The sequence below is a fragment of the Collinsella sp. LCP19S3_B6 genome (genome assembly GCF_052121815.1).
Classification (GTDB): Bacteria; Actinomycetota; Coriobacteriia; order Coriobacteriales; family Coriobacteriaceae; genus Collinsella.
The window spans coordinates 1-48525 of record NZ_JBQKDN010000016.1 but is presented as its reverse complement, the minus strand read 5'-3'; the positions used below and the strand labels follow the sequence as shown (position 1 = coordinate 48525).

At 61.5% G+C, this 48525-nt stretch carries 37 protein-coding genes and 2 tRNA genes; 9 read left to right on the top strand and 30 right to left on the bottom strand.

The genetic code is table 11. From position 1 onward, the window contains the following. Window positions 1–563 precede the first annotated feature (563 nt). The 15 genes from ACTQWD_RS06870 to ACTQWD_RS06800 all read right to left on the bottom strand — a co-directional run bounded on the left by ACTQWD_RS06870 (window position 564) and on the right by ACTQWD_RS06800 (window position 14761). A tRNA-Phe gene (locus ACTQWD_RS06870) sits at window positions 564–636 on the bottom strand. A 158-nt stretch (window positions 637–794) separates the two neighbouring features. After that, window positions 795–1154 carry a DUF192 domain-containing protein gene (locus ACTQWD_RS06865; RefSeq protein WP_441559602.1) on the bottom strand — a complete coding sequence of 120 codons (360 nt, stop codon included), beginning with the start codon at window positions 1152–1154 and terminating at the stop codon, window positions 795–797. Continuing rightward, window positions 1151–1627 (bottom strand): hypothetical protein, encoded by a 477-nt coding sequence (locus ACTQWD_RS06860; RefSeq protein WP_441054321.1) that lies wholly within the window; start codon window positions 1625–1627, stop codon window positions 1151–1153. Before ACTQWD_RS06860 ends, ACTQWD_RS06865 begins: the two co-directional genes overlap by 4 nt. Beyond that, the gene (locus tag ACTQWD_RS06855) at window positions 1627–3687 is read right to left on the bottom strand and encodes a hypothetical protein (RefSeq protein ID WP_441054323.1); all 2061 of its coding nucleotides are present in this window, start codon (window positions 3685–3687) and stop codon (window positions 1627–1629) included. Before ACTQWD_RS06855 ends, ACTQWD_RS06860 begins: the two co-directional genes overlap by 1 nt. A gap of 76 nt (window positions 3688–3763) precedes the next feature. Next, window positions 3764–4300: a TadE/TadG family type IV pilus assembly protein gene (locus ACTQWD_RS06850; RefSeq protein ID WP_441054325.1), complete on the bottom strand. Its 537-nt coding sequence runs from the start codon at window positions 4298–4300 to the stop codon at window positions 3764–3766. Further along, a complete protein-coding gene (locus ACTQWD_RS06845; RefSeq protein WP_154517649.1) occupies window positions 4236–4454 on the bottom strand; it encodes a hypothetical protein in 219 nt (72 codons plus the stop codon). The genes ACTQWD_RS06850 and ACTQWD_RS06845 overlap by 65 nt, the downstream gene beginning before the upstream one ends. A gap of 1 nt (window position 4455) precedes the next feature. After that, complete coding sequence (locus ACTQWD_RS06840; RefSeq protein ID WP_441559601.1) at window positions 4456–4848, bottom strand: hypothetical protein; 393 nt, start codon at window positions 4846–4848, stop codon at window positions 4456–4458. Between the two features lie 131 nt (window positions 4849–4979). Continuing rightward, window positions 4980–5213, bottom strand: a complete 234-nt coding sequence (locus tag ACTQWD_RS06835; RefSeq protein ID WP_427719148.1) for a hypothetical protein — start codon at window positions 5211–5213, stop codon at window positions 4980–4982. Between the two features lie 10 nt (window positions 5214–5223). Further along, window positions 5224–5865: a type II secretion system F family protein gene (locus ACTQWD_RS06830; protein WP_441559600.1), complete on the bottom strand. Its 642-nt coding sequence runs from the start codon at window positions 5863–5865 to the stop codon at window positions 5224–5226. Further along, window positions 5862–6788: a type II secretion system F family protein gene (locus tag ACTQWD_RS06825; RefSeq protein WP_441559599.1), complete on the bottom strand. Its 927-nt coding sequence runs from the start codon at window positions 6786–6788 to the stop codon at window positions 5862–5864. The genes ACTQWD_RS06830 and ACTQWD_RS06825 overlap by 4 nt, the downstream gene beginning before the upstream one ends. Next, complete coding sequence (locus ACTQWD_RS06820; protein ID WP_427795920.1) at window positions 6761–8089, bottom strand: CpaF family protein; 1329 nt, start codon at window positions 8087–8089, stop codon at window positions 6761–6763. Before ACTQWD_RS06820 ends, ACTQWD_RS06825 begins: the two co-directional genes overlap by 28 nt. Further along, the gene (locus ACTQWD_RS06815) at window positions 8086–9723 is read right to left on the bottom strand and encodes an AAA family ATPase (protein ID WP_441559603.1); all 1638 of its coding nucleotides are present in this window, start codon (window positions 9721–9723) and stop codon (window positions 8086–8088) included. Before ACTQWD_RS06815 ends, ACTQWD_RS06820 begins: the two co-directional genes overlap by 4 nt. Continuing rightward, window positions 9723–10382, bottom strand: coding sequence for a Flp pilus assembly protein CpaB (gene cpaB, locus ACTQWD_RS06810; RefSeq protein WP_427719097.1), 660 nt, complete (start codon window positions 10380–10382; stop codon window positions 9723–9725). The genes ACTQWD_RS06815 and cpaB overlap by 1 nt, the downstream gene beginning before the upstream one ends. Before the next feature lie 257 nt (window positions 10383–10639). Beyond that, window positions 10640–11593, bottom strand: coding sequence for a ribosome small subunit-dependent GTPase A (rsgA, locus tag ACTQWD_RS06805; protein ID WP_427748315.1), 954 nt, complete (start codon window positions 11591–11593; stop codon window positions 10640–10642). Between the two features lie 486 nt (window positions 11594–12079). Continuing rightward, the gene (locus tag ACTQWD_RS06800) at window positions 12080–14761 is read right to left on the bottom strand and encodes a cation-translocating P-type ATPase (protein WP_441559598.1); all 2682 of its coding nucleotides are present in this window, start codon (window positions 14759–14761) and stop codon (window positions 12080–12082) included. A 442-nt stretch (window positions 14762–15203) separates the two neighbouring features. On the opposite strand from ACTQWD_RS06800, the gene pyk reads away from it, so the two are divergent. Then, a complete protein-coding gene (gene pyk / locus ACTQWD_RS06795) occupies window positions 15204–16664 on the top strand; it encodes a pyruvate kinase (RefSeq protein WP_427793920.1) in 1461 nt (486 codons plus the stop codon). 202 nt (window positions 16665–16866) lie between these two features. On the opposite strand, the gene ACTQWD_RS06790 is transcribed toward pyk, so the two are convergent. The 6 genes from ACTQWD_RS06790 to pheS form a co-directional block, all read right to left on the bottom strand. After that, the gene (locus ACTQWD_RS06790) at window positions 16867–17715 is read right to left on the bottom strand and encodes a hypothetical protein (RefSeq protein WP_441559597.1); all 849 of its coding nucleotides are present in this window, start codon (window positions 17713–17715) and stop codon (window positions 16867–16869) included. A 79-nt stretch (window positions 17716–17794) separates the two neighbouring features. Next, window positions 17795–18565, bottom strand: coding sequence for an energy-coupling factor ABC transporter ATP-binding protein (locus tag ACTQWD_RS06785; protein ID WP_441559596.1), 771 nt, complete (start codon window positions 18563–18565; stop codon window positions 17795–17797). A gap of 44 nt (window positions 18566–18609) precedes the next feature. Then, window positions 18610–19446, bottom strand: a complete 837-nt coding sequence (locus tag ACTQWD_RS06780) for an energy-coupling factor transporter transmembrane component T (RefSeq protein WP_441559595.1) — start codon at window positions 19444–19446, stop codon at window positions 18610–18612. After that, complete coding sequence (gene cbiM, locus ACTQWD_RS06775) at window positions 19424–20509, bottom strand: cobalt transporter CbiM (RefSeq protein ID WP_441559594.1); 1086 nt, start codon at window positions 20507–20509, stop codon at window positions 19424–19426. The genes ACTQWD_RS06780 and cbiM overlap by 23 nt, the downstream gene beginning before the upstream one ends. Window positions 20510–20755: 246 nt before the next feature. After that, complete coding sequence (pheT, locus tag ACTQWD_RS06770) at window positions 20756–23209, bottom strand: phenylalanine--tRNA ligase subunit beta (protein ID WP_441547242.1); 2454 nt, start codon at window positions 23207–23209, stop codon at window positions 20756–20758. 181 nt (window positions 23210–23390) lie between these two features. Then, window positions 23391–24467 carry a phenylalanine--tRNA ligase subunit alpha gene (gene pheS, locus ACTQWD_RS06765; protein WP_441559593.1) on the bottom strand — a complete coding sequence of 359 codons (1077 nt, stop codon included), beginning with the start codon at window positions 24465–24467 and terminating at the stop codon, window positions 23391–23393. A 505-nt stretch (window positions 24468–24972) separates the two neighbouring features. Between pheS and ACTQWD_RS06760 the strand changes: the two genes are divergently transcribed. After that, window positions 24973–26547 carry a carboxypeptidase M32 gene (locus tag ACTQWD_RS06760; RefSeq protein WP_441559592.1) on the top strand — a complete coding sequence of 525 codons (1575 nt, stop codon included), beginning with the start codon at window positions 24973–24975 and terminating at the stop codon, window positions 26545–26547. Window positions 26548–26752: 205 nt separating this feature from the next. On the opposite strand, the gene glmM is transcribed toward ACTQWD_RS06760, so the two are convergent. Both glmM and ACTQWD_RS06750 read right to left on the bottom strand, forming a co-directional pair. Further along, window positions 26753–28084, bottom strand: coding sequence for a phosphoglucosamine mutase (gene glmM / locus ACTQWD_RS06755; RefSeq protein WP_154517601.1), 1332 nt, complete (start codon window positions 28082–28084; stop codon window positions 26753–26755). Window positions 28085–28166: 82 nt separating this feature from the next. Beyond that, window positions 28167–29189, bottom strand: a complete 1023-nt coding sequence (locus ACTQWD_RS06750) for a DMT family transporter (protein WP_441042259.1) — start codon at window positions 29187–29189, stop codon at window positions 28167–28169. 290 nt (window positions 29190–29479) lie between these two features. Here ACTQWD_RS06750 and ACTQWD_RS06745 point away from each other — a divergent pair. Continuing rightward, window positions 29480–29554 (top strand) — tRNA-Val (locus tag ACTQWD_RS06745). Window positions 29555–30099: 545 nt separating this feature from the next. Here ACTQWD_RS06745 and ACTQWD_RS06740 read toward each other — a convergent pair. Then, window positions 30100–31113 carry a hypothetical protein gene (locus ACTQWD_RS06740; RefSeq protein ID WP_441559591.1) on the bottom strand — a complete coding sequence of 338 codons (1014 nt, stop codon included), beginning with the start codon at window positions 31111–31113 and terminating at the stop codon, window positions 30100–30102. Between the two features lie 387 nt (window positions 31114–31500). On the opposite strand from ACTQWD_RS06740, the gene ACTQWD_RS06735 reads away from it, so the two are divergent. After that, a complete protein-coding gene (locus tag ACTQWD_RS06735) occupies window positions 31501–32187 on the top strand; it encodes a DUF5710 domain-containing protein (protein ID WP_441559590.1) in 687 nt (228 codons plus the stop codon). A gap of 55 nt (window positions 32188–32242) precedes the next feature. Here ACTQWD_RS06735 and ACTQWD_RS06730 read toward each other — a convergent pair whose 3' ends face one another. Further along, window positions 32243–33748 (bottom strand): Sau3AI family type II restriction endonuclease, encoded by a 1506-nt coding sequence (locus ACTQWD_RS06730; protein ID WP_441559589.1) that lies wholly within the window; start codon window positions 33746–33748, stop codon window positions 32243–32245. A gap of 148 nt (window positions 33749–33896) precedes the next feature. Here ACTQWD_RS06730 and dcm point away from each other — a divergent pair, with 148 nt between their 5' ends. Together dcm and ACTQWD_RS06720 are read left to right on the top strand one after the other, a co-directional pair. Then, a complete protein-coding gene (dcm, locus tag ACTQWD_RS06725) occupies window positions 33897–35159 on the top strand; it encodes a DNA (cytosine-5-)-methyltransferase (RefSeq protein ID WP_441559588.1) in 1263 nt (420 codons plus the stop codon). 125 nt (window positions 35160–35284) lie between these two features. Then, window positions 35285–35776 (top strand): hypothetical protein, encoded by a 492-nt coding sequence (locus ACTQWD_RS06720; protein WP_441559587.1) that lies wholly within the window; start codon window positions 35285–35287, stop codon window positions 35774–35776. A gap of 100 nt (window positions 35777–35876) precedes the next feature. Here ACTQWD_RS06720 and ACTQWD_RS06715 read toward each other — a convergent pair whose 3' ends face one another. Further along, window positions 35877–37343: an ATP-binding protein gene (locus tag ACTQWD_RS06715; RefSeq protein WP_152067326.1), complete on the bottom strand. Its 1467-nt coding sequence runs from the start codon at window positions 37341–37343 to the stop codon at window positions 35877–35879. A gap of 565 nt (window positions 37344–37908) precedes the next feature. On the opposite strand from ACTQWD_RS06715, the gene ACTQWD_RS06710 reads away from it, so the two are divergent. Both ACTQWD_RS06710 and ACTQWD_RS06705 read left to right on the top strand, forming a co-directional pair. Then, window positions 37909–40953 (top strand): insulinase family protein, encoded by a 3045-nt coding sequence (locus ACTQWD_RS06710; RefSeq protein WP_441559586.1) that lies wholly within the window; start codon window positions 37909–37911, stop codon window positions 40951–40953. Between the two features lie 389 nt (window positions 40954–41342). After that, a complete protein-coding gene (locus ACTQWD_RS06705) occupies window positions 41343–41939 on the top strand; it encodes a 5-formyltetrahydrofolate cyclo-ligase (protein WP_427728457.1) in 597 nt (198 codons plus the stop codon). A gap of 97 nt (window positions 41940–42036) precedes the next feature. Here ACTQWD_RS06705 and metA read toward each other — a convergent pair whose 3' ends face one another. Continuing rightward, entirely contained in the window at window positions 42037–42963 is a 927-nt protein-coding gene (gene metA, locus ACTQWD_RS06700; protein ID WP_427719472.1) for a homoserine O-acetyltransferase MetA, read from the bottom strand. 211 nt (window positions 42964–43174) lie between these two features. On the opposite strand from metA, the gene ACTQWD_RS06695 reads away from it, so the two are divergent. Beyond that, window positions 43175–44152 (top strand): L-lactate dehydrogenase, encoded by a 978-nt coding sequence (locus ACTQWD_RS06695; RefSeq protein WP_441559585.1) that lies wholly within the window; start codon window positions 43175–43177, stop codon window positions 44150–44152. Between the two features lie 381 nt (window positions 44153–44533). On the opposite strand, the gene ACTQWD_RS06690 is transcribed toward ACTQWD_RS06695, so the two are convergent. The 3 genes from ACTQWD_RS06690 to ACTQWD_RS06680 form a co-directional block, all read right to left on the bottom strand. Beyond that, window positions 44534–45502, bottom strand: coding sequence for an SIS domain-containing protein (locus tag ACTQWD_RS06690; RefSeq protein ID WP_441559584.1), 969 nt, complete (start codon window positions 45500–45502; stop codon window positions 44534–44536). A gap of 144 nt (window positions 45503–45646) precedes the next feature. Beyond that, window positions 45647–46402 carry a GntR family transcriptional regulator gene (locus ACTQWD_RS06685; RefSeq protein WP_441559583.1) on the bottom strand — a complete coding sequence of 252 codons (756 nt, stop codon included), beginning with the start codon at window positions 46400–46402 and terminating at the stop codon, window positions 45647–45649. 2 nt (window positions 46403–46404) lie between these two features. After that, a complete protein-coding gene (locus ACTQWD_RS06680) occupies window positions 46405–48387 on the bottom strand; it encodes a RecQ family ATP-dependent DNA helicase (RefSeq protein WP_441559582.1) in 1983 nt (660 codons plus the stop codon). Between the last annotated feature and the right edge of the window lie 138 nt (window positions 48388–48525).

The window sequence follows — 48525 nt, the reverse complement described above, 5'->3', positions numbered from 1 at the left end:
CCGATACAATACGGAGAGGCGCAGCGATGCGCTCGGCGGCCGCACGCCGGCCGAGTTCCGCGCCGCGCTGGGAAGGGCCGCGTAACGGTCCAAGAAATCGTCCGCAGTCCCATTGAAATTCTGGGATGCGTTTTCCGCGGGTCCACATAAAAGAAAAGGACCCCTTTGCAGAGGTCCTAGTCAATTCAAGGTGGCGGGGAAGGGAATCGCGTCCGCGCGCTTCGCGGACGGACCGCTGCGGCGCTTGCGCGCCTTGCGAGCTACGCTGGCAAACGCTATCGCGTTTCCTCAGCTCCGCGCCCTCACGGGGTTCGATTCCGTGCGGGGGCTACATAAAAGAAAAGGACCCCTTCGCAGAGGTCCTAGTCAATTCAAGGTGGCGGGGAAGGGAATCGCGTCCGCGCGCTGCGCGGACGGACCGCTGCGGCGCTTGCGCGCCTTGCGAGCTACGCTGGCAAACGCTATCGCGTTTCCTCAGCTCCGCGCCCTCTCGGGGTTCGATTCCGTGCGGGGGCTACATAAAAGAAAAGGACCCCTTTGCAGAGGTCCTAGTCAATTCAAGGTGGCGGGGAAGGGAATCGAACCCCTGACACGAGGATTTTCAGTCCTCTGCTCTACCAACTGAGCTACCCAGCCATTTGAGGTGTGCCTTGTTTCAAGGCTTGATTAGTATAACCAAGGACGCGCTCCGGTCAACCGAGAATTTGAAAAAAGTTTTTGGACACCGCCTCGGTTCTGTAAAGCAGCACGTCAGAGACATCAACCGGCCGCAAGAAGTTTTTCGCTCAGGGCCTTCAAGCCTGCACTCGTTGCAAGACAGTGGGCGATACAAAGACTGAAGGGCGTTCCAGCACCGCCCAAGCACCGGGACAGGAGCACATGCGCCAGGGGCGGACATTTTCGTAGCGTGCAAGGATATTGCCGCTGCAATCAATAAAGGCAATGTCGATGGGATAAGCCATAAAACAGGTGTGGACCGAAGAGCAGGACGGAAACGCCATGACGAGCGGCAGTCCGTCAGCCGTAATCGGCACGAGGCCCAGCATGCCGCGCAAGCGTGCGCCAAAAGATTCTGCCACCATAAACTCTGCCGGCGACCAACCGAGCCTATTGAGCGCACGCACGTAGGCGATATAAGACAAGACGGCGCTCACATGACCACCCCCGGTCGCCACGGATCGACCGTAACCGCGCGCTCGTGCGACAGCTTCGCCGGCGTCCCCAGAGAAACGCCGGCAATGCTGAGCAATCTAGGCCACGGCTCATAGTACATGACGCAGGCATAGGTCCTAAACGTCCCGGACAGAGAGAGCAAGCCGTCGTCAGACGACGCCGAACTCTGCTCGCTCGAGACCTCGACCTGCAGATTATAGCCCTGCATAGCCGCCTGAATCTCGGACTGGACACGCACCGAGGCATCGACAGAGCTCTTGTCGCCCTCCCCTTCCGGCGCCACAGCGTGCGCCAGCACGATATCGGGCACCACGCGATCGAAGCGCGCAACGGCGCCAGCAAAGACCATGACGTTGTACACAATGAGCGCAAGCGCCAGCAAAACGGGAGCGACCACGGCCATCTCGACCGTCGCCTGGGCGCGCTCCTCGTACAAGACTGCACCAACGCCCATTACGATCCACCGCCCAAGGCGCCCGCCAGCGTAGCGACATCGACGGTAAGCGGGATGGAACCACCGCCGGGCAGAGGAATCTCCGCAAGTATGAACACCGTACCGCTAATGGTGCGTTCGACTTGATATTCCAACGCCTCGCAAAGCGCCTTGGGATCGGTCACGCCCAACGGAATACTTCGCAGTTTGTCTTGCGCTTGAGAGAGACCGGCAATGTCAGACCCCGGACTCTTAATGACGTTAGCGGAATCGGTCAGCACCGGCTTTCGCAGGCGCAAGTCGCACGGTTCCAAACCCAGCGCCGCCACGGACGCCGAAACGGTATCGCCGAGCCACGATGCAATGGAGCCCAACGCGCCGCTGCCCCCTCCTAGGTCTTTAATCATCTCGTCCATAAGTTCGTCGGCCGAACCTTGGACGTCTCCGTATCCCACAAGCAGGCGTCCCCAAACATCCATGACGCCATCGAGTACGCCGGCAACGCCGCCCGAGCGCTCTTCCAGTGTCGAGAAAAACCGCGAGAGCACGTTGTTTTGCGCCGTCGCGTTATCGGGAGCCAAAACCGCGGCAGAGATTGCACCGCGACTGCCGAGCGTAACCGGCTTATTGAATGAAGAGTTGAGCTTACCGGGACTGGTCATATCGCCCGAGACTGCAAAGGCAACCACGCCGTTGCGACCGGGCGGAGCGATACGCGGACGCTCGCCCGAAAGCGCTTTAATGGCCTGGTCAAACGCATTACCCGCGCGATCGGCCTCGTCCTCGGTCTGACGCTCAAGTTCGAGTTCTTTGTTGCGGCAGTCGACGTAGTCTTCCAGGGCGTCTTTGAACTTGTCAAAGTGGTATTCGAAGCCGTTTTCGATAGAAGTCGAAGGCGCTGCAACGGCACCGAGCGACGAAACGCCAAAATGGCATCTGTTGCATCTGTCCTGCCCGTCATAATCAGCAACCGAGGCTAACCCGCCTGGCGACCCCTTCTTATAGTTGGGGCAACTCGTTCCGTAATGCAGATACGTCTTGTCATCGATGGTACTAATTGGCCACGCCGCATCGGTATAGAGTTCCGTCGCTCGCACCTCTTCAGAGTTGCGCGGCAACAGCGGGATATGGGAAGTGACTTCATCTCCGTCCTCGGTTACATATGCACGATTGACCTCTGTACTCGCATAGGTGTAAAACGCCTTGCGCGCCGCCGACTCCGCCTTCGTCTCGACGCTTGAGCCCTGAGGTGCCTCGTTTGCAAGGCGCGAGCGGTAATAGGCCTTCGCGCGATCGAGCGCCACTTGCGGCTCCCATGTGACACTCGAGGCATAGTGCGGATTCTCAATATCCGAAAGCTTCGCCAAGCTCCTCGCGCGTTCCCACATGCACGAACAGCTTCCGACTGCGCCTCTGTCCGATCCGCCGCAGTCGGCAAGCCAGGCGCGTTCCTTGGCCTTTGACGTTTTCTCGGACGCTTTCTTCAGTTCCTTGGCAGCATAGTCAAGGTCTTTTGAGGCGCTCTCGACGGCATCGGTCGAGATCTCTGACCCTTTGAGCGCAGCGAAGTCCGACTCGGATGTCTTGGGCACGGCGAGCGCTGTGCCGGTATAGGTCACGTTATCGGTATCCTGCGCCGAAACAGCCTGCGTAGCTCGCGCGGCAACCAGATATGGCAGAGCCGTTTCGACTTTTTGCAAACCCTCCGACGCACTTTTGGCAAACCTATTGCGCGTTTTAATAATCTCAATCCCGGTATCGACCATATCGCTTGCGGCTATTTTCCCACCCGGCACCAGCATGGCAACCAAGCCGGTGCCGATTGTGGCAAACCCCGCCAGGCCCAAGCTCAAAATGCTCGCATCCACCACCGTGGCCGCTGTATGGTAGGACGATATCACGTTGGCACCCGCCAGAGCACCGCTATCGGCCGCCACCTGGGTATCCCCGGCACGCGACATACTCCATATCGCCGCCGTCGACGAAAACAGCAGCGTAAGCACCACAAGTATGACGACCGCCGAAGAAAGCGTAGTGTAGGCACCGTCCTCGATAAACAAGTCGATACCGGAGCGGCCCATGAAGCCGCCCCGCTTGCGGCGGGCATTCGACCGGCAACGACACACGAGCCCTCGCATCATTCGCAGCAGGCGACGCCTAATCCCACGCGGCAATCCACGAATCATAGTCTCCCTCCAGCCATCCGGGACGCGATCGATACGAAACGTCGACTTTCAACTCAACATTTCCTCCTCTCCCCACATTGCCCATGGCCTGCGCGAACGCGCCGATCACGGGCAGCGGCTTTACATCACCCGCGATAGATACAGACGAAACGCCCCCTGCGCCCGCCCGGCCAAGCTCGATATCCCACGACAGCGGTCCGCCGGCGTGAAAGATCGAGACATCGGGCACCGCGGCGAGACGGCGGCGGGCAAACTCCTTGAGGTCGTCGTCCTCCGCCGTCGTCGTGGTCATGAGCCGCGCCGTCTCGGCGGCGGCAGACTCCATGACCGCACGCGTATAGAGCAGGCACACCGGCTGCAGCGCAAGCAGGATGAGCGTCAAAAACGTCGGCAGCAAAAAAGCGGCCTCGACCGTGGACTGCGCCCAATCCTCGCGCGCGATATCAATAGAGCGCGATGTCTTTGGCGCCTGCGGCGGCGTCGATAACCGATGTCGAGGCGACGCCATGGGACGCCGCCCGTGCAGCCAACGCCGCCAAGCGTCCGTCGGTGCCGGCGCGCCAAAGCCCCGCAATCGCCAGCACGATGGAAAGCAGCGCCATGGTGACGATGGCGTACTCAACGGTCGATTGGGCAGACTCCTCGCGCAAGACGTCAAGCATTTCACGATCCCTCCTTTGACCCCGATGCTTGCGGAACCAAGCGCACCGCGCGTAAGCGGCACGAGGCGTCGCCGGCATCCGCGGCAACCGTCACCATGTCGACCCAGCCGCGCCCATCGCGCACGATGGCGCCCCATACGTTGCCCTTGATGTCGAGGTAACCGCTTAGAGCGAGCTGGGCTGTGGGCACCTCGCGATAGACACGCAACAGGTCCGCGGCAGCCTCGGTCATCGGTCGCTCCTCGGCCCATGTCAGCCGGGCTGCGACTGCGTTGTCCGCAGATGGACCCGCCGCAGCATCCGCCCGTTCGTCGAGGGCGCGCAGAAAAGTTTGTGCCGTGACGGCGGCATCCCTGTCGGCCGTGTCCCGCGCTTTGTCATCGGGAGGCGCCACCGCGCCCGAGCTCCCATCCGCGACGGCCCCAGAACGCTGCTGCCGCACGGCATTCAGCCCCCAGAGCGTCGCCGCTATCGCCACAATCAGGCAAGCGAGCACCAGCAGCACGCCAACAGAATGCCCGCCTTCTACAGGCTGTTGATGCCGTCTTTGATCGCGTTCCATAGCTTTTCGACGTTGCCCTTAAATGCAACGATGGCAATGATCGCGATTACCACGAGCACGCCGACCAAGATGGCGTACTCGGTGGTACCCTGCGCGCTTTCCTCCTGCACCAGCGCCTTGGCACGTTGACAGGAACGCATTGCACGGTAAAGCGTCCGGCTCCAAACCCTACCCATAACGTCAGCCATTTTGTTCATGTATTCCTCCCTACATCATCCCGCCTGCTCCCAGCAGCGGGCCCAATATGGATAACAGCAGTGCCGGCAAGATGAGCGTGCCGGTGGGAATCAGCAGCTTGACGGGCGCTCGTTCAATCTCGCGCTCGACCGCGGCACGATGGGCGGCGCGGATCTCGCGACTTTGGACAGCAAGGGTCTCGGCAAGCGGGGCACCCAGGGCGAGCGCTTGACCCACCGTAATGGCAAAGGTCTCGAGCGCCCGCACGTCCAGGTCCTGCGCGGCCGCCAACAACTCGTCCTCGCGCGCTCCCACGCCCACCTGCCACGCCATGCATGCCCGTTCAAGCCGAACAGTCAGCGCCGATCGACGATTGGCGCAAAAGATCTCGAGCGCCGCATCGAACGAAAGGCCGGCGGAAAGCCCCAGGCGCACCACATCAATCATCTCGGACACCTCACCGAGCGAAACCTGCGCTGAGTTGTCCACGCCAAATGCGCCCCTCACCCGCGCAATAGCGGCATCGATCACCGAATGGGCCGCAGCAACGACCAGCACCGCCTCGCCCCTGAAAATCTCCATGGTCTTGCGCACATCCGAGCGCTCCAGGCCCGTCGCGACAAATACGCCGAAGGCGCACAGGCAAGCCGCGGCGGCAACCAGGGCGCTCACAGCTCCACCCGCATAATGCGCCGGATAACCACCAGGGCGACGCCGTTAAGGGCAAGCCCCAGAACCACGGCGCCGGCGCCTACCGGCGTTGCGAGACCGTAGCGAAAATCTGCCGAAAGCAGGGCCAGCACCGCGCACATACCCGCCGGCATCGCCGCGACCATATGCGCCGACATGCGCGCCTGCGACGTTTTGACATCCAGGCGGCGCTTGAGCTCGATACGCTCCCCCACCATGCTCGACGCCTCGGACAGCAGATTGGCAAGCGGGGCACCGGTCCGCTGCGACACCTTGAGCGCCAACGTGACAAGCGAAAGTCCGGGGGCGTCGATGCGGACAAGCAGGTCGTCGAGCGCATCGGCAGCCGAAATGCCACAGTCGATCGCCGCCGCCACCCGCAGAAACTCGGTATGCACCGGCTCTTGCGCGTGAGCGCCCACAAACCGCATGCCCTGGGCCAGCGAATGTCCCGAGGCAAGCGACATGGAGAGTGCCGTAAAGGCCTCGGGCATAGCTTCCTCCACATCGCGCTGCTCGCGTCGGTGGTCAAAGATGTCGCGTGCGGCGCCCGCGGCAAAGGGCGCAACCGCCCCCAAAACAAAGCCGATGGGCGATAGCGACACCACGGCAAGTGCAAGGCAGCAGACGCCACTCGATAGCAACAGGAACGCTAAGCGTGAAGCATCATCCTCAACGACAAGACCGATGCGGCGCACGGGAACCAACGATACCCAGGAGCGGGCGATCTTTTTCAGCAGATCATTTTTCACCAGCTCGCGTGGCAGCTTCTCGGCCGCCGTCTCGAGCGTCTGGCGCACCAGCTCCGCCGGCGGCACCCTCGGCACATGAGGCTCCACTCCGCATACCGTCGCGACCGAAAACCCGGCAAGGCCCCCTACGACGAGGGGCACAACGACCTCCATTCGTCCACCTCCTCCTGTGTAAGCGTTCCCGAGCGCAAGCCCTCTGCGATAAACGGCGGCTCGCGGTTGAGGGTCCAGGTACGCTCGGCGGCATCGAAGGTCACGTAGCGCTCGAGTTCCACGCCACCCGACGCGCCGCGTCGCACCCCCGAATAGGAGGACACAAAACGCCGGCCGTCCGCATGGCGCTCGGACATCACGATGCCGTCAAGCGCCATAGCGATTTGTTCCTCGATAAGCTCGCTCGGCAGATCGATGCCATAGCGCGCAAGCAGCGTCAAACGCACCACGGTCTCTTGCTCGGTGCCCGCATGAAGCGTGGTGAGCGACCCATCGTGCCCGGTGTTCATGGCCTGCAGCATGTCGCAACATTCCGCACCGCGTACCTCACCCACCACAATACGGTCGGGACGCATACGCAGGGCGTTGGTCACCAGGTCGCGGATTGTCACCGCACCCTCACCCTCAATTGAAGCCTCGCGCGCCTCCAGGCGAACCACATGCGGGTGATGCGCGAACTTGAGCTCGGCGGAATCCTCGATCGTCACGATGCGCTCGCCGGTAGATATCTCGCACGATAGCGCGTTGAGCAGCGTAGTCTTGCCCGACCCCGTACCGCCCGCAACCGCCAAATCTTGGCGCAGCGACACCGCACACGAAAGCAGTTGCGCATACCAAAGCGGCAGCGACCCCAGGCCCACAAGCTCGTCCAACGAACAGATGCGATCCGAGAACTTGCGGATAGTGAGGATCGGCCCATCGATCGCCACGGGCGGAATCACCGCGTTGACGCGATAACCCGTCTTGAGGCGGGCGTTGACGATGGGACTGCGCTCGTCGATACGCCTGCCCAGCGGTGAGATGATGCGGTCGATGAGCACGCGAATCTGCTCGTCATCCTCAAACGCATGCTCGATGGGGTATAAGACTCCGCCGCGCTCAAAGAAAGCCGAGCGGCAACCGTTGACCATAATCTCGGTGACGGTGTCGTCCTCGATGAGCGGCTGCAGCGGGCCCAAGCCCACCACGTCATCCAAGATCTCGTTGATGATGGTCTCACGCTCGGGCGTCGCCAGGTCGGTCGGTTCTTCCACGTTGAGTGCCGCCTCCACCGCAGGACGCAATTCCGAGCGGGCAAGAACCGGATCGATGTAGGCACTGATGCGTGCCACCTCGTCGTAGCCCACGCGGTCCATCACGGCCCGCTTGGTGCGGCGCTTGACCGCACGGCGCCATCCCACATCGACAGGTGCCGTCGCCGCTGCCGCACCGGCTGCTTTGATTCTCGTTTGCAGGCTCATCGGCAATCACCCTCACGCGACCAGGGAAGGCGGATGCGCGGGCGTTCGGTGCGCGTTGCACGGTCGGCGACCATATCGCTCCAAGGCCCTACGGCGCACCCCAGTTCCACGAGCATCTCACGCGTGGCCTCGCGTACGCTGGTCGCAAAAGCGCTGGTCTGCCCCACTGCCTCGTCAGCGCGCCCAAACGCCATGAGCGCGGCGAGATCCTGCCCGCCATCGGCGATACGAATCTTGGAGCTCAACGCACAGGCAATCTCAAAGCGCATGGCGACATCCTCGTCCGCCCCACGCGCGCCAAATCGGTTGAATACGGCGCTCATGCGCGTGCGCGGCACGCCCACACGGCTCGCCAGCTCAATGACGCGCGCTGCAGACGTCGCGGAAGAAACTGCCGCATCACCCACGACAAGGCAACGGTCGCACGCCGCCACCGCAGCCGCCACGGCATCGCCCCAAAAGACCGAGGTATCGATAAGGACCACGTCGGACTCACGACGCAAGATATCGAGCAGCAGCTCTACCGGACGCGCCATGAGCTCGGCGCGCTCGGGCGCTGCGACAGGCCCCCAAAGCGTAACGCCTGGGGCAACGCGCATCGATGCAGCGACCACGTCTTGCTCCGCAAGTGCGCCCGCGACCGACGGCTCGATAAGTGTCGCCATGTCATGCGGGGCATCGGCGCCCAGCAAGTCATAGAGATTTCCAAACATTAGGTCCAAATCGAGTACGGCAGCTCGCAGACCCAGCAACGAAGCGGCATGCGCCATCGTGGCGACAATCGTCGATTTGCCACATCCGCCCGATCCCGAGACGGCGCAGATGACCGGAGCTCGATGCGACGTCGACGCAGTGTCTGCCAGCGGTGCAGGGGCTGACGACGTGGGCGGCAACGTCCCCGTCTCGCCAGCCGCACCCAAGTGCTGCGTCCACGCCGGCACGGCAGGCTGCTCAAACGGTAGGGGCGGAACTGGGGATTCCGCTGTCACGTCGACGTGCGGACCATCACCCGCGACAAGGCCCTCGACCTCATCGAGTCCATCGGCCAGGCTCACGCCGTGCACGTATCCCATATCTACGGCCAGGAGGTCTTCACCATACGGCACCGACGCTCCGGCGTCATCACATGCAAGGGGGCCCGGGGGGCGCCGAACATGCTCGGCTTCCGCTTTCCCATAGTCATCAACACGCGGGCCTCTTGTAGCGCGAGGCGCCCCGGGTTCCCTATCAACAAAAACATCGGGCTCAGGCGACACGCGCCAATCGGAATCAACCGCTCCCTCGCCCACATGTCCGCTGCCGCATATGCTGTGCGCAGCGATGACCTCGGTCGCCCCCGCGCGAAACAGCCCCTCGATATCCGACGGATCGAGCGCCTCTATCAACACGACGACGCGGCTCACGCGTCCTTCGGCAGTCAGGCGCGCGACGGTCTCTCGCACATCTTTAGTATCAAACAGGGATGCCGCGATAATGGCAGCGCCACGGCGCGAAGGAAACGCCCGAGCCATAGACACCAACCCGTCTAGGTCGCCCACGCGAAGCACCTGCGCGCCCGCATCGCGGCCCTCGACTTCCAGCTGCAGCAGTCCGTAATCGCCACACGCGCAGCACGCAAGCCAGATCGCTTTCATCACTCGTCGCCTCCGCTCTTTTTGCCGCGTGCCGTGGCGGGAATCGTCAAGCTGACCGTTCCCTTGCCCGAGGCTCCCAGCAATTCCTTGACGTCTTTGGGGTCGGCCGCCAGCGTCACCCACTCGACCTTGCCTTCGCGCGTGGCACCGGCCTCGTCGCTGGTATCGATCACATACGCGCCGCACAGCCGGTCGGTCACGCCGTCTTTTTGCACGTACACATCCACGTAGCTGCCCACGCCTGCGGCTCCGCCCACCGAATGCTCGGCATCGACCGCCACCGAAACGGCAACCTTGCCCTTGGGCACCTCGAGCGTATGGCTCTCGGCTTTGGTGTAGACATCGCAGACCACGGCATTTTTGGGAATACGCGAGGTCGTCACGTCGCCACGTACCTGGCGCAGTTCGGTCGCCGCATCGCGCGGCAGCAGGCTCGCGAGCCACTCTTGGGTTACGACATTGGTCTCGTCGAGGGTCTCACCCACATCGATATCACGTGCGGCAACGCAAACTTCGACGCGATCGCCGCCGTATTTGGCCAAGGTTTCGGCCTGGGCCTGCTCAGCCCGCGAACGAACCGATGACCCGTAAACCATGCAGAGTGCCGCGGCGAGCACGCCCGCTGCCAGACTGATGGCGATGCGCTTGCTCTTGTTCACGGCAGCTCCTCTCAAGACAGCACTGGGCGGATGGGATGCCCGTACCACTATTGTCCGAGCGGCCAAGCAACAAAACAGCGCGATCACCATCTTGGTTTTAAGTGTCAAACCAATTACCAGCCAAGAGCTGACCAACCCGTCAAGCCCGCGGCAAGGTTTTGGTCAGCGCGTCGGCAAAACGCTCATTTAAGGGCGCATCGCCAGTAAAAAAGCCGCCTCCCGCACAGTTGGAAGACGGCTGTCATAGATAAATTCAATTACAGATGGACATCGGGATCGAGCATTTGGGCACTCACACGCATGGATGACGCCAAGTTTTGGAACGTTTCCAGGCGCAGGCCATCGATCTGCCCGGCATCGGCGGCCTCGCGAACGGCGCAGCCCGGTTCGTGGGTATGCGTGCAGTCGCCAAACCGACACGCACGCGACGCCTCGACGATCTCGGGGAAGGCACGCGCTAGGCCCCGCTCGTGACCAACGAGTGGCAAACTGCGCAGGCCCGGAGCGTCGGCAATGACGCCGGCGTCGCCCGGCAGCGCCACCATCACTCGCGCGACCGTGGTATGGCGGCCTTGGTCGTCGCGCTCGCGCACACCACCGGTAGCCAGTGCATCGTGGCCCAGCAGCGCATTGAGCAGCGTCGACTTTCCGGCCCCCGACTCACCCAGGATCATGGCGCACGTTCCCGCCGGAACACAGGCGCGCACCTCATCCAAACCACGGCCTTCGGCAGAGGACGTCACGATCACGCGCACGTCCGGGCCCACCAGACGGCGCACGCGATCCAGATCGCGCTCGAGTTCCGCGGCCTCGCAGCGGTCGGCCTTGGTAAGCACCACCACCGGCTCGGCATCGCAGTCGAGCGCCAAAACCAGCGAGCGCGCCACGCGGTCGAGCAGCACCTCGCCGGCGCCAAGTGCCTGCACGATCAGCACGCTATCCACGTTGGAACAAAGCACCTGACGCTCGCCGCGGGCGCGGCCACGCCAACGCTCAAAACTCGTGCGTCGCGGCAGGACGCATTCGATTACGCCCATGTCGTGCCCGGGTGCACGACGCACCGCCACACGGTCGCCCACAGCCGGCAGCAGTACCTCGTCCTCGCCGCGCGACTTGGCAAACCCCACGGCATGCTCGGCACGAAAGGTATCGTCGGCCGTCACCACCAGCGGAAACCCGCGATCTAAGCGCACCACGGCGCCCAGTTGCATCTGCTCGGGCTCCTCGGCTTGGGCGCAAAAATCGTCAAATGCTGCCTGCTGAGCCGCGGCGACCGGCAGATCGCCAAACGCCGGAACATCCTGCAGCGCATCGAGTCCCGGCACGCTCGCCAGCAGCTCCTCGGCAGACGCGGGGGCTTCGGTCGCAAGCTTCCGACGACGATCACGCTTGGCTCGCGCCCCCGTCGTCTTTTTCTTCGCCTTAGCCCTAGCTTTACCCACAAGCGCCTCCCAGCACCACAAATCACAACTGAGCAGGTATTTTAAATCAAAAAGAGCTGGCCGGGCAAAGCCCGACCAGCTCACATACTTTCCCTCAGCCCTTTATCATCCGCGCGGGAGAAAAGCCAGCAAGGATACCGCAGGGCCCGCCCCGGAAGCCCTTTCTCCCGAACGATCCCGCAGCGCGAAGCGCGAGGACCAGCGAAGAAGAAACCCCGCAGGCGGTCGGGCCGGTGGGAAGGATGGCCTTTCGACCTACTCTTTCTCGACTGCGCGCATGATCGCCTTGTAGATCTCCATCAGCGGAATGATCAGGAAGGCAAGGCCCAGCGCGGCGATAACACCCTTGAGCTCAAGCGTCACGGGGCCAAAGAACATCTCGGCAAGCGTCGGCTGCACGGTTACGATCACCGTCAGCACCAGCGCCAGCGCGGCAGAGGCCCACAGCCACTTGTTCTGCTTCTTCATCTTAAACAGCGACGTGCGGCGGCTGCGCATGTTAAAGCAGTGGAAGATCTCGACCATGTTGAGCGTGATGAAGGCCATCATCACGCCTTCCTCGTCGGCGACGCCGGCGATCATATCGGAGATGTGGATGTAGCCCATGTCAAAGTACACGCCCACAAAGAAGCTCGCCAGCACCAGCGCGGAAATGATCAAGCCCTGGACCACGCAGTCCAGGCCCATATTGCCGGCAAAGACGCCGTCCTTGGCGTTGCGCGGCTTGCGCTTCATGATGTCGCCCTCGGCATCCTCCATGCCCAGCGCGAGCGCGGGGAAGCAGTCGGTGACCAGGTTCACCCACAGCAGCTGCACCGGCTGGAAGATGGTAAAGCCGATGAGCGTGGCGATAAACACCGAGAACACCTCGGCAAGGTTGGCCGAAAGAAGGAACTGGATGACCTTGCGGATGTTGTCGTAGATGCGGCGACCCTCTTCGCAGGCACCGATGATGGTGGCGAAGTTGTCGTCGGCAAGCACCATGTCGGCAACGTTCTTGGTAACGTCGGTACCGGTGATACCCATGCCGACGCCGATGTCGGCGCGCTTGATGGACGGGGCGTCGTTGACGCCGTCACCCGTCATGGCCACGATCTGGTCGCGCGACTTCCAAGCCTCGACGATGCGGGTCTTGTGCTCGGGCTGGACGCGGGCGTACACGCCGTAGTCCTCGATGTGCGCGTCGAGTTCCTCGTCGCTCATGCGATCGAGGTCGGCACCGGTGATGGCATGGCTGCGATCGGTGACGATACCCAGTTGCTTGGCGATGGCCACGGCGGTGTCGATGTGGTCGCCCGTGATCATGACGGTGCGGATACCGGCATCGTGGGCCTCGCGGATGGCGTCGGCGACCTCGGGGCGGACCGGGTCAATCATGCCGGACAGGCCGCAGAAGACCAGGTCGTGCTCGAGCGCGGCGGGGCTGCAGTCGCTCGGGACCTCGGTGTAGGTGCGGCTTGCCAGCGCCAGCACGCGCAGGGCCTCGTCGGCCATGGCCTTGTTGGCGGCCACGAGCTCGGCACGACGCTCCTCGGTCAGGGGGACGACCTTATCGCCCTCGTAGATGTGGGTGCACAGGCCGATCACCACGTCGGGCGCGCCCTTGGTGTATTGCTCGTACTCGCCGTCCAGGGTCTCAACGACCACGGACATCATCTTGCGGCCCGAGTCAAACGGGGCCTCGCCCACGCGCGGGTGCTCGGCAGTCAGACCAGTGAGGCCCGCCTTTCCGGCATCGTTGACGAGCGCGCACTCGGTCGGCTCGCCCACGGCCTCACCCAGTTCCTCGTCCCACTGGGCATCGGAGCACAGCGCCATACCTGCCAGGAACTTCTCCTTAGGCGCAGCAAGCTCGTGCTTGACGACGGTCATCTTGTTTTGGGTAAGGGTACCGGTCTTGTCGGAGCAGATGGTCTGCGTGCAGCCGAGAGTCTCGACGGCAGAGAGCTTGCGGATAATTGCCTGGCGCTTGGCCATCTTGGTCACGCCAAGCGACAGCACGATGGTCACGACGGCGACCAGGCCCTCGGGGATGGCAGCGACGGCGAGCGAGACGGCGACCATAAAGGTGTCGAGCAGGGCAGTCGGGTCGGTAAGGACGTTGCCCACGCCGTGGCGGACGATGTCGACGCCAAAGATCACGACGCAGATGACGATCACCATAATGGTGAGGATACGGCTGAGCTCGGCGAGCTTCACCTGCAGCGGCGTGAGCTCTTCCTTGGCCTCGGCCAGGGCACCGGCGATCTTGCCCATCTCGGTATCCATGCCGGTGCCGACCACGACGGCGCGGCCACGGCCGTACACAACGGTGGAGCCCATGTAGCACATGTTCTTGCGGTCGCCGAGCGGCACGTCATCGGTGCCCGCGGCAAGCTCGATCACGTTGGCGTGCTTCTCGACCGGCACCGACTCGCCGGTGAGCGCGGCCTCTTCGATCTTCATCGTGGCGCTCTCGAGCACGCGGCAGTCGGCCGGGACGGAGTCGCCCGCCTCGAGCATGATCACGTCGCCGGGTACGAGCTCGGCGCTCGGCAGGTGCACGAGTTTGCCGTCGCGTAGAACCTTGGACTGCGCCGCGCTCATCTCCTGAAGGGCCTCGAGGGCCTCCTCGCTCTTGGCTTCCTGGACCACGCCCAGCACCGAGTTGACGATAACGACGAACATGATGATGGCGACATCGGCAAAGTCCGCCTCGCCCTTAACCATGCCCGTGAGCGCGCTGATAACGGCGGCAACGATCAACATGATGACCATGGGGTCGGCCATCTGCTCAAAGAAACGCTTCCACAGCGGCGTCTTCTCGGCTTCCTCAAGCTTGTTAGGGCCTGTCTTGGCGAGGCGCGACGACGCCTCGTCGTTGCTCAGGCCGAGGTTCTCATCGACACCTTGGTCGCTGAGCACCTCCGCCGCGGCGGACAGGTATTCCTTTTGCATATAGAGTCCCCTCCTGGGATTCGGGCCACTCAGCAGATTGATGCCCGATCATAATTCCCAGGAGAAGGGCAAGGGCTCATCAAGGCTGCCGTGCTGAGCGGCAGTTGATAGTGGAGCTATGGTACCCCAAAGCGACGCGTCTAGCCAAAACAATCCATTTGGAAATATGGTCCGTATGCAACGATGCGGACCGTGTGATGCTCAATACTGATAAAACGTTTTTTCTTAGGCGCGTCGCCAAACTAAAATATCGCCCAGATAGCAGCGGTTAGAGCGGTTGGTAAAGTTTTTTCATATACCGTTTTTTCCGTAAAAGATGAACTTCTAATTCGGCATACGGTCGATTTTTTGGGGTATTCGGTCGGTATTTCGTTATAATCAACTCAGTTTTATTTCTTATGGTTTATCTATCAGCGCAAGACGATGTCAGATGGAGGTCTGAATGTACAAGCGCACTAAGATTGTATGCACCATGGGTCCCGCCTGCGATAGTGACGAGACCATCCGCGAGATGATCAAGGCGGGCATGAACGTCGCCCGTTTTAACTTCTCGCACGGCTCCTACGACGAGCACCACGGTCGCATCGAGCGCGTCCGTCGTATTTCCAAGGAGCTCGGTATGCCCGTCGGCATCCTGCTCGACACCAAGGGCCCCGAGGTCCGCACCGGTCTTCTGGTCGACGGCAAGAAGGTTGCCGTCAAGACCGGCGACAAGATCGTCGTCACCGCTCAGCCCACGTCCGAGGATTTCCACGGCACCGCTGAGCACATCTCCCTCGACTACCTGGCTCTGCCCTCCGAGGTCGAGAAGGGCTCCCTCATCCTGATCGATGACGGCCTGGTTGCTCTCGAGGTCGAGTCCGTCGACGGCCAGGACATGACCTGCGTCGTCAAGAACGACGGCCTGATCGGCGAGCGCAAGGGCGTCAACATGCCCAACGTCAACATCTCGCTGCCCGCCATCACCGAGCGCGATCGTCAGGACATCCTCTTTGGCCTGACTGAGAACATCGACTACATCGCCGCTTCCTTCATCCGTGACGGCGAGTCTGTCCGCGGCATCCGCGAGCTTTGCCGCGAGAACGGCGGCGAGCACGTGACGATCTTCCCGAAGATCGAGTGCGCCCTGGGCGTCGAGAACTTCGATGAGATCCTCGAGGCTTCCGACGGCATCATGGTCGCCCGTGGCGACCTGGGCATCGAGATCAAGCCCGAGCTCGTTCCGCACATCCAGAAGGAGATCATCGCCAAGTGCAACGCGGCCTACAAGCCCGTTATCACCGCTACGCAGATGCTCGACTCCATGCAGCAGAACCCGCGCCCGACGCGCGCCGAGGTTGCCGACGTTGCTAACGCCATTTACGACGGTACCGACGCCGTCATGCTGTCCGGCGAGTCCGCTGCCGGTAAGTACCCGGTCGAGGCCGTCAAGATGCAGGCCAGCATCGCTCTCGAGACCGAGAAGTACCTCCCGGCTCACGCTCCGCTCGAGGTTCCGACCGATGCTCACGGCACCCGCGTCGTCAACAACGTTGTGGGTATGTCCGCTGTGAACATGGCCACCACCGTTGGCGCCAAGTGCATCACCGTGCCGACGACCACCGGCCGTACCGCTCGCCTGATCTCGCACTTCCGTCCCAACATGCCGATCTGCGCGTTCTCCCGCCACGAGTGGGCCGTCCAGCAGATGATTATGTACTGGGGCGTTATCCCGCACAAGGCCGAGATTACCCAGGGCACCGTCAACGGCACGATCGTCAAGGCGATCGAGACCGCTAAGGAGCTCGGCTACGTCGAGACCGGCGATTTGACCGTCGCTACCGCCGGCGATCCCCGTATGAGCGTCCAGCTTGAGGACAAGGTCTCCTCGACCAACGTCGCCTACGTCGCTCAGGTGCGCTAAATCGCACTTGCAAGCACATTTGCATTAAAAAGGGTCCGGAAGGCTTCGCCTTCCGGACCCTTTTTAAGACCTACTTCATATGCCGCTTCATCGATTTGTGTTCAGTCGCGAACCTTCCCGATGCCAAGCGCACCACCAAAGACGCCCTTCGACGGAAACTGTTGGTCAATTGGGATGAACAGTTCACCGTTACGTCAGCCGGCTAGCAGCTAGCGACCAGAGGGACTGCGGGGACGTCAGAAGCGGCAACGCGGGCGGCAAAACCCGCCTCGGTTAGCTCGACGACCTCGGTAAACGTTGCGTCAAAGAATTCTTCGGTCAGCAGACGGTACGGCGGATGATCCGGATCGCCGGGGTTTTCGCGCACAATCTCGTGCATAACGCCAATGGTCTTGAGCACATACTCTTGTGGAATCGAATACTGACCAAACTGGGCCGCCGCGGTATAGAGGCGATCGGTCGCACGCGGGATAGAAACGATGCCGAGCGTCTTGCCAAACCAGTCAAAGTCTCCCTGCTTCTTAATGCGGAACTCCTCGCACGGCTTGCCGCCGCGCTCCTCGAGATATTGGTTCACGCGCGTGTTCCACACGGTATCGGCCACCAGATGCGACCAAACGCCCAGCGTCAAATCGAGCAGCGACTGCGCCACGTCATCGGGCGCGAGCGAAAACTCGGCGGCGCCGGGGCCGTCAACCGGCTCGGCGTCTTTGTAGCGCTGCGGATAGTGCACCCGATTGAGCCTTTCACGCTCTTCGACAATCGAGGTCGCTGCAGCCGGCGCACCCGCCGGCGCACCTTTAAGCAACGGCGCCACATAGGTGTCCCAAAACTCATGCTCGCGTGGCTTAGGAATGGGCTCGGGCTTGGCAAAGTGCGTGATGCGATACGGGATGGGGTCGGCAATACCGGGAACCATGTACCCCACAAAAATGTCCGGAACCACGCTGCCAAACAAAAAGGCATTGCGGTCGCGCACGTTATCGGCAAGCGCGCCGGCACGCGCCAGAAGTCGTTCCGTCTGAGCGATATGAATATTCCAACTTGGCATAGCTACCCCCGTAAAAATCCGGATAACTATACCATTCGCAGCAAGTCACGTGCGCGGCCGCAACCCCACTATGCGGCAACTATTCTGCTGCACCGTTTTCGGTTCCATATGACGGCACGGGAGCCTCGACCACGTGGTGATGTCGATCGATATAAATCGCACGGGCCCCAAGACGTCGTACTAAATCCTGATGATGCGTGCTCATCAAGACCGTCTTACCGGCAGCAACATAAGCCAGTAGAAAGTTGACCACGATGTCGCAAGAGCCCTCGTCAAGTCCGTTGGTAGGCTCGTCGAGCACCAGAATATCGGGGTTCATCGACACGACGGCAGCCAGCGCCACACGCTTCTTTTGCCCACCCGAAAGCTGATAGGGCGAAGCATCTACCAGATCGGCAACCTGAAACAGCTCCATGGCATCACGGACGCGGCGCCCGAGCTCGTCCGCCGAAAGCCCCATTTGAGCCGGGCCAAACGCGACCTCCTCGCCGACCGTGGCGCAAAAGAGCTGTGCATCGGCGTTTTGGAACACGAAGCCCACGCGCTGATGGAACCGCTGGGCTGTCGCGGAATCCTTGAGATATGCCGCATCGACCACATGTCCATCAAACAGGTACGTACCCGCATCCGCAAGCTCAAGCCCGTTGATAAGCCGCATGATCGTCGTCTTGCCGCAGCCGTTGGGTCCAAGCAGCGCAACCAGCTCACCGCGATTAATCTGCAGCGACACGTTATCGACCACCGTATGGCCCGCATAGGAAAACACCACGTCACGAAACTCGATGAGCGGCGTGGCCTTGGCGCCGGCAGCACCGCTCGCACCCATCGCACCATTTGTATCGTTTGCCAAAACGTCGCCCTTCCCTGTTCACATCGACGGCTTGACCGCCCGCGCTACAGCACCGCGCACAACACGGCGAGCAGCACCACAACGGCCGCATAGACCGCGTCGCGCCAGCCAAATCCGTTCCGTGGAGGCGCCGGATATGCGCCGGCAAAACCGCGGCAAAGCATAGCCTCGTCCATCGCGCGGCTGCATTCCATCGCCTTGATAAAGGTCATGCCCATGATACCCGCAATCGAATCGGTACGCGAAAATCCTGCAGGCGCGCGGCCCACACTGCGAAGCATGACCGATTCGCACAGGTCGTGCGCCGTGCGACCCAGCACCTCGATGTGTTTGAGCGCCATATCAAACGTAAAGATAACCTCGTCGGGCAGGTGCAGCATCTTAAGCGCCGCCGACATGCGACTCCAGGTAAGCGTCCACGAAACGCCCAGCACCAATGACACATTAACAAAGGTCTTGAGCGCAATCTTGAGCATGGCGTCCGTGGCAGAAGCACCCAGCAGCAGGGCAGGCAGCGCCAAAACCACGGCAAACCCCGCGGCAGCCAACGCCGGTACAAAGGTCGCACGTAGCCCGTGTACGGGGCGCACCGCAACGAGCACCAACGCGATCGCTGTCATCAGCATCAAGTACAGCGGGCTCTGCGTCAGGCATACGCACAGGACGCAGACGAACATCCCCACCAAACGCACTGGCGCCGAAACGGCAGAAAGGGCGCGGTCGATAATCGACCCGCCCTTATGCACGCCGCCACCTAGGCGAACCCGCTCAAGGAGGCTCGCCAGGTGCAGGACATTCTTTTGCATCACACGATGCCGAGCCCCCGCGGGCTCATAACGCTGCTCGGCCTCAAGCCAGCTAGGCAGCTCGACCGTCGCCATGGGCTCCGCTTTCCTTGACCGTTAGCGAGACCAGACGGAATGCGATGGTGAGCACCGCCACGCCAATCACGCCCGAAAGAATATACATCGCGGCCTGGCCGGCAAAGCCAAGGCCCTGCTCCTCGGAATAGGCCTGCAGATAATCGCCCGTGGGCAGGGCATCGGCAAAGGTCGGGGTATCGAGACCGACCGAAGTCTGCAGGCTGTCGTCACCAGCCTCCTGAACGGCGGTCGCGGCGCCCTCAGCGTCCCACTCGCCCCAGGCGTCACCCGTGGCAAGCAAGCCGAGCGGCGTGGCCACGACAAGCACGGCGACCAGGATGAGCGTGGGGACCAGCGAGGTCTTCTTGGCAGCAGCGCCCTCGGCAGCAAGCTGGCCATCGGCGGCCTCGGGCCCGACGATAGCGCTCGGAGCCGTCTTCTTAATGAAACCGTAGATGGCGGCCGTCGCCACACCCTCGACCACGCCGGCAACCAGCATATGCGGGATCATCATGGCAGGGATTGCAATAGACAGCGGGAAGGGGCAGTACAGCGGCGCGCCCGAAGCGTTGGTAAAGAACATCGGCTGAATACCAAACTCGATCGCCGTGCACAGGGCCGCCAGGCACAGGCCGACCCAGCCACTCACCGCAGCGGAGACCGCGGTGCCCCATCTCTTGTCGTGTAAACGGCTGTTGAGCGCACGGAACACGATAGCGGCGGCAAACGGCAGCACGAAGGCCATGTTAAGGCAGTTGGCGCCAAAGGACAGGATGCCGCCGTCGCCAAACAGCAGCGCCTGCAGCGCCAGCGCGACCGAAACCGCGATGGCCGCGGCCTCCGGGCCCAGCAGCAGCGCGATGAGCGCGCCGCCGACGGCGTGACCCGTGGTACCGCCGGGCAGCGGCACGTTGAACATCATGAGCAAGAAGGAGAACGCGGCGCAGATACCCAGGAACGCCATGTGCTCGCGATCGAGCGTGGCGCGCACCTTTTTGATGCAGTGAACCCACACAGGGACCATCGCCACTGCCATGACGGCATCGGTCTGCGGGGACAGATAATTATCTGGAATGTGCATGTACGCCTCCCGGTTATCGGCGCACAGAATTACAACGCCGCTTAAATCACCTTGCCAGTGTTACGTATTGTCAGATTCGTAACACGCCACGGGCTATCATAGCAAAACGGCGCACTGCCGACAAAGCAGCACGCCGTTATGCAATGCGCGTGTCATATATGCAGGCTCAGCAGTGCCTTATACCGAGGATAGCAGTCACGTAAGGCTCGGCAGCAGCCACCGCTGACCCATACCCCAGTGCAGGACCTAGCCGCGGACCTCGCCGTTTACGCCCTTGCACACCTTGGTGACGATCTTCTGGTGCGCTTTTTCGACCTCTTCGCTGGTAAGCGTGTGGTCGTCGGAGCGATACGTAAGCGCAAAGGCCATGGACTTCTTGCCCACGCCCACGCGGACCGGATCGCGGTAGACGTCGAACAGACGCACACCCTCGAGCAGCTTGCCGCCGGCGCTGGTAATGCGGCGCTCAAGGTCCTCGCAAGTCACGGAGTTGTCGACCACGATAGCAAGATCGTGCTCAACAGCCGGGTACTGCGAGAACTCGCGGTAGTTCTCCTGGTTGCGGGCGCCCTTGATCAGCTTGTCCAGGTCGAGCTCAAAGGCAACGACGACCTCGTCGATACCCATGGCCTCGCGCGCCTCGGGGTGGATCTCGCCGACCCAGCCCAGCACGGTGCCGCCAGACAGAACCTCGGCGGCACGGCCCGGCTGCAAGAAGGCATAGCCCTCGCCCTCGACGGGACGGAAGCGAACCTTCTCGATGCGCAGCTGGGCGAGCAGCTCCTCGACGATGCCCTTGCCAAAGAAGAAGCGCAGCTTGCGGTACTTCATGTTCCAGGACTGCTCGCTCCACTGGCCCGAGAGCACGCCCGCCACGGACTTGGTCTCCTTGGGCAGGCTGGCGTTCTCGCGGCCGTGGAACAGGCTGCCGACCTCGTACAGGTGCACGTTGGGCGTGCCATGGGCCTCGTTATAGGCCACAGACTGCAGCAGGCCCGGCAGCAGCGAGCGGCGCATCTCGGTCTGCTCGGCCACCAGCGGGTTCATAAGTACCACGGGGCAGCCGCGGCCCTCGGTGGACATGCCGATCTTCTCCAGGTCGCCCGGGGCGGCAAAGCCAAAGGTCGTGGTCTCGTTGAGGCCGCAGGCGCGCAGGATCTCGCCGACCTTGCGGGTGAGCTTCTGCTCGCGGGTCAGGCCACCGATGTGGTTCTTGGCAGCCGGGATGGTCGCCGTCACGCGGCCCATGCCCCACAGGCGCAGGACCTCCTCGATCAGGTCGATCTCGCGCGGCAGGTCGGGGCGGAAGCTCGGCGGGGTAACCATAAAGTCCTCGCCGTCGCGCTCGACGGTGCAGCCCAGGCGGGTGAGCGAGCGCTCGATAAAATCGGGCTCGATGTCGGCGCCGCAGATGGCGTGCACGCGGGCCAGGCGCAGCTTAATGCTGTCGATGGTCTTGGGCGCGGGGAACACATCTACGTAGCCGGGAGCGACCTCGCCGCCGGCGATCTCCTCGATGAGCGCGCAGGCAACATTGGCCACATCCACGCAGCCGGTCTCATCGACCTGGCGCTCAAAGCGGATGGAGGCGTCGGAGATCAGCGACAGGTCGCGGCTGGTGTGCGAGGTGCGGCCGGCGTCGAAGCAGGCGCTCTCGACCATCACGTCGACGGTGTCGTCCTCGATCTCGGAATCCATGCCGCCCATAACGCCGGCCAGCGCCACGGGACGCTCGCCGTCGGTGATAAGGCCCATGCCGGCGTCGAGCGTGCGCTCCTCGCCGTCGAGGGTCGTGAACTTCTCGTCCTGCTGGGCGGCGCGAACCACCACGCGGCGCCTGCCCTCGCGCTCGGCAAAGGTGTCCAGGTCAAAAGCGTGCAGCGGCTGACCGGTGAGCATCATCACATAGTTGGTGATGTCGACGATGTTGTTGTGCGGACGCACGCCCAGGGCGTTAAGGCGCTTGACCATCCAGTCGGGCGAGGGGCCGACCTTCACGTTGCGCACAATGCGGGCGACATAGCGGTCGCACAGGCCCTCGTCGGCGATCTCGACCGAAAGCTCGTCGTCGGTCGCGCGGCCGGTCTCCGCCTTGATGGCGGGCAGCTCAACGTGGAAATCGCGATCGAAAATGGCACCGGTTTCGCGGGCCATGCCAATCATGGACAGGCAGTCGGGGCGGTTGGGCGTGATCTCGCAGTCGAGCACGGTATCACTCGAGCCCACATACTCGGCAAACGGCATGCCGCAGGGCGTATCCTCGGGCAGGATCATGATGCCGGAGTGGTCGCCACCCAGGCCGAGCTCGCGCGCGGAGCAGTTCATGCCCATGGACACGACGCCGCGAAGCTTGCTCTTCTTGATCTTGACGTCACCGGGAAGCACGGCGCCGATCATTGCCGTGACGATGTGGTCGCCGGCCTCGAAGTTCTGCGCGCCGCAGACGATCTGCAGCGGGGCGGGATTGCCGTCGGCGTCGAGGTTCTTGTCACCCACGTCGACCGTGCACACATACATATGGTCGCTATCGGGGTGCGGGGTCTTGGTGAGTACCTTGGCGGTCACCACGTGGTCGAAGGACTCGCCCACGGTGTCGATCGCCTCGACCTCGGTGCCGGTACGGATATATTCGTCCGAAAGGGTCTTGGGATCCTCCGGAATATCGATCATGGTCTTGAGCCAGTCGTAAGAAACACGCATCTAACTGGTCTCCTTTCATCTGTAACGTCTGCAATAAACAGACGGAAAACTCCAGCTACGGAGACGGGTTTCCGAGGTGCCGCAGATTGCCCCGAAAGAGGAGCGCCGCGTACTTGGGTACGCAAGCGACGGTTTGAGGGGCAAGGTGCGGTGGCTCGGGAAGCCGCCGGGACAGGTCAACTTAAAACTGATTCAGGAAACGCATATCGCCTGTCATGAGCGTTCTGAGGTCGGGCAGGTCGTAGCGCAGGGCCGCGACGCGCTCGGCGCCAATGCCAAAGGCGAAGCCGGTGTACTTCTCGGGGTCGATGCCGCAGTTGATCAGGACGTTGGGGTCGACCATGCCGCAGCCCAAGATCTCGATCCAGCCGCTGTGCTTGCAGAAGTTGCAGCCCTTGCCGCCGCAGACGTGGCAGCTCACGTCCACCTCGCAGGAAGGCTCGGTGAAGGGGAAGAAATGCGGGCGGTAACGCGTCTTGCGGTCCTCGCCAAACATGCACTTAACAAAGTAGTCGAGCGTGCCCTTAAGATCGCCAAAGGTGATGCCCTCGTCGACGACCAGGCCCTCGATCTGGTTGAACTGCGGCAGGTGACAGGCGTCGGCCGTGTCGGGACGGTAGACGGTGCCCGGGCAGATCATGTAGATGGGCGGCTTCTGCGACTCCATGGTGTGAATCTGCACGCCCGAGGTCTGGGTGCGCAGCAGCACGTCGGACTCGCCGTGGGCATGCGCCTCGGGGTGCGCGACGCTGCCGGGGTTGTTGTCGACCACATAGAAGGTGTCGCGGGCCGAGCGGCTCGGGTGATCCATGGGGGCGTTGAGCGCGGTGAAGTTGTAGTAGGAGGTATCGACCATGGGACCGGACTCGACGGTGTAGCCGATACCGCTAAAGATATCCTCGGCCTCCTCGATGATCTGCTTGATCAGGTGCTGGTGGCCGATCTGCGGACGAATGCCCGGCAGCGTGATGTCGACGGCCTCGTGCTCCAGTGCGCGCTTGAGGGCGGCGGCCTTCATCTCGGTGGTGCGCTCGTCGAGCATGCCCTCGATCAGCTGGCGCATCTCGTTGGCACGCTTGCCCATCACAGGGCGATCCTCGGGGGCGAGCTTGCCCATCATGCGCATCAGGCCGGTAATACGACCCTTGCGGCCGAGCAGCTCAACGCGCGCAGCCTCGAGCTTGGCGGCGTCGTCGGCGCCTGCGACGAGCTCCTTGGCCTCTTCCTCGAGTTTGACCAGATCATCAATCAGACTCATGTCTTCCCTTTCGTCTCTCGCGTTCCCCGCTCGCCATGACGACTGCCGCCGTCTGGCGTTGCAAAAACGCGGCCCGGTTCGGTAACAAAAAACCGTCCTCGGGCATGTGCATTGCCCAAGGACGGTTGAATTCCGCGGTACCACCTTGTTTGACCCGGCGGATGTCTGGCCCGCCGTGCCCACTCTGTGCCCCTTATCGCGAGGCTCACGGCTTCCCTACTGGGGCTTCGCCGCCGCTGGCCGCGCGCCCGTTGAGGTTGCTGCTCGGGAGTGAACGCTTGGCCCTTGCCACCGCAGGAAGGCTTGCAGCCCATGACCTTCCCTCTCTTGCCGGCGACGCGGCGGGCAAAACCCTCTCCGTCAACGCATTGGGCTATAGGATAACACATTCTGCGAGCATATCGCCGCGTTCCGTTTTGTTCGCACTGGGTACAAGGTAGGTAGCTGTGCAAACTGGCCGCACGCCCACCCGTGGCGTCCGGTCTGCGAGATCAAGGATATAGGTATGGGAAAGAAACTCGATAAGAAAGCCAAGGCCGCCGTGGCCAAGGCCTCTAAGAACGCCAAGGCGGGCAAGGGCATCAAGAAGCTCCGCAAGCTCGAAGGCAAACTATGGACCCGCGAGTACCTGCTCAAGATTGCCGAGTTCGATGGCGCGACGATTGCCCCCGCCAACGGCGCTGCGGCCCGCGCCGATGCTATGGGCACCCTTGCCGGCGAACATCACAAGCTCCTGACCAGCAAAAAGTCCGTCGAGCTTGTAAGCTCGCTGGCACACGAGACCGTCGCCGGCGGCAAGATCGACGACCCGCAGCTGCTCGACGAGATCCGTGTGCTCGGCCGCGACCAGCGCGAGGCAAGCGTTATCCCTACTGAGGAGGCCGAGGCCTGGACCAGGCTCACCTGCAAGGCCGACGCCGTGTGGCACAAGGCCAAGACGGCCAACGACTGGGCGAGCTTTGAGCCCTACGTGGATAGAATCGTCGCCCAGCTCAAGCATCAGGCCCAGCTCATGGACCCCAAGCGCGACCCATACGATGTTTGGCTCGACCAGTACGAACGCGGCCTTTCCGCCAAGAGCTTCGATGCGTTTTGTGACGAGGTCAAGGCCACCGTCGTGCCGCTCGTTCACGCCATCGGCGAGCGCGGGCAGCAGCCTACTGCCGACTTTTTGCACGCGCATGTGCCCGAGGCCGCCCAGCGCGCCATGAGCTTCGACCTGATGAAGCTCGTCGGCCTTAACCTGGACGACACCACGCTCGCCTTTACCGAGCACCCGTTTAGCGAGGGCTTCTCGGTGGGCGATGCGCGCATCGCCACGCACATCTACGAGAACGACTGCATCTCCAACGTCTATAGCATCATCCACGAGGCGGGGCACGCCATGTACGAGCTGGGCGTCAATCCCGCTTACGCGCGTACGTGTCTGGAGGGCGGCACCTCCATGGGCATTCACGAGAGCCAGAGCCGCTTTTTCGAGAACACCGTAGGCCGCAGTCGCGCTTTTATGGGCCCGCTGCTCGAAGTGCTGCGCCGTCACGCGCCCGAGGTCTACGGCAACGTGGACGAGGACACGCTCTACCACGCCGTGAACATCGCTCAGCCGTCGCTGATCCGTACCGAGGCCGACGAGCTCACCTACCCGCTGCATATTATGGTGCGCTACGAGATTGAGCGCATGCTGTTTGCCGGCGAGGCCACGGCCAAGGACATCCCCGCGCTTTGGAATCGCTTTATGGACGAGTACCTGGGCATTCCTGTTCCCGACGACACGCGCGGCTGCCTGCAGGATACGCACTGGAGCGGCGGCTCGTTTGGCTACTTCCCCACGTATGCGCTGGGCAGCGCCTACGATGCCATGTTTGTGCCGGCCATGTGCCGCGACGGTGTCGACCTTAACGGCGCCTGTGCGAGCGGCGACCTGACACCCGTCCGCGCTTGGCTGGGCGAGCACATTTGGCAGTGGGGCCGCGCCAAGGACGCGCCGGAGCTCATCAAGGGCGCGTGCGGTATGGCATTCGATGCCCGCTACTACTGCAGCTACCTGCAGGACAAGTTCACCACGCTGTACCAGCTGTAAGGATTGACCAGCACGCCATCGCCAACGCCAACCATGTTGACGTCGATGTCTTGGCAACGTCAGCGAAAACGGCCCCAAGCGAGCAAGGTGACGTGAAATGAAAGGGCGCTGACCTTCTGGTCGCGCCCTTGAAATTGAACGCCAGATTGCCGCTTGGGGTCGTTTGCAGCGTCGAGCAGTTACGCGGTTTGGTAAAACCGCGTAACTACAGAGCTTCGAGTGCAGCGGCGATGCGCTTCATGGCGGCGTCGGCGGCGTCTTGGTCGGGGGCCTCGGCCAAAACGCGAATCACCGACTCGGTTCCGCTCTTGCGCACCAGCACGCGGCCCTCGCCCGCCAGCGACGCCTCGGCCTCGGCAATGGCGGCCTGCACGCCCATGTTGCCCAGCGCAGCATCCTTGTCCGCCACGCGTACGGCAACCTGCGCCTGCGGCAGCAGCTTACACGGCACCGCGAGCTGCGAAAGCGTCTCGCGTTCGGCACGAATCACTTCCATCACACGCAGCGAGGTCATAATGCCGTCGCCCGTACGCTCGATATCGCCAAAGATCGTATGGCCCGTCTGCTCGCCACCCAGGCTGTAGCCGCCCTCGCGCATCTTGGCATACACGTGGCGGTCGCCCACGCCGCTGGTCACGGCACTCAGGCCGGCAAGCTCCAGCGACTTAATCAGGCCAAAGTTGCTGGCGATCGTCGGCACCACGGTACCGCCCGAGAGGCGCCCGTGCTTGTTAAGATACACGCCGCACACGTACAGAATCTGGTCGCCGTCGACCACGCGGCCGCGCTCGTCCACGGCCAGGCAGCGGTCGGCATCGCCGTCGTAGGCAAAGCCCACGTCCAAGCCTTGCTCCACCACATGGCGCTGCAGGCGCTCCATATGCGTAGAGCCGCAGTCGACGTTAATGTTAAAGCCGTCGGGTGCGGCGTTAATCACGCGCACATCGGCGCCGAGCGCATCGAACACCGGCTTGGCGACAGAGGACGCCGAGCCGTTGGCGCAGTCAATGCCAATCTTGACGCCCTGCAGCGAAAAGTTCGCGCTTGCAATGAGCGAGGCAATGTAGCGGTTGCGACCCTGCATGTAGTCAACCGTGGCGCCAATGTGGTTGCCCGTGGCCAGCGGCACCTCGCTCTTGCCATCGATGTAGTCCTCGATGAGCTCCAGCACGTCCTCGTCCATCTTAAAGCCGTCGCTGTTGACCAGCTTAATGCCGTTATCGCAAAACGGGTTGTGGCTCGCACTGATCATGATGCCGCAATCGAAGCAGCCCTCCACGGTCTGGTGCGCCACGCCCGGCGTAGGAATCACATGCAGCATATAGGCGTCTGCGCCGCTCGCAACCAGACCGCTCACCAGCGCCGCCTCGAACATGTAGCTCGAACGACGCGTGTCCTTACCCACGATCACGCGCGCCTTGGCCCCGCGCCTGGCGCCGTAATACCAGCCCACAAAGCGGCCGATCTTGTACGCGTGCTCCACGGTCAGCCCAACGTTGGCCTCGCCGCGAAATCCGTCGGTGCCAAAGTACTTCATAAGAGGTCCTTTCCGTAGACAAAGGCGCGCCGCCAAAGCAACGCGCCGCCAGCCCATTATCCTTTAATAGCAACCGCGGGGGCTACACCGTTAAAAACATCATTACGATAATCATGGCAAAGCCGATAAGGTCGGTCGGCAAAAATACCGTGCCCAGCATAACGGCGCTGGTAATGGTTGCCGAGACCGGCTCCACGGTCCCGATGAGGCTCGCGCGCACCGAGCCGATGTCCTTGACGCCCTGCATATAGAGCATGTACGCCAAAAACGAGCCCACGACCACAAACACCGCGAGCGCCTCGACGCCGGCGGCATCGAGCGCCGGCATATGGGCCCAAGGCTGCACGATAGTGCAGGTGACGATACCAGCCGTGAGCATGGCTGAGCCCGTAACGATGGGGCTGCCGTATTCTGGCAGAATTTTGGCGGGAATCACCGCCATGCAGGTGGCGCTCACCGCGCACATAAGACCCGCCACCAGACCGAGCGGCGAGATGCTCAGGCTCGTGGGGTCGCCGCCGGTGGCGATCAAAAACGTGCCGCCAAGGGCCAGGCCAATACCGATAACCTCGCGCATGCGCGGTTTGCGGCAATCGGTGATGCAGGTATATCCCATGATGATGACCAGCTGCAGGCACTGAAGGACCGTCGCGGTTCCGGCGTTGGTCAGGCGCACGGCCGAAAGATAGCAAAACTGGTTGAACAGCAGGCCAAAAGCGGTAAAAAGCAGTAGTTGCTTACGGTCGGCAGGCGTGGTCCAGAGCTTGACCAGACGCTCGCGATCGCGCGTGACCACCACGGCCATAAAGAGCAGGCCGGCGAGAATCTGTCGTATGCTCATAAGCCACAGCGTATCGACATGGTAGGTATCGAACAAAAAACTCGCGCTGGTGCCCGAGAAGCCCCAAAACGAGCCGCCCACGAGCGTAGCCAACATGCCCACGATCATCTTGCGCGTCTGGGCGTCGTTGAGGCGGTCGCGCCATGCACGGCGGGTGCTGCGGCTGAGCTCATCGGTGCCCTCGGGCACATCAATGTTCGATATATCGGTCATCGGCACCGAAGCCCCTGCGCCTTCGACCTGCTCGACACGCTCTTTGCTCATCCCGCTCCCCCGAAACAGCCTGGAAACAATTCGGCTTACCTTACCACGGCGAAGGCACCAGCTGGGGGCTTGTCCGCTTATCGGTAGGACAATTCCGCAGACGTCTCTTCCATGGTTCGGCATCGCAACGGCTTTGCATTATGCGACAGCCAAATCACGGCAGCGAGCTCTTTTAAAATGGGCGCGACAAAGCCCTTTGACTCCATAACGTTAGCGATTTTAAAAAATATTCTTGCCACCGAGTTCAAGCTCCGTTATATTATCCCTTGCGCACTTGCGCACCCTTGATCGGGCGTTTAGCTCAGGGGGAGAGCGCTTCCCTGACACGGAAGAGGTCAGAAGTTCAAATCTTCTAACGCCCACCAAATGTTCGCAGCCCAGAGGCTATACCTCTGGGCTGTTTTGTTTTATCTGCTAAGCCAAAAGGGCGCCGTGGCACCCAAAACCGCTTCGGCAGCTCCAATAACCATCCCAATCGAGGCTGATACCGCCTCTACATAACCGGTAATCATCCCGGCAGACCCCAAATTGCTTCGGTATCGCCGGCAATTACCCCTGCCACACCCAAAGTCGCCCAGACAACCCCGGCGACCGCCCCAACCAGCCCCAAAATCACCCAAACAGCCTTGGCGACCGCCCCGATCTGGCCTTCGCAAGCCTCGCGGCCACATCCGGACAGCCTTCCCATAACCAGGTCTAATACTTTTCCCGAGAAGTGAACGACCTTATTTGGACCCCCGAAGCATCCACACTTTTTACAGCCAAAACCGCAGGATTCCAATGGTAAAACCGCAGGAAATAAGCCACCAAAAGTGTCGATGTTTCGGGGGTCCGTTTTGACTCGTTCACTTCTCGGGAAAAGTATTAGACCTGACAATGAGACCCTTGGTCCCATGCCCAGCAACCGCCCCTACCAATGTTGACGCGACTCGATTACGGCCTGCCAAAGCTTAAACCGCTTCGCTTCGACGCGCTTGAGGGCAAAGTATCGCTGCTCCTCGCTCATGGGCTTGTTAAAAATGGGTCGCTTGTTCCGATGCAGCTTCCGTCGGATGCGTTCGCACAGCCGGATGAGCTTGTCGTAGTCATTTGCCTGCTCAGTCGTCACGGTGAAGTGTGCCACGCCGCTCAACAGCTCCAACTCGTTGCGGCGCTCGGCATCCTTGTAAATCTTCTCGCGTCCGTCATGAATGGCATCGCTGTCGTAATCGACCATCGCGGTCAGCACCTCTGGCAGCAGCCCGGCCTTTACTTTATCCATGCCCACCTCGACTTTAGCCGTAAGCGTTATGTCGGGTGTGCGCTCCAACACGCGAAGCTTGTGATCGCGTCCGTCATTGTATCCATCGCGAATGAAGACCTTCTTGTTAAGTTCGGCCTTGCCCAATGCATACCCGCCGTAGCGCGCAGGCAGCGACATAAACATGCAGAGCCCCGACTCCCTCGGAGAGCGCGACCCCTCGATCACATATGCAAGCAGCGCCTTTGCCTTCGCGATACCCCTCACCTTGGGTGACTTCTCGATATACGCCGCGATGAGCTCCTTAGTCGTGAGCCTGCTATCGCGCATGCCCGCATCCCTGCCTGTTACCCCACCGGGAGCAAGGTTATCCAGCCGGTAATCCGATGTCATCGCATAGCCGGCATAGACGGCCGCCGCCATATCGCCATCGTGCACAGCCTGCAAAAACGCCAGCTCGGGAGAGCACACATACGCATCAAGGTCGCCCATCCAGTGGCCCAGCGAGATAAACGAACCCGCCGGGAGCTCGTTGGTGCACAGATGCGTCTTAACATGCTTGCTCTGCCGACGGCCGGCGCGCGACGGCACCAGCAAATCCAGCGTTTCGATCCCCAGGTCATAGCGATCGATAACCTCCTGCGCTTCTTGATCCAAGAGCGCACAGGCGCCTGCAATCGACACGACCTCTGGCTCCGAATCCCCAAAGCGAGGGTTCGGCATGTGCGCCAACAGCGCCAATGCGGCATTATGTGAAACGATAAAGTACCTCATGGCGCGAAGATAGCACGCACGCCGGCGGCGGCTGGCGGTTCTGTTAAGTTTCCGGTAAACGACCGGCGGTTTTTTCGCCGAGGTGCGCCAAAGTGTTCATTCGCCGATGCCCAAACCGCAATCCGTCAAGCTTTTGGCAAGGTTGCCGCTCAACTGGCCAAAAGCCGACCATCTACTTGCCCGTTTATCCAAGGCGTAACCAACCAGTCCGCACCGCGGCTTCTCGGCAAAACGCCACAACGTCCACACCCTGCGGTATCCTTGAACCACTTACACCTGAGGCACCAAGGAGCCACCATGCGCACCGAGCTCGATGTTCCCTTTTCGCGCAAAGAAGAAGCCAAGGCGCTGGGCGCCAAATGGGACCGGACCAAGAAGATCTGGTATGTACCCAGCGGCGTCAACCCCGAGCCCTTTGCCGAGTGGCTGCCCGGTGTTGACCGATCCGACCCCTCTGCGCCGTATATATATCTAGTACTGGGCAAGCGCGAATGCTGGAAATGCCACAAAGAGACCTCGGTCGCGGCCTTCGGCATTCCCTATCGAGCCGATGACGGCGAGGGCATCGCCATCGCGCACGCACCCAACAAGGCCGGGCACATTGCCATCGACACGACCAATGCCAACGCGCTCGCCATTGTTCCCGCTCTTGGCTGCGTCCCGGGCGAGATCCGCGACTATCTTTCTAAGCGCTGTGGCTACAAGCCCGTAGGCGCGCGAGCCTCCAAAGCCCCGTCACTCGGCAACACGTGCACCAGTTGCGACGCGCTGCAAGGCAGCCGCTATCTGTTCGAAGAACCCACGTCCCCGTTTGCCCTCACTGCCATCAACAAGCTGCCGGCACTGGAGTTTGTGCGCGTCGAAGTTGCCGGCGTCTTTGGCGTCCCGGCCACGCGTACCAATTTTGACCAGGCACTCTTTACCTGGGCACGCGACCATCACGCCAAGTTCCACAAGCAACTCGGTGAGGGAATTTATTTGTAGAGACGACATCGAGGTATCAAGGAGCAGGGGCTGATTGTTAAATGATCTCGAAACGCTACAGCCCCAGAATATGCTCCAGGTAGCCCTTGTTGAACCAGAACGATTGCTTCGTCATCCAGCGCCCGTCGGGCAGTTCGTAAGCATTCCTTGCGATGTCACCGACCTCTGTTCCATCGGCAAACTTGTAAGCCGCTTTTGACGTATGTGGACGAACGTGAACAATTGGGTTGTCCGCCATACCGGGCAGATTGTTAGTCACTTTGAGCTTTCCGCTCGCATCCCGATATGGATTGAGCTCAATGCCCTCACGTATTACCTTTCGCGTCTCATCCCAACAAGCTTTCGCAGGGCCTTCGATTTCGTTTTCTCCCATCGCCCAGAACAAACAACGGTCGAGACGCAGCACGCCATCGTGGTCCTCGCGAAACACAACGAAGAAGAAACGATTGGTCTCAAGGCACACATGAAAAGGGGACGTTTCCCAGTCTTCCTCGATCAAACGCATGAACTCAAACGGCGGGAACGACATAGCCTGCTCGATGTGCCCCCTGTTGTTAACTCGAACAGTTCGAACGGAAATCCCTGCCTTGACGAATTCCTCGGCAGCATTGTTTTTGATTCCGAGCATACGATAGACGAGCGTTGTCCACTGCGCCTTATTGCCCGTGTACTCCAACCCGTATTGCTCCGCAATCTGGCGATCAGTTTCGCCATAGTGTTGCTCGATAAGTCCAGTTACGTAACTTTCGAAATCGATAGACTTGCCATCGTCCTGAACAATGCTCTCCCCGACTCGCGGAGCACCGAGGACATAAGTGTGGAGCACATAGTCCATATACGAGCGCTTGAGGGAAAAGGCGCGACGCTTTGCGCGATGGTGCTCAATCTCACCCGTATCGGTATTGAAGTACTCATAATACTGGTCCGCCCACATCGTGGCCTCAGTTGCGCCCTTCGTGCAAGCACCCAGATAAGTCGTCATGCCTTCTGAAAGCTCGTCCGCACGGCCATCCTGAATATAAGAAATGATCTTCTCGTAGTCGGCGCGAATGATTTTCATATCCTCTTCGGGCAGTCGAACCATGACCGCACGCTCAATGCGCTGGTCGTATTTGTCGATAGAGCGATCGCGGCCGTAGTAAATCAGCAGGATATTGCTGAGCTTGGTCTTGAGATGCGAGCTGTCGTAGTCGAGCGAAACGGGACGATCGTAGGGAATCATCGTCAAGACAAGACGTTCACCGGCAGATTTACGACCGTCTTTAAGTACGTCAAAACACGTTGCCTTGAGCTCGACACCAGCCTCGGGAAAGTCCGGCCGGTCGTCGCTGTTGGCCTTGTAGCCAAAGTAACGCTCCTCGATCAGGGTTCCCATACCGCCCTTGTACTTCTTGGACCCAAAGTCCTTGGGCGCGCTCTCCCCCTCCGGAGCAATGCCAAGCTCAAGAATATCGCGAAACGTCATCCCGTCGAGATTGGCAGCATAGCGCTCGATGCTTGAGGGGTCAGAAAAATCAGTATCGTCAAGCATGCGCTTGAAATCGAGGTGCTTCTTGGACATGGCAAATCCTCTCGAAATAAGACACGATCTAATATGTATGCTACTGTAAATTCGGGTTATACCGTGAAGATCCCCTGGGGATCGTCCATTTGCAACCCGATTTCTGTACCCTTGATCTTTGCATTTGCAGCGATTTGGGGGAGTGAGTATGTCAGAGGTCAAAATCGCCGAGCTTTTTGCTGGCGTCGGCGGATTTCGTCTGGGCCTCGAAGGCTATGCCGACCCTCGTTATCCCAATTTCTATATGAAACCAGCCGGCCCCTTCCGCACCATTTGGGCAAATCAGTGGGAACCGCCCGGAACCAAGGCGCGTCAGTTTGCGGCACGTTGTTACATGGACCGCTTTGGCGAAGATTCCGTTGTCAACGAAGATATCAATAAGGTCTTGGAGCAGGCTGAAGCCGGCGAAATTAAAATCCCCGATGTGCAAATGGTCGTCGGTGGCTTTCCCTGCCAAGACTACTCTGTCGCGCGTCCTCTCAATCAGGCGCACGGCATCGAGGGCAAGAAGGGTGTCCTCTGGTGGGACATCTATCACTTCCTCGAGATGAAGAAACCCAAGTTCGGCCTCTTCGAAAACGTCGACCGCCTGCTCAAATCGCCCGCGTCTCAACGCGGTCGCGACTTCGCCATTATCCTAAGCTGTCTTGCCGACCTCGACTACACGGTCGAATGGCGCGTGGTCAACTCTGCCGAATACGGTTTCCCCCAGCGTCGCAAGCGTGTTTATATCTTCTGCGAAAAGGACACTGGCAGGGTTGATCTCGTTGATCGCATGCACAACGGCGTCATGGCTAAAGCCTTCCCCGCCATCTATCCCGACGAGATGTCCGAGCTCGACGTTTTACCCGACCCCTACGAGAACTCAACTCGTTTTGGCGTCGGCCAGAAGACCTCTCAATTCAAGAATGCCGGCGTCATGCAGGGCTGTCATGTTCTGACCTGCGACTTTGCCGAAGACTATCACGGTGAGCGCCACGTGCTTGGCGACGTGCTTGTCGACGAGGCTGATGTCCCGGAGCAGTTCTACATCTCCGACGAAAAGCTTCCCGACTGGCGCTACCTTAAGGGCAGCAAGCGCGAAGAGCGCACTAACAAAAAGACAGGCTTTACGTACACGTATTCCGAGGGAGCCATGAGCTTCCCGGATGCCACCGACAAGCCGAGCCGCACCATCCTCACAGGAGAAGGCGGCACGGGAGCGAGCCGCTTCAAGCACGCCATCGAATGTCCCGATGGCCGTTTCCGCCGTCTTGTTCCCGACGAGCTCGATCAGCTTCAGGGATTCCCGAAAGGCTGGACCGATACGGGCATGACTGACGGCCATCGAGCCTTCTGCATGGGCAACGCACTCGTCACCGGCGTGCCCCACCGTATTGGTGAAGCTATGGTCGAAGTGTACGGCCTCTAAGGCAAGCAATCCGGAGCCGGCAGTTCACGCTGTCGGCTCCGTTTTTCCATCCCACTCCCCTGTATACTGATGTAGCACGTGTTTCATCCGGGCTTGTTGGGCCGTATTGTTCATGGGAGGGTCTTATGGCTGCTTCGAATCCGCCTAAGGGAAGCGTTTCTTCTTCGTCCATCAGGCCGGTGACGCGCAAGGCCGTGCGCTGCCAGCGCGAGGTCGCTTGGCTTGTCACGCAGGCGGCGGGCAGGCTTGTGGCGACCACTCAGGACGTCAATGCGCCTACGCCGAGCTTTGTGTTAGCGGCGGCGCTGGATTTTGTGCGCCAATTGGAGCTTGCCGCACAGGATGCCAGCGGCCACCTCGACTACCAGAATGTTATGGCGCCCGACCTGCAAACGTTCTGCCACATGGCCAAGTTGCCCGCCGCGCCCAATGCGCTTTCGGACGCAGGCTACATGTTTACGCTTTCGGGCGCGGACCTTATCCGCGATATCTACGCATACTGCAGCGAGCTCACCGAGCGCCACGTCTTTGACGCGGCAGAAATCAAACCGGGATATGCCATCAAGCTGGTTCTTAGGCTGTTCTTGATGGATGGGTTCGGGACTATGCCAGCGTAAGCCGGATTTTTAACTTCGCCGTCGACTGGGCAACAACCGCCTTACCTTAGCGGGCGCCAATCGAGAGTCGATTATTGGGTCACCTCGTCCGCTGGCGCATTTATTCCGCACGCTCCGACAGTCGATACTTGCGGTTGCGACTCGTCGCCGGCGCTGTGGGCTCAAGCTCGCCTTGAGCAATGAGTGTGTTGACGCGCGACCTAACCTGGGAAATTGTGAGCCCTGTGTGCTCCGCCAACTCGCGCGTACCCAGCTCACCGCAACGCTTAAGTGCCGCCACAATTAAGTCACCGCCGTGGTCGACCGGCTCGACCTTTGAGCGATAGAGAACCACTTTGAACCGATCGAATCCCGGGCAGAACAGGGGCTCGGCCAAACCATGAGCACACATGGCGTCGATCATCATCGGAATGCCCGAGCCATTGCCCTCAGCCGGCGAACCTGCGCCATCCGGCAGCGGAACAATCGACATGAGTTTCATGAGCGTCGCGTTGCGGCACCGGGAGCTGCCGTCAAACAAGTTCTCGCGAGTCTTTCCTCCGTATAGGCCGCCGGGGTTCGTCACTTCGATACGGTCATCAAAGACGTCAACAGCGACCGACTGCCCACAGAACCGATCTCCGTATTCTCGGTGGATTACGGCGTTGGCGATTGCCTCGCGCAGGACCTCCTCGGGAATCTCCAGCGAGTCGACACGCGAGACGCCTTGGATCGTCGAGGTTCGCCGCAAATTCTTGGCGACTGCCGCGACGGCATCCGAGATCATTTCGCCCAACGTTCCCTCGCAGATCGTACGGTCCATGAACCTCAACGACCCCGCCGCGCCCTTCTGCGTTCCGGCATAGACCGCCACATCGATAAAGAGCTTAGGATAGAACTGCTGAGGATAGGCACCCGCAGCCAGGAGCCCGGCCTTAGTAACTTTGCCCTGGGAGTCGAGGAAATTCAGGCGCTCCAGCTTCGTTTTCTTGTCCGGCGCGCCGCGCATTGCCCGAGGTGTCAGCGAGAAAGCACGCTCTATCGTGCGATCGACCAGTGCCTCGTCAAGATCGCCTGCAACCGCGCCGGGCACTGCATCGCGATCGCTAGGACTCGTCCGCTCGTATGACGACAGTGCCAAAACCTCGGTCGATGAAAGTGGCACGTCTTTGTCATCAATGCGCTTGTAGCTGCCGCCCTGGGCGCCGCGTTCTATTACATAGCAGGGCTTGCTCGACGGGTCGAGCTCCTCAATCGTGATAACGAGAACCACGGTGCCCCGAAGCTCCACGCGCTCAATAGTGTATTTGGGCGGATTGGCCAGTTTTCCGCGACCGCCGGCATCACCCATGCCTGCGACAAATTGGTTGAGCACCTTCTCGGTCTCAAAGTCCTCAACCGGGACAAAGCCCGCGCGCTCGCTCACGCCGAGCACGATAATTCCGCCGGCGGTATTCGCGAATGCGCTAACCGTTTCCCATACGTCGCGAGAAAGCGTCGTGGCGCTCTCCTTGACCTCGACGCTAAGATCGTCCGAGCCCATCCGCCTTAAAGACTCGAGCAGACCGATCAGTTCGTTCTCGTTCATCTGCACGTCCTTTCGCTCGGTCCGGCGGAGAATGCCGCGAATAGATTTCCTTCGTCTCTCAGTTATCTCTCGTAATTATCTCTTGTCTCTCTGTTATCTCTCGTATTAGAGATGAGTGAAAGATGAGAGATAAGATATCTACCATCTGTTTCATTTAAACATGTTTTTGCTGGTAGAACAATCAGTATTGAGACAATACCGTGATTTCTTGTCTCTTTGCTGCTCAGTTATCTCTCATATTCATCTCTCGTCTTTCTGTTATCTCTCGTATTCGTGACGAATGAGAGATGAGAGATGAGAGATGCGCGGGCGGCGGATGAGCGTGGATTTTGGACGGTCGCGAAATGAGGGTGGATATTTGGACGTTTTGAGGCTGATTCCGTCCGAAAATCCACTCTCATTCGATAGGCGTCCAAGTTTCCACGCTCGCACGGCGGTCACGCGGGGTCTATGCCCAATCCGCTGGCATCGTCTCCAGTTCGCCGCAGAGCCGCGGCCCCATATGGGTATACTCACGAGGATTCGACTCGATTCGCCCCCGCTGGGGCGTCAAAGGAGACTGCATATGCCCACCACCTCAACCGACCCGCGCGCCGCTGCCGCCGCGCTGCTGGTGCCCGGCACCACCTGTCACGGCTTTGCCGTCGAGCGCTGCGAGACCGTGCCCGAGCTCGACTCGGACGCCTACGTGCTGCGCCACACCGCCTCGGGCGCTCGCCTGCTGTACCTGGCGTGCGACGACGAAAACAAGGCTTTTGCCATTGGCTTTAAGACGCCGCCGGCCGATTCCACCGGCGTGTTCCATATCCTCGAGCACTCGGTGCTGTGCGGATCGGCCAAGTTTCCCGTCAAGGAGCCGTTCGTCGACCTGATCAAGAGTTCCATGCAGACGTTCCTCAACGCCATGACCTACCCCGACAAGACCATCTACCCCGTTGCCACCACCAACGAGCAGGACCTGTACAACCTGATGGACGTGTACCTGGACGCGGTGTTCAACCCGGCCATCTATACCAAGCCCACCATTTTTGAGCAGGAGGGCTGGCACTACGAGCTGGACCTGCCGAAGGGCGCCGAGGGCGAGGGCAACGGCAGTTCCGCAAGCCTGCGCGAGGGAACGCTACGCTATAACGGCGTGGTGTTCAACGAGATGAAGGGCGCGCTGTCCGACCCCATGAGCGTGCTGGACGATGCCGTCAACACCGCGCTTTATCCCGACACCGCCTATGCGCACGAGAGCGGCGGCGACCCGCGCGCGATCCCTGCGCTCACCTACGAGCAGTTCCTGGACACGCACGCGCGCCACTACAATCCTTCCAACTCCTACATCACGCTCTACGGCGACCTGGACGTGGACCGTGCACTGGCCTTTTTGGACGAGCGCTATCTGTCGCAGCCAAGTGCCGCGAGCCGCCGCATGGACGCTGCCGTTGCAGCCGGCGAGAACCCGTCCACGCTGGCGCCCAATCCGCTAGTCGTGCAGGCGCCCGTGACCTGCGAGTACAAGCGTGTCGAGATGGCAACCACACCCGAGAACGCCCTGGTGGGCCTGGGTCTTGTGCTGGGCAGCGCGCTCGACCGCAAGCGCACGATCGCGGCGGACATCCTGTTCGAGGCACTGCTGGGTTCCAACGAGGCGCCGGTTAAGAAGGCCATTCTTGCCGCCGGCCTGGGCGGCAACGTGGTGAGCTACACCGCGGCCGAGAGCCTGCAGCCCTACGAGCTCATCATGCTGCAAAACGCGCAGCCCGGCGTGGCGCGCGAGCTGCGCCGGGTGTTCCAGGACGCCTGCCGCGACCTGTGCGAGCACGGCGTTCCGCGCGAGCGCCTGGAGGCCATCATCAGCAGCAACGAATACGACCTGCGCCAGCGCGACTACGGTATCGCCGACGGCGTGGCCATTGCGTGCGACGCGCTGAGCACCTGGCTCTACGATGACGACGCCGCGACGCTAGCGCTCAAGTACGGCCCGGTGTACGAGGAGCTGCGCGGCGAGCTGGACGGCAGCTACTTTGAGGACCTGCTGCGCGAGCTGGTGCTGGAAAACGACCACATGGCGCTAGTCGAGCTGGTGCCGGTGGATGCCGCCGAGGGTGCGGAGAGTGCCGAGGCTGCCGAGCTGGCAGCCAAGCGCGATGCCATGACCGATGCCGAGCTGGCCGATGTGGTCGAGCGCACGGCCGCGCTGCGCGCCGCGCAGGAGGCGGATGACACGCCCGAGGCCAAGGCCACGCTGCCACGCCTGCGCGTGTCCGACATTGGCGAGGCGCGCCCCGAGCCGCCGCTCGTTGTGGACACGACCGCGCCCATCCCCTGCCTGCGCCACGGCATCCCCACCAACCGCTTGGCCTACGCCATGCAGTATTTCGACCTGAGCTGCGTTGCGTTTGAAGACCTGCCCTATGTGACCCTGCTCTGTCGCCTGCTCAAACAGCTGCCCACGAGCGAGCACTCGGCCGAGGAGCTCGACAACCTCATCGCCGGCAAGCTGGGCTTTTTGAGCTTTACGACCGAGGTCATGACGCAGCCCGACGTGGACGGCGTGCGCCCCTACCTGCTGGTGAGCGCCGGCGCCCTGTCCGAAAAGATCGATGCGCTGGCGAGCCTGCCGCGCGAGGTGTGGTCGAGCTCGCTGTTGCTTGATGCCGACGCCGACCGCGTGCGCGACGTGCTCACGCAGATTCGCATTGGGCTTGAGCAGGGCTTCATTAACAACGGTCACTCGGCGGCGCTCGGTCGCGCGATGAGCTACAGCTCGCCCTCGGCCGTGGTGCGCGAGCAGCTTTCGGGCGTGGACTTCTACCTGTTCCTGCGCGATCTGCTCGACCACTTTGACGAGCGCCTGGACGACCTGCGCGCCAAGCTTGCCGAGCTGGCAGGCCGCATCTTTGTGGCCGACGGCTGTCTGGCGAGCTTTACCGGCAGCGATGAGGACTTTGACGCGTACTGGGCCGCCGCGGGCGACCTGGGGTTGGGCGTGGGCGACGGTGCTGTTGCCGGCCGCGACGCGCTCGTGGTGCCGACGCCGTGTGACCGTCACGAGGCTTTCGTCATCCCCAGCGACATCTGCTTTGCGGCAAGCGCATGCGACCCGCGTCGCCTGGGCATTGACGTGACGGGCGCCTGGGCGGTTGCCGCCAACGCGCTCTCCTACGACTACCTGTGGAACGAGATCCGCGTGAAAGGCGGGGCGTACGGCTGCGGATTCCGCGCGGCAGGCGAGCGTCAGGCCGCGTTCTACACCTACCGCGACCCGGCAATCGACCCCTCGATTGAGCGCGTGGCGCGCGCAGGCGAATGGCTCGGCAGTTTTGAGCCCGACGTGGCCGCCTTTGAGGGCTTTATCGTGAGCTGCGTGAGCGGCATGGACGCGCCGGTGAAGCCGTACGCGCTCACCAAACGCCGCAACACGACCTACCTGGCCGGACTCGATCCACATGCACGCGAGGAGCGCCGCGCCCAGATGCTCGCCGCCACGCCCGGTGAGCTGCGCTCGCTCGGCGCCGACGTGACGCGCATCGCAGCCGTCTCGCCCACCTGCGTCTTTGGCGGCCGAGACGTCATCGCCAAGAGCAACGCCGGCTTTAACGTCATCGACCTGCTGGGCTAACGCACAGCAAAGGTAGATTTTTGGGACATGCCTGAAAATCTACCTTTTCTTTTGCCGCTGCCTGGGCGGGGCAGCTCAGCCCGTCACACCAGTTTGTCTAAATCTGTAACATCTAGGCGGCAATATTGGCTCCAGATGTTACAAATCGAGACGTTTTCGGATGACGCCGGCCCTTTGTCTAAATCTGTAACATCTAGGCCCGATTTTGCCGAGTTACTGTTACAGATCGAGACACACCGCCGCGAACACCCACTCTTCGTCAAAACCCACGAAGGTGTCCATGAACTGCTCCCCTTGCGATGGTTTGCGTGGTGGTTTCGACATTTGACCAGATAAAACCTACCAAAATAAACCTGTCCCTTTTTGGTAGGTTTGAGAGAGGGGCCGGGATGGATAAGGCCGAGTTGCGGCGGGCGATAATTGCCCGGCGCGACGCTCTAGATTTGGATATGCGGGCGGCAAAGTCTGCTGCTGTATGCGCGCGGCTCGTTGAGTTGCTGGGCGGCTCGGGTCCCGCGGCCCCGCGCACCGTTGCCGTCTATGCCGCCATGGGCTCCGAGGCAGATCCTGCCGCGTTTGCCGCAGCGGCCGCAAAACACGGCTGGCGCGTGGCCTATCCGTGCATGTTCTCGGCAGCTGACACCGTGGCTTGTGGCCAGCGCATGTGCATGCGGGCAGTTGCTGCCGGCGATGCGTCCGAGGCCCCGTTTATCGCCCACCCTACGCGGGCCTTCGCAGCCACGGACGTCGACAGCAGCCGCTTTCCTATCGTGCCTGCCGAGGCGCTCGATATGATCGTCGTGCCGCTCGTAGCCTTCGACCACACCGGCGCGCGCCTGGGCTATGGCGGCGGCTGCTACGACCGCTACCTGCCCACGCTCTCGCCCGCATGCCAAATCATCGGCATCGCCTTTGACGAGCAGCGTGTCGACCACGTTCCCACCGACACCCACGACCTGCCGCTACCCCACATCATCAGCGCCTAACCGCCGTTGTATCGCACCCGCAAGATGGGCATCCGAAAATCCACGCTCGTCACGCCGCAGCCGCAGCCGCAGCCACAACCGCAACCGCAGCCGTAGCCTAGTGCTCCTCGCCGGCACGGGCCAGGTCGTAGGGCGTGGTCTGGTAGACGTAGTAGTTGAGCCAGTTGGTGTAGAGCAGCTGGGCCTGGCTGCGCCAGACGTTGCGCGGCTCGGCGGTGGGGTCGTCACCTGGGAAGTAATGCGCCGGCACCTGGGGGTTGAGCCCGCGCTTCACGTCGCGCTCGTACTCCAGGCGCAGCGTGTCGGTATCGTACTCGGGATGGCCAAAGACAAAGAAGCGGCGACTGTCGGTCGACTTGACGATGTACAGGCCCACCTCGTCTGATACGGCCACGACCTCAAGCTGCGGCTCGGCCTCCACGTCCTCGCGGCGCACATCGGTATTGCGTGAGTGCACGGCATAGAAGCGGTCGTCAAAGCCGCGGACCAGCGGGCTTTGCGGCTTCACCAGATAATGCTCAAACACGCCGCTCGCCTTGGCCGGCAGGTCGCACTTCTGGATACCGTAATGATGGTAGAGCCCTGCCTGTGCACCCCAGCAAATATGCAGCGTAGAGTGCACGTGCGTGGTGGACCAATCCATGATCTGGCAGAGCTCGGGCCAGTAGTCGACCTCCTCGAACGGCATCTGCTCCACCGGCGCGCCCGTGATGATCAGGCCGTCGTAGTGGATATCGCGGATGTCGTCGAACGTACGGTAGAACGTCTCCAGGTGGCCGGCACTCACGTGCGTGGCCTCGTGCGTCTTGGTGCGTAGCAGGTCCACCTCTACCTGCAGCGGCGTGTTGGAGAGCTTGCGCATGATCTGCGTCTCGGTGGCGATCTTGGTGGGCATGAGGTTGAGGATGAGCACGCGCAGCGGACGGATGTCCTGGTGCAGCGCGCGGTACTCGGTCATGACAAAGATGTTCTCGCTCTCGAGCTGCGCGGCGGCAGGGAGGGCGTCGGGGATGCGAATGGGCATGGATGCTCCTTACGAGTCAGTTGCAGCTATGGTACAACGAGCGGCCCCATCCGCGCGAGTGCATCGCCCCGAGACACCGTCAGCGGCCCAAATCACTCCAAAAGAAGAGATTAAGGCATGTCCCAAAAATCTACGGCGCTTTAGCCTAGCAAAGTGGCAGCAGGACGCTACAATGGTTCGATGCGAAAAACTCGGCCGAAAGGATATGAATATGTACCAGACGCGTAAGATCGGTGTGGTCGGCCAGGGCCACGTAGGAGCACATGTCGCCAACAGTCTGCTCATGCAGGGCATTGCCGATGAGCTGTACCTCTGCGATATCAACGAGGCAAAGGTGACGTCCGAGGTCCAAGACCTGCGCGACTCCCTTTCGTTTGTCCCGTACAACACCAAGATCGTCAACTGCTACGACCACTACGAGGAGCTGGCCTGCTGCGACGTCATCGTCAACGCCGCCGGCAAGGTCGCACTGGCCGCCGGCAACCGCGACGGCGAGCTGTTCTTTACCACCGACGCCGCCCGCACCTTTGCCAAGCGCATCGTCGACGCCGGCTTCGACGGCATCTTCGTGAGCATCTCCAACCCCTGCGACGTCGTGTGCACTGAGCTGTGGCATCTGACCGGCTACGATCCCAAGAAGATCATCGGCTCGGGCTGTGGCCTGGACTCTGCCCGCCTGCGCACCGAGATCTCCAAGAAGGTCGGGGTGAGCCCCAAGTCCATCGACGCCTACATGATCGGCGAGCATGGCTTTAGCCAGCTGGCCGCCTTTAAGGCCGCAACCATCGCCGGCAAGAGCCTCAACGAGCTTCAGGCCGAGAACCCCGACAAGTACGCCTTCGACCACATGGAGGTCGAGGAGCTCGCACGCAAGGGCGGCTATGTGACCTACGCCGGCAAGCAGTGCACCGAGTACGCCGTTGCCAACTCCGCCGCGCGCGTCTGCGCCGCCGTGCTGCACAACGAGCACGCCGTGCTTTCGGCCTCTACGCTTATGACCGGCCAGTATGGCGAGGAGGGCATCTTTACCTCCCTGCCGTGCGTGATCGGCGCCGAGGGCGTCGAGGAGGTCTACATGCTCGACCTTTCCGAGCACGAGCTCGAGGGCTTCCACAAGAGCTGTCAGCACATCCGCGACAACATCGCCCAGCTCGACTGGTGGGACGCCGAGGCCTACGACGCCAAGTAGTCCGCCGGTTGATGCGACAACTCACTCATACGGACACAATGTAAAGCGGGCCGCGCCGGAAACCCACCGGCGCGGCCCGCTTTTTGACTCACGCGACACGCTTGCAGATTTAGGTCTAATACTTTTCCCGAAAAGTGAACGAGCAAAAACGAGCCCCCGAAGCATCGGCACTTTGTGGGGACCATTTCCTGCAGTTTCATTAAGATTTTCCTGCTGTTTTGGCGTCAAAAAATGTCGATGCTTCGGGGGTCCAAAATAGGTCGTTCACTTCTCGGGAAAAGTATTTGACTTCGTTTTCGACAAACAGAAAGGGGCGCCGTAACGCAAACGGGGCCCGCGCTTGGCGAAGGCCCCGTCATGAAAAATCGCGTTCCCCGTTACCTAGTACCGCTCGACGCCCATGTAGCGGCGAACCTCGGGACTGTGGTCAAATACCTTGCCGCGGGCGGCGCGCAGCTCACAGCTCATCGCATAGAAGAAGATCGGCTCCAGGTACGAACGCACGCTGGCAGGCACCTCGCCCACGCCGTACTCAAGCGCATCGAGCACCATGACTGTATCGGTGTGCGTGTTGAGGAATGCCAGTGCGCGCTCCTCCATGGGGCGGCACTCGCCAGCGCCAAGCTGCACAAAGTAGAAGACGCCGGGCTCGGTAGCCTCGAAGGGACCGTGGAAATACTCGCCGGAGTGGATGTAGCAGCAGTGCTGCCACTGCATCTCCATGAGCGAGCAGATGGCCATGGCGTAGGTCTGGCTAAAGTTGGGGCCGGAGCCCAGGATATAGAAGAACTTGTGCTGCTGGCAGAGCTCGGCAAAGCGATCGCCCAGCTCGGCGTTGACCTTCTCGCGGGCAGCGGGCAGCAGTGCGTCCATCTGCTTAAGGCCGGCGTACATGTCGGCGAGCGCCTCGTAGCCCTCCTGCTGGTCGAGCAGCTCGGCGGCGATCAGAGCGCCGATGCCCTGCGGAACTTCGGCCTGCGACTCGCCCTTGCCCCACGGGTAAACCCAGGTGGTCCACTTGCCGTTATCGATCTTGGAGCCCGCGTAGTCAGTCATAGTCACGACCTCGGCACCGGCGGCCAGCGCCATCTCGCAGCCGTCGACGACCTCTTGCGTGTTGCCGCTGTGGCTACAGGCGATGACGAGTGACTTCGGCCCTAGGCTCTTGGGGGCCATAAGGCAAAACTCGCGCGCCGTGTAGACCGTCGAGGTAAACGTGGTTGCCTCACGCTTGAGCAGCTCATTGGCCGGCATAAGGTCAATCATCGAACCGCCGCAGGCGATCCAAAAGACATTCTCGATCTTACCCTTGCGCCCGATTATTCCCTGAACCAGATCGTGTGCGTTCACGGTGACGTTCCTCCCTGTGTGGCGGCTTTGAGCGACGAAAGCTCGTACCTGCGGTCGTTCTATGTTGTCCTATTTATAGCACGCAAGCTGTCGCAGGTGAATTCATTTCACCAAACTTGTTCTGTATTGTTCTATCTATGGACGTTAGATGTCGAACACGTAGCGCGACCCCACGATCTTTTGGCGCCCGAGCAGCAAGGGCCGCTCGTCCGCATCGGTAAAGTACGCCTCCATATAAAAGAGCGGCTCGCCGACCGGCACCTCCAACAGCGGGGCCGTCTGAGCATCAGCGAGCGCGATCTCCACGGTACAGGGATCGGACTTGAGCGGTGCGCGGCCCGAATTCACGGCAACGAGCGCAAAAATCGAATTGTCGGCGAGGTCCTCGTCGGCAAGCTGCTGCAGATAGGGATGGTCGGCCAGCACAAAGGCGTTGTTCTCGAGCATGACGGGCACGCCATCGGCCGTGCGCACGCGCTCGACCACGATGAGCTCGCAGCCGGGTTCCACGCCAAAAAACGCCGCGTCCTCGCGCGTCGCCGCAACCACCGTGCGCGACACCAGGCGCGCTCCGGCCGCCATGTCGTTGGCAGCGCAGGCCTCGGTAAAACTCTGGACGTCGCCTTTCTGGACAATCTTGCGCTTGAGCTTGGGCGCACACACAAACGTGCCCCTCCCCTGCTGACGGTTGAGATATCCCGCGCGCGACAACTCCTCAATGGCGCGACGCACGGTAATGCGCCCCACGCCGTAGGACTTCGCGAGCTCCATCTCGGAAGGAATGCGCGAGCCGGCAGCGTACACGCCGCGCGCGATCTCGCCCTTTAGGTCGTCCATAACCTGCTGGTACAGCGGCACGGCGGACACGTCAGTACGGTCGGTCTTGCTATCGGCTGCCATCGTTACGCTCCATCCCGTGCATGCTCGGATTCAAACTCTTCAATCGCCGCCATAAACTGCTCGCCAAAGGCGTCGGCTTTTTTCTCGCCAATGCCGTTGACCCGGATAAGCTCGTCGCGCGTCTGAGGGCGCAGGCGGCACAGACCGCGCAGGGCCTTATCGGAGAAGACCATGTACGGCGCCATCTCCAGCTCGATCGAAATCTCCTTGCGGAGTGCCCGCAAGCGCTCGAACAGCTCGGCATCGTCGCCCACGCGCGGGCGCTGATCCAGCTCGGCCTCCTCGCGCAGCAGATCCACCGCACGGAGGGCGCGGGCCGAGGCCTTGCGCTTGGATGCACGACGCTTAACGGTAAAGGCAAACGCCTCGTCCTCGACCTCACCGGCACGCGGGCCCAGCCCCACGACCGGGTACTGTCCCTGTGAGGTTGCCAAATAACCGCGGCCGCACAGCTGCGCGATGATGTCCTTGATGCGCCCGACCGATTCGCTCGACAGCTCACCGTAGCCGCGGTCCTCGTCCAGATGCATCTGGCGAATGCGCTCGGTGTTGCCGCCGTGGAGCACGTCGGCGATCAGCGACTTGCCAAAACGCATGGGACGCGTAGCCACATAGCGCACGGCGGCGCGGGCCATATCGGTGACGTCCTCGACCTCGAACTGCGTGAGGCAGTTGCTGCAGTTGCCGCAGCCCTCGGCGTCGTCCGTGGCGGCACCGCTAGCACCGGCTGCGGCGGTATGCTCGGCCGCAGCCTCGTCGCCAAAGTAGCGCAGCATGTATTCGCGCAGGCAGCCGGTGGTATTGCAGTAGCCCTCCATCTGGCTGAGCAGGCGGTATCGATTCTGGAGCGCCCACGCGCGTTGCTCGTCATCGAGCGCCTCGTCGGCAGCATCGCCGCGATCGATCAAAAAGCGACGCATGCGAAAATCATTGCCGTTCCACAGCAAATGGCAGCTGGCTGGGTCTCCATCGCGGCCGGCGCGGCCCGCCTCCTGGTAGTACGCCTCGATGCTCTCGGGCACGTTGTTGTGAATCACGTAACGCACGTTGGGCTTGTCGATACCCATGCCAAAGGCGTTGGTGGCAACCATTACCTGGATATCGTCGTCGATAAAGGCGCGCTGGCTTTGCCGGCGGGCGTCGTTGCCCATGCCGGCATGGTAGCGGCCAACGCGAATGCCGCTGGAGCCCAGCGCCTCGGCAAGCTCGCTTGCCAGCGCATCGACGGTCTTGCGAGTCGAGCAATACACGATGCCGCTTTCGCTCGAATGTGCGATCACATAGTCGCGCACCCACGCGGCCTTGGCCTTGTCGCCCATCTCCTCGCAGCCAAAGTAGAGGTTCTTGCGATCGAAGCCCGTCACCACCGTCGCGGGGTTTTGCAGGCCGAGCATCTGCTGAATGTCCGCGCGCACGCGCTCGGTCGCCGTAGCGGTAAAGGCCGCCACGATGGGGCGCTGCGGCAGGGAATCGATGAACTCGCGAATCTGCAGGTAGGCGGGACGGAAATCCTGGCCCCACTGGCTTACGCAGTGGGCCTCGTCAATGGCCACGAGCGGCACGCCAATGCCGGCGGCGGCCGCGGCCTCCCGCGCAAAAGCTAAAAAGCGCGGCTCGAGCAGACGCTCGGGCGCCACGTACATAAGCTGGTAGCGGCCCTCGCGCGCCCGCTTGAGCACGGTGTTTTGCTGGGCCGGAGTAAGACTGGAGTTGAGATAGCTGGGTCGCGCACCCGCCGCGAGCAATGCACGGGTCTGATCCTCCATAAGCGACAGCAGCGGACTCACCACAAAGGTGATACCGGGCAGCATGAGCGCGGGCACCTGGTAGCAAATGGACTTGCCGGCGCCCGTGGGCATAACGCCCAGCGCATCGCGGCCGGCAAGGATCGCATCGACCATGCGGTCCTGCCCCGGGCGAAACGAGGTGTAGCCAAAATAGGCGCCGAGCGTATCGAGCGCCATCTGCTGCATGCTATCGGTCATGGTTTCCTAACGTCCAAGTCATCTGCCGCGGTACCGTCAAGATTCTTTCGCAAATTGATTTAGCCGTCTCCGGCCCCGTCCTCTTCTAGCCCTCCGCCTTTCCCCTCAGCTCGTCCATCTCCTCCAGCTTCGACATGT

Excerpts from the sequence above, each read along its gene's own strand:
- ACTQWD_RS06860 (WP_441054321.1), bottom strand. The coding sequence starts at position 1,627 with ATGGGCGTTGGTGCAGTCTTGTACGAGGAGCGCGCCCAGGCGACGGTC.
- ACTQWD_RS06855 (WP_441054323.1), bottom strand. The coding sequence starts at position 3,687 with ATGGGCCGCTCCGGTATCGACTTGTTTATCGAGGACGGTGCCTACACT.
- ACTQWD_RS06850 (WP_441054325.1), bottom strand. The coding sequence starts at position 4,300 with ATGGCGTCGCCTCGACATCGGTTATCGACGCCGCCGCAGGCGCCAAAG.
- ACTQWD_RS06845 (WP_154517649.1), bottom strand. The coding sequence starts at position 4,454 with ATGCTTGACGTCTTGCGCGAGGAGTCTGCCCAATCGACCGTTGAGTAC.
- ACTQWD_RS06835 (WP_427719148.1), bottom strand. The coding sequence starts at position 5,213 with ATGAACAAAATGGCTGACGTTATGGGTAGGGTTTGGAGCCGGACGCTT.
- ACTQWD_RS06825 (WP_441559599.1), bottom strand. The coding sequence starts at position 6,788 with ATGGAGGTCGTTGTGCCCCTCGTCGTAGGGGGCCTTGCCGGGTTTTCG.
- ACTQWD_RS06820 (WP_427795920.1), bottom strand. The coding sequence starts at position 8,089 with ATGAGCCTGCAAACGAGAATCAAAGCAGCCGGTGCGGCAGCGGCGACG.
- ACTQWD_RS06815 (WP_441559603.1), bottom strand. The coding sequence starts at position 9,723 with ATGAAAGCGATCTGGCTTGCGTGCTGCGCGTGTGGCGATTACGGACTG.
- rsgA (WP_427748315.1), bottom strand. The coding sequence starts at position 11,593 with ATGCAACTGGGCGCCGTGGTGCGCTTAGATCGCGGGTTTCCGCTGGTG.
- ACTQWD_RS06800 (WP_441559598.1), bottom strand. The coding sequence starts at position 14,761 with ATGCAAAAGGAATACCTGTCCGCCGCGGCGGAGGTGCTCAGCGACCAA.
- pyk (WP_427793920.1), top strand. The coding sequence starts at position 15,204 with ATGTACAAGCGCACTAAGATTGTATGCACCATGGGTCCCGCCTGCGAT.
- ACTQWD_RS06790 (WP_441559597.1), bottom strand. The coding sequence starts at position 17,715 with ATGCCAAGTTGGAATATTCATATCGCTCAGACGGAACGACTTCTGGCG.
- ACTQWD_RS06780 (WP_441559595.1), bottom strand. The coding sequence starts at position 19,446 with ATGGCGACGGTCGAGCTGCCTAGCTGGCTTGAGGCCGAGCAGCGTTAT.
- cbiM (WP_441559594.1), bottom strand. The coding sequence starts at position 20,509 with ATGCACATTCCAGATAATTATCTGTCCCCGCAGACCGATGCCGTCATG.
- pheT (WP_441547242.1), bottom strand. The coding sequence starts at position 23,209 with ATGCGTGTTTCTTACGACTGGCTCAAGACCATGATCGATATTCCGGAG.
- pheS (WP_441559593.1), bottom strand. The coding sequence starts at position 24,467 with ATGAGTCTGATTGATGATCTGGTCAAACTCGAGGAAGAGGCCAAGGAG.
- ACTQWD_RS06760 (WP_441559592.1), top strand. The coding sequence starts at position 24,973 with ATGGGAAAGAAACTCGATAAGAAAGCCAAGGCCGCCGTGGCCAAGGCC.
- glmM (WP_154517601.1), bottom strand. The coding sequence starts at position 28,084 with ATGAAGTACTTTGGCACCGACGGATTTCGCGGCGAGGCCAACGTTGGG.
- ACTQWD_RS06750 (WP_441042259.1), bottom strand. The coding sequence starts at position 29,189 with ATGAGCAAAGAGCGTGTCGAGCAGGTCGAAGGCGCAGGGGCTTCGGTG.
- ACTQWD_RS06735 (WP_441559590.1), top strand. The coding sequence starts at position 31,501 with ATGCGCACCGAGCTCGATGTTCCCTTTTCGCGCAAAGAAGAAGCCAAG.
- ACTQWD_RS06730 (WP_441559589.1), bottom strand. The coding sequence starts at position 33,748 with ATGTCCAAGAAGCACCTCGATTTCAAGCGCATGCTTGACGATACTGAT.
- dcm (WP_441559588.1), top strand. The coding sequence starts at position 33,897 with ATGTCAGAGGTCAAAATCGCCGAGCTTTTTGCTGGCGTCGGCGGATTT.
- ACTQWD_RS06720 (WP_441559587.1), top strand. The coding sequence starts at position 35,285 with ATGGCTGCTTCGAATCCGCCTAAGGGAAGCGTTTCTTCTTCGTCCATC.
- ACTQWD_RS06715 (WP_152067326.1), bottom strand. The coding sequence starts at position 37,343 with ATGAACGAGAACGAACTGATCGGTCTGCTCGAGTCTTTAAGGCGGATG.
- ACTQWD_RS06710 (WP_441559586.1), top strand. The coding sequence starts at position 37,909 with ATGCCCACCACCTCAACCGACCCGCGCGCCGCTGCCGCCGCGCTGCTG.
- ACTQWD_RS06705 (WP_427728457.1), top strand. The coding sequence starts at position 41,343 with ATGGATAAGGCCGAGTTGCGGCGGGCGATAATTGCCCGGCGCGACGCT.
- metA (WP_427719472.1), bottom strand. The coding sequence starts at position 42,963 with ATGCCCATTCGCATCCCCGACGCCCTCCCTGCCGCCGCGCAGCTCGAG.
- ACTQWD_RS06695 (WP_441559585.1), top strand. The coding sequence starts at position 43,175 with ATGTACCAGACGCGTAAGATCGGTGTGGTCGGCCAGGGCCACGTAGGA.
- ACTQWD_RS06685 (WP_441559583.1), bottom strand. The coding sequence starts at position 46,402 with ATGGCAGCCGATAGCAAGACCGACCGTACTGACGTGTCCGCCGTGCCG.
- ACTQWD_RS06680 (WP_441559582.1), bottom strand. The coding sequence starts at position 48,387 with ATGACCGATAGCATGCAGCAGATGGCGCTCGATACGCTCGGCGCCTAT.